The following is a 55,816-nucleotide window of genomic DNA, read 5'->3' as shown; positions in this document are numbered from 1 at the left end:
ATGCGGGACCGGGTGCCGCTGTCGGCGTCCGCGGCCACCAGGTCGAGGTTGGCCTGCCAGCGCCAGGAGTCGCCGTGCCGCCGCAGGTTCTGCAGCAGGAACGCCTTGACGCCCGGATCGGGCTCGCTGAACCGTGCCTCGGCGTCGGCCCGGCTGGTCAGCTCCTCCAGTGGGAGCGACTGCATCTCACGGATGTAGCCCTCGAAGCGCTCGAGCGAGCCGTAGGACTTCGGCGCGATGTCGACGACGACGAGCCGCTCGACGAGGTCGGGGTGGTGCAGGGCGAGCGCCATCGCGGTCTTCCCGCCGAGGGAGTGCCCCACGACGACCCAGCGCTCCCCCGGCGCGGTGGCGCGCAGGGTCTCGGCGACGGCCGCGGCATACGCCTCGAGGGAGAACTCCCGCGACCACGGCGAGCGGCCGTGGTCGGGCAGGTCGACGAGGGTGCACCGGGCCCTGGTGCCGTCCGGGCCGGCCAGTGCCTTGGCGACCTGCTGCCAGTTCCGGCCCTGGCCGAAGAGACCGTGCAGGAACGCCACCCGGGGGCCGGCGGTGCCGACCGACAGGGTGTGCAGCGGCGCGGCCGCGCCGCTCACCGGCCGAGGAACTTCTCGAAGCCCTGGGGCAGGTTGGCCGGGTCGAGGTCGGGAGCGCCGTTGCCGGCCGCCGTGCCGCCGCCGAAGGAGGCGCCGGTCGGTGCGGTCTTCGGGGCGTTGGCGCGCTCGGCCGCGGCCCGCTCCTCGGCCGCTCGCTTGGCGGGGTTGCCGGACTTGGACTTCTTGCGCTGCGGCTGCTGCTTGCCCCGCTTGCCGGGTCCGCCGCCCATGCCGGGCATCCCGGGGATGCCGCCGCCGCGGGCGAGCTGCTTCATCATCTTCTGGGCCTCGGTGAACCGCTCGAGCAGCGCGTTGACCTCGGACACCTCGACGCCCGAGCCCTTGGCGATGCGGGCGCGGCGCGAGCCGTTGATCTGCTTGGAGTGCGTGCGCTCGAACGGCGTCATCGACCGCACCATCGCCTCGACCCGGTCGAACTCCTTGGGGTCGAGGTTGTCGAGCTGGGCCTTCATCTGGCCCATGCCCGGCATCATGCCGAGCATCGACTTCAGGCCACCCATCTTCTTCAGCGCAGCCATCTGCGACAGGAAGTCGTCGAAGGTAAAGTCCTCCTCGGCGAGGAACTTGCGCTGCATCTCCTCGGCCTGGCTGCGGTCGAACGCCCGCTCCGCCTGCTCGATGAGGGTCAGCACGTCGCCCATGTCGAGGATGCGCGAGGCCATGCGGTCGGGGTGGAAGACCTCGAAGTCCTTCACCTGCTCGCCGGTGGAGGCGAACATGATCGGGCGCCCGGTGACGCTGGCCACCGAGAGGGCCGCACCACCGCGGGCGTCGCCGTCGAGCTTGGAGAGCACAACGCCGGTGAAGTCGACGCCGTCCTGGAAGGCCAGCGCCGTCTCGACCGCCGCCTGGCCGATCATCGCGTCGATGACGAACAGGACCTCGTCGGGCTCGATCGCGGCGCGGATGTCGGCCGCCTGCTGCATCAGGTCGGCGTCGACGGCGAGACGACCGGCGGTGTCGACGATGACGACGTCGTGCTGGGCCCGCTTCGCCTGCTCGATGCCGGCGCGCGACACCGCGACCGGGTCGCCGAAGCTGCGGGTGCCCTCGCCGGTCGGGCCGACCGCGTCGTGGCCGCCGACGTTGCCGCGCTCCGGCGCGTAGACGGGGACGCCGGCGCGCTGGCCGACGACCTCGAGCTGGGTCACGGCGTTGGGCCGCTGGAGGTCGGCGGCGACGAGGATCGGGGTGTGGCCCTGCTCCTTGAGCCAGTACGCCAGCTTGCCGGCCAGCGTGGTCTTGCCCGCGCCCTGGAGGCCGGCGAGCATGATCACGGTCGGGGGGTTCTTGGCGAACCGGACGGTCCGCGTCTGCCCGCCGAGGATGCCGACGAGCTCCTCGTTGACGATCTTGACGACCTGCTGCCCCGGGTTGAGGGCGGCGGAGACCTCGGCGCCCAGAGCGCGCTCACGGACGGCGTGCGTGAACTGCTTGACCACCGGCAGCGAGACGTCGGCGTCGAGCAGCGCGAGCCGGATGTCACGGACCGTGCTGTTGACGTCGGACTCGGAGAGCCGCCCCTTCCCGCGGAGGTTCTTGAAGGTGGCGGTCAGGCGGTCGGACAGGCTGGTGAACACGCGCCCCAGACTAATCGAGCGGCGGCAACCGGCAGACCAACCGGGTCTTTGAGCGATCGCGGCGGTCAGGACCGCCGCGATCGCTCAAAGACCCGGGAGCGCCGGGCGTGTCCCGGGTATGCCGGTGTGCCGCGTCATGCGGGGGCGGTGCCGTCGCAGGTGTCGATGACCATCGCCACCGTGCGGGCCACGGCGGCGGGCGACAGCAGTCGGCCCCCGAACTCGGCGACGTAGAAGGTGTCCAGGGTCTGGCCGGCATGCGTCGCGATGTGGGCCGAGCGCACGGACAGCCCCGCCTTGGCGAAACCGATGCCGAGGTCGTGCAGCAGGCCGGGACGGTCCTGGGCCCGCACCTCGATCACCGTCGCGTCCTGCGAGGCGTGCGGGACGACGAGCGCCCGCGCCTGCCCCGGCGAGCCCGACCCCGACTCGCCGCTCGGGCGCGCCGCGAACTGGCGGCGCCGCTCGAGCAGGCCGAGCGGGGCGCGGTCGCCCGTGGCCAACCGCTCGAGGCCGCGGACGATCCGCTCCGCCTGCGGGGCCTCGCCGCCGGGGCTCTCGACGTGCCACTCGTTGGCCGCGACGCCGTCGACCGTGCGCAGGATCGCGGTGCGCACCACCAGTCCGTGGGCCGCCAGCAGCCCTGCGGTGTCGGCGAACAGGCCCAGCCGGTCGCGGTCGAAGACGTCGATCCGGTAGGAGCCGCCCTGGGCCCGCACCACGACGCGCGGCTCCCCCGCCGCCACCGCCTCCAGGTCCGACGCGTCCACGGTCACGGGCTGGGCCGGTGGCGGCGCGCTGCCCTCCTCCCAGCCGCTGCGGGCGGCCTGCGCGAGCTGGCGCAGCAGGGTGGCCCGCCAGTCCGTCCACGCCTGCGGGCCGGCGGCGCTGGCGTCGGCCTCGGTGAGCGCCAGGAGCAGGTCGAACACCTCACGGGACCCGCCGATGGCGGCCCGGGCGGCGGTCACGGTGCCCGGGTCCTGGTGGTCCCGTCGCGTCGCGAGGTCGATGAGCGTGAGGTGCTCGCGCACGAGCGTCTCGACGACCTCGACGTCCGCAGCCGGGTGGCCCAGGCGCGTCGCGACCGCCCGCGCGATCGGCGCCCCGGTGGCGGCGTGGTCGTGCGCGCCCGGCAGCTTGCCGATGTCGTGGAGCAGGGCGGCGAGCAGCAGCAGGTCGGCCCGCCCCACCTGCCGGACGAGCCCGCCCGCGATGACGACCGTCTCCACGAGGTGGCGGTCCACGGTGTGGCGGTGGACGGCGTTGCGCTGCGGACGGGAGCGGACCGCCGCCCACTCGGGGATCCAGCGCTCGACGATGCCCGCCTGGTCGAGCCCCTCCCAGACCGCGACCAGGCCCGGCCCCGTCGCGAGCAGGTCGGCGAACAGGTCGCGGGCGATCTCCGGCCACGGCTCGGGCAGCGTCGGCGCCTGGCCCGCGAGGTTGCCGAGCGTGGTGGGGGCGATGGGCAGGTGGTGCCGCGCCGCGACGACGGCCGCGCGCAGCGGCAGGAGCGGGTCGGTCGACAGCGAGCTGCGCGGCCCGAGCACCACCTCGCCGTCGTGCTCGAACATCCCGAAGCCCAGCGGGTTGAGCTGCGGTCGCCGCGGCCCGACCCTCAGGGTGCGGGCACGCTGCGACTGGCCGGCCCGCCGCACCGTGCCGTCCAGGGCGTATGCCACGGTGCGGCCGGCCGTCGCGACCGCCGTGAGCAGGTCGTCGGCATCGGCGTGGCCGAGCAGGGCGGCGACGGCGTCGTGCTCCTCCCGCCCGAGCCGGTCACGACCCCGGCCGGTGACCACGTGGACGGCGTCGCGCACGTCGAGCAGCACCCGGTGCGCCTCGTCGACCCCCTCGTGGGGGCGGTCCGTCAGCCAGGCCGCGACGAGGGCGCCGAGCACGGTCAGGTCGCGCAGCCCCCCGTGGGCCTCCTTGAGGTCGGGCTCGATGCTCTGGGCGAGGTCGCCGTGGCGGGCGTGCCTGGCACGCAGGGCGTCTACGAGCTGGGGCAGGCGGCGCCGGGCGTTGGCCCGCCAGTCGTGGGCGACCGTGGACCGCGCGGCCGCCACCACCTCCGAGTCACCGGCGACACAGGTCAGGTCGAGCAGCCCGACGGCAGCGGTCAGGTCACCGGAGGCGACCGTGCGGCACTGGCCGACGGTGCGCACGGAGTGGTCGAGCTTCACCCCGGCGTCCCACACCGGGTACCAGACCCGGTCGGCGAGGGCCCGGAGGTCCTCCCCGCCCAAGGACCGGCCGGAGTGCAGGAGGACGAGGTCGAGGTCGCTCAGCGGGCCGGCGTCCCCGCGGGCGAGGCTGCCCACCGCGGCCAGGGCCACGCCCTCCGTGGGAGCCCCGTCGAGCGCCCGGGCCCACACCTGCGCCAGCCAGTCGCGGGTCATGGTGGTGATCGCCTCGCGCCGGGCGGCGCCGGCGCCCGGCGCGTCGAACCCCCGGGCCCCCGCTAGGTCGAGGCGGCGGGCCGCCAGGTCGATCTGCTCCACGCTCATGCTCCCTACGGTGCCCTCCGGACGTTTCGGTCCGCCTGCGCTGGTGTTACGGCCGTGTGAGGTGCTGTGGCCGGGTGTGGTGCCGGGGGTCGAGTGCGGTGCGGCCCGGCCGGGTGCGGTGCGGCGGCCGGGTGCGGTGCGGCAGGCAGCCCGGACGGTCCGCCGAGGTCCGGCCGCCGACACGGGGAGGTGTCCGGGTCCCCCCTGGGCTCCGGACACCTCCCCCTGCTCGTGGCGTCCTACAGGGCGTCGGGGCCCCGCTCGCCGGTGCGGACCCGGATGACGTCGTCGACCGGGACCGTCCAGATCTTGCCGTCGCCGATCCGGCCGGTCTGGGCGGCCTTGAGGACCACGTCGGCGACCGAGGCCGCGTCCATGTCGTCCACCAGGACCTCGACCCGCACCTTCGGCACGAAGTCGACGGTGTACTCGGCGCCGCGGTAGACCTCGCTGTGCCCGCGCTGGCGGCCGTAGCCGGAGGCCTCGCTGACGGTCATGCCCGAGATGCCGTAGGCCTCCAGGGCCTCCTTCACCTCGTCGAGCTGGTGCGGCTTGATGATGGCGGTGACGAGCTTCATGCGGATGCCCCCTCGTGGGTCTTGGACGTGGCCGGCTGGGAGGCGGTGGTCGCCCCGCTCCCGAACCTGCCACCGGAGTGCCCCGTGATGTCGTAGGCCGACTCGGCGTGCTGGGCCAGGTCGACACCGGAGACCTCGTCGGCCTCGTCGACCCGGAAGCCCATGGTCCTGTGGATGGCCAGGCCGATGACGTAGGTGACCACGAAGGAGAACACCAGCACCGTCGCGGCGCCGAGGAACTGCGCCCACAGCTGGGAGAGCCCGCCGCCGTAGAACAGGCCCTCGTTGACGGCGAGGCCGGCAGCACCGGTCGGGCTGCCCTTGGTGGCGAGGAGGCCGATCAGCAGGGTTCCGATGAGGCCACCGACGAGGTGGACGCCGACGACGTCGAGGCTGTCGTCGAACCCGAACCTGAACTTCAGGCCGACCGCGAGGGCACAGCCGACACCGGCGACGAGACCGACGACCAGCGCACCGACCGGCGAGACCGTCGCACAGGCCGGGGTGATGGCGACCAGGCCCGCGACCACGCCGGACGCGGCACCCAGGGAGGTGGCGTGGCCGTCGCGGAGCTTCTCCGTGACCAGCCAGCCGAGCATGGCCGTGCACGTGGCGGCGAGGGTGTTGACCCAGACGCCGGCGGCCTGCGTTCCGGCCCCGAGGGCCGAGCCCGCGTTGAAGCCGAACCACCCGAACCACAGGATGCCGGCGCCGATCATGACGAGGGTGAGGTTGTGCGGGCGCATCGGGTCCTTGGCGAAGCCGATCCGCTTGCCGAGCACGATCGCGAGCGCCAGGCCCGCCGCGCCGGCGTTGATGTGGATCGCCGTGCCGCCGGCGAAGTCGTACGCTCCGGCCCCGCCGAAGAGCAGGCCGTCGGCCTTGTTGGCGATCCAGCCGCCGGTCTGGGCGGCGTACCCGTTGAAGGCGAAGACCCAGTGCGCGGCCGGGAAGTAGACCAGCGTCGCCCAGACGACGGTGAAGACGGTCCAGGCGGTGAACTTGGCCCGGTCGGCGATCGCGCCGGAGACCAGGGCGACCGCGATGATCGCGAACACCACCTGGAAGGCGACGAAGGCCGGGGCCGGGATGCCGCCCGCGGCAGCGACGCCCTTGGCGGCATCGGCCGGGACGAAGCCGTAGACCTGGTCGAGGACGCCCTTGAGGCCGAAGTGGGTGAACGGGTTGCCGATGAGCCCCCCGCCCGCGTCCGGCCCGAACGTCTCGCTGTAGCCCCACAGGATCCAGACCGTGCCGACCGTCCCCATCGAGATGAAGCTCATCATCATCATGTTGAGGACGCTCTTGGTCCGGACCATGCCTCCGTAGAAGAGAGCGAGGCCGGGAGTCATGAACAGCACGAGGGCCGCCGCGGCGAGGACCCACGCGGTGTTCCCGCTGTCGGTGAACGGCGTGTCGGCCGCCACGAAGGTGATTGCGCTCATGGCAGGAAACTGTGAACGCCCGCGGTTTCGTGTCGTGCCGGACTTTGTTACGGCTGTGTTAGCGAGTGGTCACCGGCGTAAGAAGTACGTTTCGCGGCTGGTGTGCCACGGGTCACGAGCTGGTCAGAACGCCGAGACCGGTCCCTCCGACCGCTGCGGGCGGCTCAGCGCGCGCACCACCGCGGTGGCGCCGTGCCGGTCGGCCGCGACCGCCGCGAGCAGGCCCACGACCGGCACCACCGCGCCCTCGGGGAACCGCGGCGTCTCGAGCCCGACGCTCGCCGCGAGGTCATCGGCGTGGACGAGCATCTCCATCATCCGGGTCGTGAGGAAGTCGTCGGTCGTGAGCGACCACCCCTGCCAGGGGATGAAGATGGTGTCGGGGTCGCGTGGCGTGGCGAGCTGCTCGGCCAGCCGGTCGGTCTGGGCGGTGACCGTGGCGAGGACCGCGTCCGGGCCCGCTTCGGCCGCCTCGTCGTCACGCGCGTTCTGGTCGGGGTCGACCGCCCCGGCACGGGACGCGGCCACCCACGGCGCCCGGCGGTAGTGCTCGAGCACCGGGATGACGTCGCCGCTGGAGGCGGCCGACAGCCCGCGGGCGACGGTGACGCCCTGGTTGAGCAGGTGGTGCGCCAGGCCGCCCACGCTCATCCCGGCACACGCGCTCTCGCGGCCCCAGGCCTCGCGGACGGCGTGCGACCCGGCCAGGTCACGCGCCACGCGGACGGACTCGAGGAACGCGCTGCGGTGCTCGCTCAGGCTCATGGCGCGACCCTACCCACGGCGGCCGACACCCCTCAGGATCTTGCGTCGGGTGCGAGCGCCAGGTAGCGCTCGCCCATGGAGGCGAGCTCGTCGTCCTCGACCAGCTGCCCCATCCGCACCAGGGCCGACGCCGGCTCGCGCAGCTCCTCGAGCCGCCCGGCCTCGACGAGGATGTCGCACAGCAGGATCCGCAGGTCGGGAGGCACCGGCCGGCCGGTGCGCTCGGCCGCCGCGATCGCCTCCCCGAGCAGGATCGTCGCCGTGTCGACGTCGCCGGCGCGCCAGAGCACGAGCGCCTCGAGCTCGGCGAGCGAGATGCGCAGCTCGACCGTGGGGTGCGCCTCGACCATCCGGCGCGCCCGCGCCAGCGTGTCGTCCGTGCGCGGGTCGTCGACGCCCACCATGGCCCGGGTGGCGAGGACGGCCGCCTCGGCGGCCCAGCCACCGTCACCGTCCTGCTCGTAGGCGTGCGACGCCCGCAGCAGCAGCGTCGGGGCCAGGTCGTCGGGGGCGACGTGGGCCAGGCCCATCAAGCCGCCCGCGGCGTGCCCCGGCTCGTCCATGGCGATCAGCTGGTCGACGTAGCCGAGGCCGCGCTGCAGCGCGCCGTCGTCCCCGACCGCGAGCTCGACCGGGACGAACGCCACCCGGCTGCGGATCTCCTCCAGCACGTCACCGGCCGCCGCCGCGGCCTGGATCGACTCGGCGAGAACCTGCCCGGCCGCCGGGTGCCCGGTGCCGAGCAGCACCTGCCCGAGCCGGCGGTCCAGCACGGCCCACTGGCTGTGCTCTTCCGGGCCCTCCGGGCGCAGGGTCGCCCGCGCCTGCGACCACCCGAACACGAGGTGGTCCATCCGGATGACGTCGTGCGCGTCCGCGGCCGCCACCAGCGCCTCGTGGTATGCCGCGACGCCGTCGGGCAGCGGCGCCTGCGCTTCCGCGAGGACGGCCGCCGGCAGCTCCTCCGCGCCCGGGGCGCGTCGTGCCGACCCTGCAGCGTCCGCCTCGTCGTGCCCGGGCGCCTCCCGGTCCGGCGCGGTCACGAGCGCTCCCCCACGAGTCGTGCGGGCAGCCGCCCACGCCACCGGCCACCGACCCGGGTCCGCAGCGACGCGGCATACCGCTCGAGGGGGAGGAAGGCGAGCATCATCACGAGGTGCGGCCAGAACGCGATGGTGATCGCGGCGTACGTCATGGCGTGGAAGACGAACCACGCGGCCACCACGCGCCGGCGCCAGCGCTCCGAGAGCAGGAAGATCACCGGTGAGGTCAGCTCCGCCGTGAACAGCACCCACTGGAACCAGTGCAGCGTCCACGGCACCTCGAGCAGCCACTGCGCCATCGGCGTCCCGCGGCGGACCACCGCCCGCACCATGGTCGCCGAGTTGACCCAGTCCCAGCCACCGAAGCGGATCTTGGCCCACGCGGAGAGGAAGTAGGTGGCGACGGCGGCCAGCTGGACCGCCCGCAGCGCGAAGCCCGCGGCCTCCGAGCGACGGCGGTCCGACAGGTGCGCCAGGCCGACGGTCGGGAGCAGCGCCAGCGCGACGACGAAGTCGGCCCGGTCGTGGTCGACCTTGCCGTAGGAGAAGGCGATGTACTGGTACCACGTCCACGCGACCGCCACGGTCCAGCCGAGCAGCCGCGGAGCCCGTCCGGTCATCGCGGCGAGCGCGGCCGCGACGCAGCCCCACTTGAGCGACTGCACGAGCAGCACCGTCGCCGCGGGCAGGTGCAGCGCCTGGCCGACCAGCAACGGCTCGTACCAGACCGGGTCGGCCCAGCCGTGGTACCGGCCGGAGGTGTGCAGGAGCAGGACGTCGACCACGACGAAGGCGAAGACGAGCAGCCGGAGCACCGCGACCCGCGCCACCGGCACGGGCTCGAACAGCCACCCCTGGAGCCTGCGCAGGGCGCTCACCGCGCGCTCCACTGCGCCAGGACCTCGGTGCGCACCTCGCCCGTCGGCTTCCGGTCGACGACGACGATGAGGCGGCGGACGACGCGCAGGGCCGTCCAGGCCGGGGCACCGGGCCGCAGCCGCGCGTGGCTGGCGGCGAGGGTGCCCAGCCGCGCGGGGTCGGACGTGATCTGCGGGATGCGGCCCTCGACCTCGGCGCGGTTCAGGCCGGTGTTCTCCGGGGTGAGCGGGGCGGGCTGCCACCGACCCGGGTCGGCCGCGGTCTGCACCTCGATGCCGGTGGACCAGACCGACCCCGAGGGCGCCTGCGAGGTCGAGAACATGCGCCACGGGGAGAACGGCCACCAGTCGTCGTCACCGACGAGCGAGCCGGCGCAGAAGCCGGTCGCGAGCAGCAGGACGACGACCGTGCGCCACGTCCTCGCCGCGCGGCCCAGGCGCTGCACGGGCTCGTGCCCGCGCGCCTCGACCCGCTCGTCCACCCCGGTCGCCACGCGGTCAGGGTAGGCCATCATGGAGGGATGGCCCCCGACCGGAACGCCCGGCGGTCGACCCGCTCGCGGGCGGGGTGACCGGGGGACGCCATGGACTGGTTCGCCGCCGAGGGCTACCGGGTCTCGCGCCTGCTGTTCCAGCGCGGGCTGGGCGGGCTCTACCTCGTGGCGTTCCTGGCGGCTGCCCTGCAGTTCAGGGCACTGCTGGGCAGCCGAGGGCTGCTGCCGGTGCCCGCGTTCGTCGCGCGGGTGCCGTTCCGCCGCTCCCCCAGCCTGTTCCACTGGCGGTACTCCGACGGGCTCTTCGCCGCCGTGGCCTGGACCGGGGTGGGGCTCGGCGGCCTCACCGTGGTGGGGGTGACCGAGCGGCTGCCGCTGCCCGTCTCCACGGCGGTGTGGCTGGTGCTGTGGGGGCTGTACCTCTCGATCGTCAACGTGGGCCAGCGCTGGTACGGGTTCGGCTGGGAGTCGCTGTTGCTCGAGGTGGGGTTCGTGGGCGTGTTCCTCGGCAACGCCGACACCGCCCCGCCCCTGCCCGTCCTGCTGGCGCTGCGCTGGGTGCTGTTCCGGCTCGAGTTCGGCGCGGGCCTGATCAAGTGGCGCGGCGACGCGTGCTGGCGTGACCTGACCTGCCTGTACTACCACCACGAGACGCAGCCGATGCCCGGGCCGCTGTCGTGGTGGTTCCACCACCTGCCCCGGCCGCTGCACCGGGTCGAGGTGGCGGCCAACCACGTCACCCAGCTGGTCCTGCCGTTCGGGCTGTTCCTGCCGCAGCCGGTCGCCGGCTGGTGCGCCGTCGTCATGGTCGTGACGCAGCTGTGGCTGGTGCTCAGCGGCAACTTCGCCTGGCTCAACTGGAGCGCCATCGTCCTCGGGTTCGCCGTCGTGCCGGACGCGTTCTGGCAGCACGTCCTGCCCCTGCGGCCGGACCCCGGCTCGACCGGGACGCCGCTGTGGTGGGTGCTCGCCTGCCTTGCCCTGGTCGTCCTCGTCCTGGCGCTCAGCTGGCGGCCGGCGCGCAACCTCGTCTCCTCGCAGCAGGCCATGAACGCCTCGTTCGACGTCCTGCACCTCGTCAACACCTACGGCGCCTTCGGGAGCGTGACGCGCACACGGTACGAGGTCGTGGTCGAGGGCTCCGCTGCCCAGACCGGCTCGCCCTGGCTGGAGTACGGGTTCAAGGGCAAGCCGGGCGACGTGCGGCGGCTGCCGCGGCAGTGGGCGCCCTACCACCTCCGCCTCGACTGGCTGCTGTGGTTCGCGGCCATCTCGCCGCGGTATGCCGAGCCGTGGTTCCCGCGGCTGCTCCAGCGCCTGCTCGAGGGAGACCCGACGACGCTGAGGCTGTTGCGGCACAACCCGTTCCCCGGTCAGCCGCCCGTCGCCGTGCGGGCGACGCTGTACCGGTACCGCTTCACCACCTCGTCCGAGCGGCGCGGCACCGGCGCGTGGTGGCACCGTGAGGTCGTGAGCCAGTTCGCACCCCCGCAGTCCCTCCGGGACCGTCCCGGGCACTGACCCGCGATGCCGCCCGACGCGGTCAGCGTCGACGACGACGCACCGCGAGCCGTGCCGCCGCCAGCAGGACCGCGACGCCGGCCAGCACCGCCACCGCCGGGCCCCAGGGCGAGCCGTCCCGCCCGTCCGGGCCGGGTCGCGGGGTCGCGCCCGGGGCCGCGTCGCGCGTCCGGGAGGTCGGTGCGGTCGCGGTCGCCGGAGGCGGTGCCGCCGCAGTCGCCGGAGGCGTCGCGGCGGACCCCGGGGTGCCGGCCTCCGCCGGCACGGCGACGTGCTGCACGAGGGAGCCCCGCCCCTCCGACCCCACGAGCAACCCGGGGCCGTCGGGGTCCAGGGCGAGCGTCTCCCCCTGTGGCTGCAGGGGCAGCAGGACGGTCGTCCGCACCGCCCAGGTCACCGGGTCGAGCAGCCAGAGCCCGGTGTAGGTCCGGACGGCCAGCGCCGACCCGTCCGCGAGGTACACCGCGTCGGTGGCCACCGCGGGGCCTGCGCCGACCCGCACCAGCCGGTTCGTCCCCGTCGTGCGGGGCTCCGCGGGCAGGGCGTAGGCCGCGCCGGTGCGGCCCTTGGTCACGACGACCACCCTGCCGGTGCGTGGGTCCACGGCCAGGGACTCCGCGTCGTGCGGGCCGTCGGGGTAGGCCAGGTCCCACGACGTCCAGCCCCCGGAGGTGTCCCCCAGGTCCGGCTCGTCGAACCCGTAGACCGTGACGCTCCCGCGGGCGGCGGTGTTGTCACCGACGTCGCCGACGAGGACCCGGCCCTGCGGCGTCACGGCGAGCGCCTCCACGTCCCGCACAGGCGCGGCGAAGGTGTGCACCCCGACGGTCCGGCCCGTGCGGGTGTCGACGGCGAAGATGCGGCCGTCGTCGCCGGAGTCGTTGGCGGTCCAGACGACGTGCGGGTGGCGCACGCTGCGCGCCAGCCCGGAGGACTCGCTGATCCTGGGGTCCGCGACCCGGAAGTCCGGTGCGGGTGCCGGCCCGCCGGCATACGTCGCACCGCTGGCGAGCACCCCCAGCCAGAGCGCCCCCACCCCGAGCGCGACCGCCGCGAGGGCGGCCACGCGTCGGGGCACGGCTCAGCCGACGATGGCGTCGACGAAGGCCACGGGGTCGAACGGCGCGAGGTCGTCCGGGCCCTCGCCGAGGCCGACGAGCTTGACCGGGACGCCGAGCTTGCGCTGCACCGACACCACGATGCCGCCCTTGGCCGTGCCGTCGAGCTTGGTGAGCACGATGCCGGTCACGTCGACGACCTGCGCGAAGACCTCGGCCTGCCGCAGGCCGTTCTGGCCGGTGGTGGCGTCGAGGACGAGCAGGACCTCGTCGATCGGGCTCTGCTTCTCGATGACGCGCTTGACCTTGCCGAGCTCGTCCATGAGGCCGACCTTGTTGTGCAGGCGGCCGGCGGTGTCGACGAGGACGACGTCGGCCTCCATCTCCATGCCCGCCTTGACGGCGTCGAACGCGACCGCCGCAGGGTCGGCGCCCTCGCGGTCCGAGCGCACGGTCGGCACCCCGACCCGCGCGCCCCAGGTCTCGAGCTGGTCGGCGGCGGCCGCACGGAAGGTGTCGGCGGCCCCCAGGACGACGTCCTTGTCCTCGGCGACGAGCACGCGCGCGAGCTTGCCCACGGTCGTCGTCTTGCCGGTGCCGTTGACGCCGACGACGAGCACGACCGCCGGGCGCTCGGCCACGCGGGAGCTGGCGACGCTGCGGTCCATGGTGGGGTCGACGAGCCGCAGCAGGTCCTCGCGCAGCCAGCCCCGCACCGTCGCCTCGTCGGTCGTGCCCTCGACCTTGACCCGCGAGCGCAGGCTCTCGACGAGCTCGGTGGTCGCCTCGACGCCGAGGTCGGAGGCGATGAGGGTGTCCTCGACCTCCTCCCACGCCTCCTCGTCGAGTCGGCCGCGCGACAGCAGGGCCAGCAGGCCCTGGCCGAGCGCGCTGTGGGACCGGGCCAGGCGGGCGCGCAGCCGGGTCAGCCGACCAGCGACCTCGGCGGGGCGCTCGACCGTCGGCGTCGGCGCGGGCTCGGGCAGCAGCTCCTCGCGAGCCGGCAGCGTGTCGACGGACCCGGCGTCCTGCACGGAGCGCTTCGGCGCGTCCCGCGGCGGCTCCGCGTCGTCCCCCACCCCGGGCAGGACGTCACCGGACGGCGGCGTGCGCGGCCCCTCCTTGGTGCGCCCCCCGCGCCCCCGGGTGAGGCCGACGAGACCCCCGACGAGGACGACGAGCAGTACGACCGCGACGGCGATCCATTCCCAGAGCTGATCGATCACGCGCGCCATCCTCTCATCGACCGACGGACCCCGGACGCACGCCGCCCCCGGCCGCAGCGGCCGGGGGCGGTGTGGTCCTCACGGACGGGTCACTGCGGGAGCGGGATGCTCCAGATGCCCCGGCCGTGGGTGGCGGCGTACAGGTCGCCGTCGGGAGCCACCTCGAGGTCCATGACCACCGTGGTGGGCAGCCCGGTCCCGAGCACCTGCCACGTCGTCGCACCGGGAGCCCGGTAGAACGTGGTGAGGTCGGTGCCGAGCAGCAGCGCGCCGTTGGACAGCCGCTTGACCGAGCTGGCCGGCACGTCGGGCAGGTTGCCGCTGATGTCGGTCCAGTGCGCCCCGCCGTCCTTCGTCTCGTAGACGTGGCCGACGCCCGCACCCGGGCCCTCGGTGAACCGGCGCGAGAAGCCGTTGATCGCGGCGAACGCGTGGTTGCCGTCGGCCGGGTCGACGGCCAGGCCCTGGACGAAGCGGTTCGGGAACGAGGAGGCCAGCGTCAGCTGGTGCCAGCCGTTGCCGCCCACGTTGGTCGCGATGCCACGGGTGAACCCGGCGTTGTTGCACGGACCGCACCACGAGACGTAGGCCGCGCCGTTCTCGATGGCCACGGCCGTGGCCGAGTGGCCGGCGCCGAGGTCGAACTGCTTCTTCATGACGCTGGAGTCACGGGCCTTCCAGACGTCGTTCGCCGTCCAGACGTACTGGCCGCCGAAGATGGCGTTGTCCGGCTTGGCGCCGTCGAGCCCGATCGGGGCGATGAACCGCGGGTTCGGGTCGCCCGGGTCGAGCGACCAGGACGAGGCGTCGGCCTCGCTGGTCGCACCGGGGTTCTCGGCGCAGTTGTTGGTCACCTTGACCGACAGGTAGACGTACTCCTGCAGCTGGTTGCAGCCGTTGCGCGGGTCGGCCGCACCGTCGCCACCGTCACCGCCGAAGTTGGAGCCCATCTCCGTGTCGGCGTTGGAGCCGTCCGGGGCCACCTTGCGCAGGTTGGAGACACCGTTGTCCTGCAGACCTCCCGAGACGACCACGCTCATCGTCGAGGGGTCCTTGCCCACGGAAGAGGGGTCCTTGCCGACCGAGGCCGAGTAGTACTGCAGCGAGCCGAGGGTGCCGTCCGCTGACATCGACTTCAGGTCGGTCGCGTTGCCGTTGGCGTTCACCGTGCCGTTCACGGGTCGCCGGTAGACGCCACCGTCGTTGCCGAAGAAGACGACCGGCGTGCCACCGGCGGTGCCGACGGCCACGGAGTGCTGGTCCGAGTGGCCGGCCAGGGGGCACGTGTTCTTGCTGGGGTCGATGCTCCAGCACGGGAACGTGAAGTTCCAGTACGGGGAGACGGCGTTCCAGTGCGAACCGGCGTCCTTGGTCTCGAAGACCTCCTCGAGCCCGGCCCAGACGTGGTCCGCGTTCGCCGGGTCCACCTGGAGGAACTGGTTGTACCAGGCCTGAACGCCGACGCCGTAGCCCTTGCGGTCCAGGGCCGAGCCGCTGTTGTGCAGCTGCTGCTGGTTGGCGATCTGGTTCCACGGACCGCTCGGCGAGCCCGTCTTGGAGACGAAGATGCCGGCGAGCGAGGACGAGGAGGCGATCTTGCTGGGCTGCTGCACCATGGCGTAGAGCCGGTCGCCGGTCTTGCTGAAGGCGAACGTCGTGTAGCCCACGTCGCTGGTGTTGGTGATGCCACCGAGGGTGACCGACAGCTTGTGCCAGCTGGACGGCCCCTGGGTGAAGTCGTTGGTCTCGTAGAACCCGTTGTAGGTGTCACCCGAGCGCCAGCCGATGGCGGCGATCACGTGCTTGGGGTTCTTGGGGTCGACCGCGATGTCGTTGACGATGTTCTTGTACGCCGCGTTGGTGGGACCCGACGACGTGTTGCCCGACCAGTTCGACCCGGCGGGGACGAGGACCTTGCCCCCGTCGTCCTTGATCTCGGGCATGTAGGACGGGTTCGGCGCGAAGCCGAAGCTCCAGTCACCGGAGGGCGTCCCTGCGGCGTGGTACCAGATGCCCCGGTTGGTGGCCGCGAAGACGGTCGACCCACCCCAGCGCACCCGACCGATGGTGGTCGACTCGAGCTCCTTGCCGCCCACCCGGTCGGAGGGGCTGAAGGTGCCGGTGGCCGGGTCGGCCAGGCGGTAGACGCCCGAGCCGACGTAGGAGGTGCCGCCGGTGTTGGCCTCACCGGTGGCGAACCACAGCGAGCCGTCGTTGCCGGCGATCTGCAGGTCGCCACCGCTCAGTGAGGGCAGCGAGTCCGCGATGGGCGTCCACTTGCCCCCAGCCTGGCTCGAGCGCCACACACCGCCGTCGGCGCCCGCGGCATACACGTGGTTCGCCGAGTCCGCGGCCAGGCCCGTGATGCGCCCCGTGCCGTAGCCGGCGCCACCGGAGGAGTTGGAGTTCCAGTCGCGGTAGCGCGTGTCGTCCTCGTTGTAGGGGACCTTGGTGACCTCGGCCCACTTCCCGGCCGTGTGCGGCAGGGAGGACAGCTTCGCGAACGCGTCGCCGTACGCACCCGGGGCGACGATCCCGGGAGCGGTCCGCGCCTGGGCGAACTGCTCCTCGATGGTCGCGGCTTCCTTGGACTCGTTCTGCGCCTCCGCGGGGTTGCCCCCGGCGATCATCAGCGCCTTCTCCATGACGGCCGCGTTGTAGTGGCGGTCGCGCCACTGGTACTTCAGCCAGGCCTCGTTGAGCTCGTGCCGTCCCGCGTAGCCGGCTGTTCCGGCTGCGACGACCGCGGCTGCTGCCGCTCCGGCGAGGACCCTGCGCGTTCGGGGTGACAAGGATGCCATCCAAACTCCTCCGGGTGGTGGTGTGCGGCCCTGGTTTGGGCCCGCCCCAGCATCGGGGGGAATCGGCCGAACGGCCCATGACAGATGTCATGGGCCGCGGAGGAGATGCCGCGTTGACCTGCGGCATTCGTCCGCCTGCGTGGCAGGTCCCTGCCAACTGCGGCGGAAGGCAGCCGGCGCATGGCATCCCCGTGCCACGCGATGGCACGCGAGCCCGGCAGTCCCGGGAGCGTGACGAGGCCCGCGCAGCCGGTCAGCCGGCGCGGTGGCGTCCCGAGTCGTCGGGCGTGCTGGTGGTGCCGATCGACCCCATGGAGTCGCTCACCTTGTCCTTGGCCGAGCTCAGGGCGTCGCTGGTCTTCTCCAGCGCGCTCTCCGTCCGCTCCCGGGCCTTGTCCTTCGCCGAGGAGATCAGCTCCTCGCCCTGGGGCGTGAGGACCTCGCGGCCCTCGCGGCGCGCGGGAATGGCCACCGCGGCGACCACCGCGACCGCCAGTGCGACGCAGACGAGCATGCCGATGATGAGGGCGACCATGGGTCCAGACTGCCTCTCCGCAGCACAGACCTCAAATCAACGCGCTGCCCGCAGGGCGTGGCGCGATCCCCCTCAGGCGCTCTGGGCGGCGACGTCCCGGATGCGCTGGGACACCACGGTGGTCACGCCGTCACCACGCATCGAGACGCCGTAGAGCGCGTCGGCAACCTCCATCGTGCGCTTCTGGTGCGTGATGACGATGAGCTGGCTGGAGTCGCGCAGCTCCTCGAAGAGGGTGATGAGGCGGCCGAGGTTGGCGTCGTCGAGGGCGGCCTCGACCTCGTCCATGATGTAGAAGGGGCTGGGCCTGGCCTTGAAGATCGAGACGAGCAGGGCCACCGCGACCAGCGACCGCTCCCCACCGGAGAGCAGCGACAGCCGCTTGATCTTCTTGCCCGGTGGCCGCGCCTCGACCTCGATGCCGGTCGTGAGCATGTTCGCGGGGTCGGTGAGGGTGAGCCGCCCCTCGCCACCGGGGAAGAGCCGGCCGAAGACCTGCTCGAACTGGGCGGCGGTGTCGTGGTACGCCTCGGTGAAGACCCGCTCCACCCGCTCGTCGACCTCGCGGACGATGTCGAGCAGGTCGCGCTTGGACTTCTTGAGGTCCTCGAGCTGCTCGGTGAGGAACTTGTGCCGCTCCTCGAGCGCGGCGTACTCCTCGAGCGCGAGCGGGTTGACCCGGCCCAGCGCGTTCAGGGCCCGCTCGGCCTTGCGCAGCCGCTTCTCCTGCACGTCCCGGACGAACGGCGCGGGCTCGGGCAGGGTGTCGGGCTCGTCGTCGGGGCCGGGCACGTGCGGCACCAGCTGGTGCGGCCCGAAGTCCTCCATGAGCACCTCGGGGTCGATCCCGAGCTCGTCGACGGCCTTGGCGTGCATCGCCTCGATCCGCAGCCGCTGCTGGGTGCGGGCCACCTCGTCGCGGTGGACTGTGTCGGTGAGGTCGCGCAGCTCGTCCTGCAGCGCAGCGACCGCGCGGCGCACCTCGGTGAGGGTGGCGTCGCGCTCGGTGCGCTCCTGCTCGGCGCGGGTCCGGCGCTCGGCCGCGGTCTCGAGCGCGCTGGAGACGAGCGTGACCGCGTATGCCGCGCCGCCCCGGACCGCCTCGGCGACCGTCGCCTCGCGGCGGCGCCGCTCCTGGCGGGCGGCGAGGCGCTCGCGGGCGGCGAGCTCGTTGCGGGCCGCACCCTCCAGGGAGTCGGCGCGGCCCTTGAGGGCCCGGGCCCGCTCCTCCTTGGTGCGCAGCGTCAGCCGCAGCTCGGTCTCGCCGGTGCGGGCGCGGCTCGCCTCGAGCTCGAGGCGGTCCCGCTCGTCGGTGCTCGGGTCGTCGGACTCGGCCGGCTCGGCACTGGCTTCCTCGAGCCGCTCGGTGAGGGCGGCCAGCTCGGCGCGGTCGGCCTGGAGGGTCGCCTCCACGCCGGCGATCGCGCGCTCGGTGCGCTCGGACTCCGCGCGGGCCGAGCGGACGCTGGCGCCGAGGTGGCCGAGCCGCTCGGCGACGGCGGCCATCTTGGCGTCGGACTCGTGCAGCGCCTCGAGGGCCGCCTCGACCTCCTCGGTCGCGGCCCGGTGGCGCTCCTGGGCCGCGGTGAGGGCGAACCGGGCCTGCTCCCCGCGACGCGTCGCCTCGGCCACCCGGTCCCGGGTCTCGTCCACCGCGGACTGGATCTCGATGAGGCTGGGGGCGCTGGACGACCCGCCCCGGACGAAGCCGGGCGCGAAGACGTCGCCCTCGGCCGTCACGGCCGTGACGCCCTGCCCCCGGGAGACGAGGGCCGCGGCCTGGTCCGCGTCGCCCACGAGGGCCACCCGGTCGAGCAGCTGCTCGAGCGCCGGCCGGACGGTGGCGGGGGCGTCGACGACCTCGCGGGCCCACACGGCGTCGCCGTCGAGGGCCGGCCAGGACCGGGGGTCGGAGGCAGCAGCGGTCTGGCCGACGAGGAAGGCCGCGCGACCGGCGTCGTCGTCCCGCAGGGTGAGCAGCGCTGCGGCGGCGTGCTCGACGGACTCGACGGCGAGGGCGTCGCCGGCCCAGCCGAGGGCCGCGGCGATCGCGGCCTCGTGCCCGCCGCGCACCTGGAGCAGGGAGGCGACCGAGCCGACGATCCCGTGCCGGGAGTCGGCGGCCGCGAGCAGGGTGGCCGCGCCGTCCTTGCGCGACAGGCTGAGCTCGAGCGCCTCGAGGCGCGCGCCGGCGGTGGTGCGGTCACGCTCGGCGGCGCGCTCGGCCTCGCGCAGCCGCTCGACCTCGGCCTCGACCGCCTCGAGGGCGGCGGCCGCGGTCTCGTACGTCGAGTCCAGGCCCTCCTCGCCCTCCTCCTCGACGGCGATCGACGCCTCGAGGGCCGAGAACTCCTTCTCGGCCACGCGGGCGCGCTCCTGCGACTGCTCGACGACGCCGCGCAGCCGTCCGAGCTCGGCCTCCCCCGCCTCGATCCGGCTCCTGCGCGCGCCGACCTGGCCGGCGAGCTTGGCGAGCCCCTCGCGGCGGTCCGCGGCCGCGCGGGCGAGACGCTGCAGGCGCTGCTGCTCGGCGGCATACGCGCGCTCGAGCTCCTCGCGGGCGGCGACCGCGGCCTGCAGGGCCTGGGTGGCCTCGCGGACCTCGGCGAGCAGCGACTCCTCCTGGCGGCGCGCGTCGGCGGCCTGGGCGCGCAGCTCCTCGGGGTCGCGGCCGGAGGTCTGCTCGTCGGCGGTGTCCTGGCTGAGCAGGCGCACCCGCTCCGCGGCGAGCGACTCGGTCGAGGTGAGCTTGTCGCGCAGCTGCTGCAGGGCGAACCAGCGCTCCTGGGCGCGCGTCAGCTCGGGGGCGGCGTCGGCGGCCTGCTGCTCGAGGGTGGCGAGGCGGCTGCGGTGCTCGGCCAGGCCCTCCTCGACCTCGGTGCGCTTGGCGATGAGCGCCGTCTCGTCGGCGACCTCCTGCTCGAGCGTCGAGGTGAGCTGGACCAGGTCGTCGGCGAGCAGCCGCAGCCGGGCGTCGCGGGCCTCGGCCTGGACGACGGCGGCCTTGCGCGCCGCCTCCGCCTGGCGGCCCAGGGGCCCGAGCTGGCGGCGGATCTCCCCGGTGAGGTCGCTGACGCGGGTGAGGTTGGCCTCCATCGCCTCGAGCTTGCGCAGCGCCTTCTCCTTGCGCTTGCGGTGCTTGAGGACCCCGGCGGCCTCCTCGATGAAGCCGCGCCGCTCCTCGGGGGTCGCGCGCAGGACGGTGTCGAGCTGGCCCTGCCCGACGATGACGTGCATCTCGCGCCCGATGCCGCTGTCGGACAGCAGCTCCTGGACGTCGAGCAGCCGGCACGAGGTGCCGTTGATGGCGTACTCCGAGCCACCGTTGCGGAACATGGTCCGGCTGATGGTGACCTCGGTGTAGTCGATCGGCAGGGCGCCGTCGGTGTTGTCGATGGTCAGGGCCACCTCGGCGCGGCCCAGGGGCGCGCGGCCGGCGGTGCCGGCGAAGATGACGTCCTCCATCTTGCCGCCGCGCAGGCTCTTGGCGCCCTGCTCCCCCATGACCCAGGCGAGGGCGTCGACGACGTTGGACTTGCCGGAGCCGTTGGGGCCGACGATGCAGGTGATGCCCGGCTCGAGCCGCATCGAGGTCGCCGAGGCGAAGGACTTGAAGCCCTTGAGGGTGAGGCTCTTGACGTACACGAGCGGCGTGGCTCCCGGGGAAAGGCTGCGGGCGGTCGGACGGGGTTGGATCGGGGGCAACCCTACCCGCGGGCACGGCGGGCACCGTGGACCTTCCGCCGACCTGCGTTGCCTGTGCCTGCTGTGACGCTTGTGCCTGCTGTGGCGCCGAGTGCGGTGGTCACGCCGCCCGGCCCGGCCCGAAGTCCCAGACTTCGGGTCCCCAGACCCCGCGATGACCCGAAGTCCCAGACTTCGGGTCAAGCTGGACTCGTCACTCGGAGGCGGCGATGGCCTCGTGGTGGTGGATGACCTCGGCGATGACGAAGTTGAGGAACTTCTCGGCGAACGTCGGGTCCAGGCCGGCGTCGTCCGCGAGCGCGCGCAGCCGCGCGATCTGGCGCTCCTCGCGCGAGGGGTCGGCCGGCGGCATACCCGTGCGCGCCTTGTACTCACCCACCTGCTGGGTGCACTTGAAGCGCTCGGCGAGCAGGTGTACGAGGGCCGCGTCGATGTTGTCGATGCTGGCGCGCAGGCGCGCCAGCTCGGCGGGTGTCTCGGGGTCGGACGGGACGGGTGAGGTCACCCGGCAATCGTAGGCAGGGCTGCACCCACGACGTCCGGCTGTCTCACGTCCTCGGGGACGCGGTCGTTCTCGCGCAGGCGGTCGTTGTCGCGTTGCAGCGCCTCGACGAGGTGCTCGAGGTCGCGGACCCTGCGACGCAGCTCGATGGTCTCGAGCACCAGTCGTGGCTCGTTCGCCACGCGGTAGCCCACGAGGGCCTTGGCCATGGTCGACTCCTTCTCCGCAGGCGGCGGGGGTTCGCGAGCTGCGGCCCGGCCCGTGCGGCCCACCCTGGTGGGGCGGCCGGGGCCACCTCTCAGGGTGACAGCCGGCACCCCGATGGGTCAATGCCGCCCGGTGTGCCCGTTTTGGGCCGCTCGCCGGTCACCTCTTCCCGGTCACCTCTCGTCGGTCACCGTTCGACGAAACCCTCCACCCCCTCCCGGGCGGCACCCCACGTGCACACGCAGGTGTGGACGTCCCCCGGGCGCAGGGCCTGGGACGGCTTCTCCTCGAGCAGGGTCACGAGCTCGCGGATCTTCGCCGGCGGACCCTGCGCGACGATCTCCACCCTGCCGTCACCGGCGTTGCGGGCATGGCCGGCGAGCCCCAGCTCGAGCGCGCGCGCCCGCGTCCACCACCGGAAGCCCACGCCCTGCACCCGTCCGTGCACCCAGATGACCGCCCGCGCCGGCACGTTGTCGTCCATGACTCCAGTTGTACCGCCGCCGGAACGGGCTGTCAGGTGGGACACGCGGCGGGTCCGCCACGACGGCCCCGGACCGCCCCGCGCGGCCGCGGCTGGCACCGCGGGCAGGAGAACGACGACCGGTTCATGAAGGCCTCGCGCCGGATCGGCGTGCCGCAGCGGTCGCACGGGCGCCCCTCCTGGCCGTACGCGTGCAGCGACCGGTCGAAGTACCCGGACGCGCCGTTGACGTTGACGTAGAGGGCGTCGAAGCTCGTGCCGCCCTGCTGCAGCGCCGCGGCCATCACCTCGCGCGCGTGGTCGAGGACCCTCGACAGGGTCGGCCTGGTCAGGGCGGAGCAGAGCCGCTCGCCGTGGACCTGCGCCCGCCACAGGGCCTCGTCGGCGTAGATGTTGCCGATGCCGGCGACGAGGGTCTGGTCGAGCAGCGCCCGCTTCACCGCGACGTCCTTGGCCTTCATCCGGCGCACGACGGCGGCCTGGTCGTAGGCCGGCTCGAACGGGTCGGGCGCGATGTGCGCGATCGTCTCGGGGACCAGGTCGTCGGTCAGCTCGGCCAGCGCCATGCCCCCGAAGGTGCGCTGGTCGACGAACCGCAGCTCGGTCCCACCGTCGGCGAAGCGGAACCGCGCGTGCAGGTGCTTCTCGTCGGGGGCGCCGGGGTCCTCGACGAGGAGCTGCCCGCTCATCCCGAGGTGCGCCAGCAGCGCCTGCCGCTCCCCCTCGGGCGTGCGCAGGACCAGCCAGAGGTACTTGCCGCGGCGCCGGGCCGACTCCACGGTGTTGCCGGCGAGGCGCGCGCCCAGGTCGACCGGGCCGGCGAGGTGGCGGCGCGCCACCCGGGTGCCGTGGAAGTCGGCGGTCTCGATGGTGCGGCCGGCGACGTGGTCGGCCAGGCCGCGTCGGACCACCTCGACCTCGGGGAGCTCGGGCACGGGGGGTATGCCGGGTGCTCGCCTAGGAGGGCGAGCCCGCCGCGGCCTCCTCGCCCGCCGTCGACTCGTCCGCAGCAGCATCGTCAGCAGCAGCATCGTCCGCGGTGGCCCCGTCCGCGGTGGCGCCGTCACCAGTGGCGCCGTCCACGGTCCCGACGCCCCCGTGCCGGGTGGCGCGGGCCGACAGGGTGCGCCAGGCGAGCTCGGCGGCCTTCTGCTCGGCCTCCTTCTTCGAGCGGCCGTCACCCTCCCCCAGCACCTCGTCGCCGACGACGGCCCGGGCGTGGAAGGTCTTCTCGTGGTCCGGCCCCTCCTCGTCCACGCGGTACTCGGGCGCCCCCAGGGTCGAGGCAGCCGCCAGCTCCTGCAGGGAGGTCTTCCAGTCCAGGCCGGCCCCGAGGGTCGCGGACTGCGCCATGAGCGGGTCGAGCAGGTGGTGCACGAGCGTGGCGGCCGCAGGCAGCCCCGCGGACAGGTAGACCGTGCCGATGACGGCCTCCATCGTGTCGGCGAGGATCGAGGCCTTGTCGCGACCGCCGGTCGCCTCCTCCCCACGTCCCAGGAGGACGTGGTCGCCGAGGCCCACGGTGCGGGCGACGTCGGCGAGGGCGCGCATGTTCACGACCGCGGCCCGCAGCTTGGCCAGCTGCCCCTCGGGCAGGTCGGGGTGCGTGGCGTACAGCGTGTCGGTGACGACCAGGCCCAGGACCGAGTCGCCGAGGAACTCGAGCCGCTCGTTGTTCGGCAGGCCGCCGTTCTCGTACGCGTACGAACGGTGGGTGAGGGCACGCAGAAGCAGCGACTCGTCGACGGGGACGCCGCACACCTCGGCGAGGTGCGTGGCGAAGTCGTCGACGGGCCGCTGCATCGCGTCGTCCGGCGACGTTCCCGTCGCCGACCTGGCGGAGCTCACGCGTGCGTCAGGACGCTCAGCCCTGGTGCTCGGTGCGCTCGGCCGTCGTGTAGTGACGACCCTTGTAGTAGCCGCACGACGGGCACGCCTGGTGGGGCTGGGCCGGCGACTTGCACTGGGGGCACGTGGTGAGCGTGGTCGCCGTCGCCTTCCAGTTCGCGCGACGCGAACGGGTGTTGGAGCGCGACATCTTCCGCTTCGGGACAGCCACGTCAGTTCCTCTTCTCTTCGGTGTCGGCAGCCAGCGCCTGGAGCGCTGACCACCTCGGGTCGATCACTTCGTGGTGGTGCTCCGGGTCGTCCGCCAGGCGTTCCCCGCACTCGGAGCACAGCCCTGGACAGTCCTCCCGGCACACCGGCTGGAACGGCAGTGACGGCACCACCGCGTCCCGGAGCACGGGCTCGAGGTCGAACAGGTCGCCCTCGAGGGTGTGCTCCTCGGTCTCGTCGTCGCCCGCCCCCACCTCGCGGTGGTGGGCAGCACGGTCGGCGTAGGCGAACAGCTCCTGGAACCGCACGTCGACAGGGACGTCGACGGGGTCCAGGCACCGCACGCAGGCGCCGGTCGCGGTGGCGGTGGCCGAGCCCGTGACCAGCACGCCCTCGACCACGGACTCGAGCCGCAGGTCCAGCTCGACCGCGGCGCCCTGCGGCACCGCGATGACGTCCGTGCCGAGGTCGGCAGGGGTCTCGACGGTGCGCTGGACCTGCTCCATCGAACCGGGTCGCCGACCGAGGCTCTTGGCGTCGAAGACCAAGGGCGCGCGAGGGTCGAGGTGGTTCATGGCTCCAGCAGACGTCGAGGGGCTCGGCTCGCGCTCCGGACGAGACGCAGACCGACGCACGAGGTTACCGGAGCGCAGCCTGCTCGCCCAAATGCGCCCTCAGCGCCCGCCCGAGCACGGCGCTCAGCGTGCGCACGTAGGTGGCTGTCAGGTGGTCGCCGGCGCGGTTGACGGTGACGTGACCGATGGCCACCGGGCAGCGCTGCGCGGGGCAGATCCAGTTCGTGAGGTCGACGAGCGGCACCCCCGTCGCTGCCGCCGCGTCGCGCTGCACGGGCAGTGCGCTGCCCTCGACCGCCGGGGCCCGGTCGAACGAGCAGGCGCTGAGCCGGTGCGGGTGCCGGGCGGTGCAGACGTCGAGGTCGTCGGGCGACAGCGGGTTGTCGCCGATGACGGCCAGCGGCACCCCGAGTGCGCGGACCTCGGCCCAGCGCCGCGACAGCCCGTCGACCAGCGCGTCCCGGGTCGGGGCCCGGCCGTCCCAGGCCCGTGTGGCGTAGCCGGAGGTCAGCAGCAGGTCGGGCGGGTCGCGGCGCAGCCGCTGCATGACCCGGGCGTTCCACGCGTCGCACTCCGAGTACGGCTCCCCCGCCTGCTGCGCGTGCCCCTCCGCGAACGCGCACGACGACTTGCCGTACGTCACGATGCGCCACCCGCCCCGGACCGCCAGTGCCTGCACCGCGGGCAGCCACTGCATGGCCTTGGAGTCGCCCACGAGGGCCACCGTGCGGTGCCCGCCGGGGTCGCCGAACACGCAGGCCACGGGCTCGCGGGCCCGTCGGTCCACCTGGCAGTGGTCGACGTCGGCGGCCGGCCGGTCCTTGCCCGCCAGCTGCGGGTCGGGGGTGAGCCACCCCCAGTCGTCGACGGCGTACCGGCTGGGGTCGCTGCTCGGGGGGACGTCGAGGGTGGCCGCGCCGAGGGAGTCGAGCGACGGCCGCGGGCCGGCCACCGGAGCGGTGCGGAACGGCGACTGCACCCGCACGAGCGGCAGGGCCGCCAGCGCCCCCACCGCGGACAGCGCCAACCCGAGCGCGAGGACCGGACGGGTGCGGGTGGCCAGCGCACGGCTGTGGTGCACCGGCGCCTCGAGGAACCGGTGGCTCGCCCAGGCCGGCAGGACCGACGCCGCGACCACGAGGACGCGCAGCCACGGGTCGAGCCCCCCGGCGGCCCAGTCGGCGAGGACGACGGCGGGCCAGTGCCAGAGGTAGAGGGAGTACGACAGGCCGCCGACCCAGACCAGGGGCGCCAGGCCCAGCACGCGGACGGGTCCTGCGTCCGGGCCGGCCCACCCGGCATACAGGACTGCGGCGGTGCCGAGGGTCGGCACGAGCGTCCACGGCCCGGGGGTCACGGCGTGCGCGGGCAGCCAGGACGCGCTGCCGAGCACCGCTGCGAGTCCGACCCAGCCGGCGACTGCCGCCGTCCGCCGACCGGTCGGCGTCAGTGCGCCGGAGGCCGCCGCAGCGCCCCGCTCCCCCTTGGCGTGCAGCCAGACCGCGAGCGCGGCGCCCACCCCGAGCTCCCAGGCGCGGGTCGTGGTGACGAAGTAGGCGCGGGCCGGGTCGACGGACCCCAGCCACGCGGCACACGCGAAGGAGGGCACCGCGATGGCGGCGAGCAGGCCGCCCACGGCGGCGGGTGACGGACCGCGGGGCGAGCGGCGCAGCCGCCGCAGGCGCCACGCGAGGGCGATGAGGGCCAGCGGCCAGACGACGTAGAACTGCTCCTCGACCGCGAGCGACCAGAAGTGCTGGACCGGCGACGGCGTGCTGTCGGCGGCGAGGTAGTCGACCGCTCGGTGCGCGAGCACCCAGTTGACGACGTAGAGCGCGGCGCCGGCCACGTCCGAGCCCACCTCGCGACGCCGCAGGCCCGGGACCACGACGTAGGCCACGAGGGCCGTGACGACGAGCACCAGGACCGCGGCCGGCAGCAGGCGGCGGATGCGGCGGCCCACGAACCGGGCCCACGAGATGGTGCCGGTGCTCGCCAGCTCCCGCAGCAGGATGCCCGTGATGAGGAAGCCGGAGATGACGAAGAAGACGTCGACGCCGAGGAAGCCGTGCGGGACGGGCAGGCCGGCGTGGTAGGCCAGGACGAGCAGGACCGCGACGGCCCGCAGCCCCTCGATGTCGGGCCGGAAGCCGTGCGCCCGTGAGGGTTCCGGGGTCAGGGTCACGGCCTCCGCAGCCGGTCGACGAGGGCGTCGCGGACCCGGTCGGGCACGAGCCCGGTGACGTCGCCGCCGTAGCGCACGACCTCCTTGACCAGCGAGCTCGAGACGTGGCCGTAGGCAGGGTCGCCCGGCAGGAAGACCGTCTCGACGCCGGTGAGGTGCTTGTTCATCAGCGCCATCGGCAGCTCGTAGGCGAAGTCGGTGTCTCCGCGCAGCCCCTTGACGACGGTGGCGGCGTCCACGTCACGGCAGACGTCGACGAGCAGCCGGCCGCCGAAGACCTCGACCCGCACGCCCGGCAGGTCGGCACAGGCGTCGGCGAGCAGCTCGCGTCGCTCGTCCGGGCTGAACACGCCGTGCTTGGCGGGGTTGTGCAGCACGGCGACGACGACCTCGTCCCACAGCGCGGCGGCCCGGCGGATGACGTCGAGGTGGCCGGCGGTGACGGGGTCGTACGAGCCGGGGCAGACGCACCGGCGCGGGCTGGGGCTGGTCACACGGGCACGCTAGCAGTGCTCAGTCGTCGTCCTCGTCCTCGTCGTCGGTCGGCAGCAGGCCCTCCTCGTGGGCGCGCTGCACGATGCGACGGACGTTCTCCTGCGACCCGCAGTCCTCGTCGAGCAGCTCGTTGCGACGGGCCGCCCAGACCGCGCCGAGGTCCTGGCGGACCCGCTCGGACACGTCGGTGCGGGCCGGGTTGAGGATGGTCTGCTCCTCCTCGCCGATGTGGTGGTTGAGGGCCGTCGCGAGGTCCTCGACGGCGTCATCGAACTTCTGGGTGTCGGTGCCCTTGCACTCCAGCAGCGCGAGCAGGGCCTCGTTGCCCTCGGCGTGCTCCTCCTCGCCGTGCTCCGCCTCGTGCTCGTCGATGGCGTCCCTGCGGCGCAGGGTCGTGTAGACCTTCTCCTCCTCGGCCTCGCCGTGGGCGACGAGCACCGCGGAGAGGGCTGCGCGAGCCGCCTCGCGGTCGGCGGTGGCGTCGCGCAGCTCGCGCAGGAGGCTCTCGAAGAGCCGGTGGTCGTCGAGGATCAGGTCCACCACGTCACCCTCGATCGGGCGCGGGATCTCGTATCGCGTCATGGAGACACCCTCTCCCACCTGCGGGGACGCCGCCCGGCGGGGGCCGGCGGCTACCGGGATCCCACCCATCGGACGCCCGGTTTGTCCCCTCGGCCGACCTGCGACACGGTGGAGAGGTCCTGACCTCCATCGCAAGGAGAGCTCATGCTCACCCTGACCGAGAACGCCAGCACGATCGTCAAGACCATCGTCGAGCAGAACCTCCCCACCGACGAGGCGGGCCTCCGGTTCAGCCAGGAGGCCGACAACTCCGGCGCGCTGACCGTGACCACCGCCGAGGCCGCCGCGCCCGGGGACGAGGTCGTGGAGCGCGACGGGGCCAAGGTCTTCCTCGACGAGACCGCCGCGGTCGCCCTCGGCGACCAGGTGCTCGACGCCACCGTCGACGAGGGCGGGAGCGTGCAGTTCAGCATCGCGCCCGCCGACGGCGCCGGGGCACCGACGGCCTGAGCCGCGCAGAACGCCCGACGAAGGGTCCGACCGCTCCGGTGGTCGGGCCCTTTGTCGCACCCGTGGGCCCCGTGGCCGTCAGGCGGCGCCCTCGGGGTGCCGTGGTCCGGCGAACCAGACCGTCGTCTCGCCGTAGCGCCGCTCGCCCTCCGGCTCCCAGCCGCCCGGCCACCGCGGCTCGGCCGAGCGCGAGGACCGCTCGACGACGACGAGGGCGTCCGGGGCCAGCCAGCCCGGGTCGGCCAGCAGGGCGAGGTCTCCCGCGAGCGCCTCCTCGGGCAGGTCGTACGGCGGGTCGCTGAACACGAGCGTGAACGCCGTGGGGGGCGGGGCGGCCAGCGTGCGCGCCACCGTCGCGTGCCGCACCGAGGTCCCGGGTATGCCGAGTGCGGCCACGTTGCGGCGGGCGACCGCCGCGGCGGCGCGGTCCGACTCGACGAGCAGGACCGACGCGGCCCCGCGGCTCGCCGCCTCGAGACCGAGGGCGCCGGACCCGGCATACAGGTCGAGGACCCGGGCACCACGCAGCACGTCGAGGTGCTCCAGGCGCGAGAACAGGGCCTCACGGACGCGGTCGCTGGTGGGACGGGTCCCCTGGCCCTGCGGGGTGGCCAGCCGCTGTCCGCCGGCCCGTCCGCTGATGATGCGCGTCACGACCCGCACGCTAGCGCGCCGTGTCCGTGCTAGCGGCGCAGCGCCTCGAGGAGCAGGCCGGCGACGGCGTCCGGGCGCTCGAGCGAGGGCAGGTGGCCGGCCCAGGGCAGCTCGACGTGCTCGGCGCCGGGCACCTGCGCGGCCAGGACGGCCGCGACCTCGCGGAAGTGGGTCAGGTCCAGGGCGCCGGACACCACGAGGGTCGGGACGGCCAGACCCGACGGGTCGACCTCCACGCGCTCCGGCTGCGGGCCGGGGTCGAGCGCGTCGGCCGCCAGCTGCACCTCGAACGCCCGGCGCTGCATCCGCGCGACGCGGTCGGCGGTCGCCTCGTCGGCGTCCGGGCCGAGGAAGGTGCGCACGTTGAGCTGCACCGCCCCGTCGACGTCGCCGGCCTCGAGCAGGCGGTCCTCCTCTGCCCCGAGGGCCCGCAGCTCCTCGTCCGGGTCGACCCCACGGTGGGCGGGGCAGAGCAGGACGAGCGAGGACACGCGGGCGGGGTGCCTGGTGGCGAGCTCCATGGCGACCCGTCCGCCGTAGGACGAGCCCACGACCGCGGCCTCGGGGATGCCGAGCGAGTCGAGCAGCGCGGCGAGGTCGTCGGCGTCGGCATACGCCTCAGCCGGCAGCGGGGTGTCGCCGAAGCCGCGGAGGTCGGGGCGCACCACCCGGTAGCCGGGCGTGAGCGCGGGCAGGAGCGGCTCCCACATCCCGCGGTCGCAGACCCCGGAGTGCAGCAGGAGGACGGCCGGGCCGTCACCGTCGACGTCGTGGGCGAGGATCACGGCTCGGACCCTAGGGCCTCGAGGGCCGTTGCCACGAAGCGATTTCCGCGCGCAGGTTCCGACACCGCGCCGCCCGCAGACCTGCGCACAGACGAGCGTGTCGGTGCGCAGAGAGCGGATCCATGCTCACTGGGGCGGAGGTGTGCGCGCAGACGAGCGTCACCGGGCGGGAGGGCGCGCCGTCAGCCGGCTTGGTGTGTCAGCCGCGCTCGAGGAAGGCCGCCTGCTGCTCGTCCACCTGCTCGGCGACGGCGGCCGCGAGGTCGGGGTGGGCCGTCAGCTCGGGGTCGTCGGCGACGAGCACCGTGGCGTCCTCACGGGCCTGGTCGACCAGGGTCTCGTCGCGCAGGATCGAGAGCCACTCCAGGGAGTTGCGCCCCCCGGACTGCCGGGCCCCGAGGACGTCGCCCTCGCGCCGCTGCTCGAGGTCGAGCCGGGCCAGCTCGAACCCGTCGGTCGTGGCGGCGACGGCCTGCAGCCGGGTGAGCGAGGACTCGGCGTCGGTGCTGGTCATGAGCAGGCAGAGGCCGGCGTGCTGCCCCCGGCCGACGCGCCCGCGCAGCTGGTGCAGCTGCGAGACGCCGAACCGGTCGGCGTCCATGACGACCATGACCGTGGCGTTGGGCACGTCGACGCCGACCTCGATGACGGTCGTCGAGACGAGCAGGTCGACCTCCCCGCGGTTGAACCGCGCCATCACGGCGTCCTTGGCCTCGGGCGCCATCCGCCCGTGCAGCACCTCGATCGTGAGGCCGGCGAGGGCGGGCGTCTCGCGCAGGGTGGCCTCCACGGCATACACGCTCGCCAGCTCCCTGGGGGCGGGGACGGGGTTGCCCTCCTCGTCCAGCTCCGGGGGCAGGAACGGCTCGTCCTCGACGCCCTTGTCGTCGCCACCGATCCGGGGGCACACGACGTACGCCTGCCGCCCGGCCCGCACCTCCTCGGCGATGCGCTCCCAGGTGCGCTCGACCCAGCGGGCGTTGTCGCCGGGCACGACGTGGGTCGCGATCGGGGACCGGCCCCGGGGCAGCTCGCTCAGGGTGGAGGTCTCGAGGTCGCCGAACACCGTCATGGCGACGGTGCGCGGGATCGGCGTCGCCGTCATCACGAGGACGTGGGGCGGCTGGGCGCCCTTCTCCCGCAACGCATCTCGCTGCTCCACGCCGAACCGGTGCTGCTCGTCGACGACGACGAGGGCCAGGTCGAAGAACGAGACGTTCTGCTGGATGAGCGCGTGCGTGCCGACCACGATGCCCGCGTCGCCGGAGGCCGCGTCGAGCAGCGCCTGCTTGCGCGCGGCGGTCGACTGCGAGCCGGTCAGCAGGGTGACGCGGGTGCCGATGTCGCTGCCGCCGAGCATCCCGCCCTCGGCGAGGTCACCCAGCATCGCCGTGATCGACCGGTGGTGCTGCGCCGCGAGGACCTCGGTGGGCGCGAGCAGCGCAGCCTGGCCTCCCGCGTCGACGGCAGCGAGCATGGCCCGCAGAGCGATGACCGTCTTGCCGGAGCCGACCTCGCCCTGCAGCAGCCGGTGCATCGGGGTGTCGCGCGCCATCTCCTCGGCGAGCACCTCCCCCACCTCGCGCTGCCCGGCCGTGAGCTCGAACGGCAGCCGGGCGTCGAAGGCCGCCAGCAGGCCGCCCTCTCGCGGGCGCCGGGCGAGCGTCTTCTCCTGCGCCTGCCGGTGCCGCCGCTGGGCCAGCACGGTCTGCAGGACCAGCGCCTCCTCGTAGCGCAGCCGCTTGCGCGCCCGCTCCACCTCCGGCCAGCCGCTGGGCTGGTGGATGCCGCGCAGCGCCTCCAGCCGCGACGGCAGCCCGCGCGCAGCGGCGAGGTCGGGCGGGACGACGTCGACGACCGAGTCGAGCTGGTCGAAGACGAGGTTGAGGCTGTCGATGACGGTCCAGTTCTGGACCTTGGGCACCTGCAGGTAGATCGGCAGCAGCCGTCGGCGCGCGTCGAGGCCGTCGGAGTCCGGCGGCAGGATCTGGTAGTCGGGGTGGGTCAGCTGCCACGTGCGGCCGTAGCGACCGACCTTGCCGGCGAAGATCGCCCGGGCACCGGGGACGAGGCGGCCCTCGTGCCCGTAGGGCTTGAAGAAGGTCACCTCCATGTCGTTGCTGCCGTCGGTGATGGTGGCGGTGAGGATGCGGCCACGGCGGTTGCGCATGGGGCGGGTGACGGCGTCGCGGACGTCGGCGACCACCACGACGTACTCGCCCTCGTGCAGGCTCGTGAGGTCGGCGTCGAAGCTGGTGTAGCGCCGCGGCCAGAACCGCAACAGGTCGCCGACCGTGTGCAGGTCGCGACCCGCCGCCAGCTTGGGGGCCGCGCTCGACACGACCGAGCGCAGGGCGGTGCTCTCGTCGACCACGCCTACTCGACTCCCAGCAGCAGCGGGTAGTGCGGCTGGCCGCCCTCGATCACCTGGACGTCGAGGTCGCGCTGGGCCCGGCGGGCGTGCTCGCCGAGGGCCGCCCCCAGCCCCTCGGGCGCACCCTCCCCCGTCACGACGGTGACGATCTCGCCACCACTGGACAGCAGCCGGGTCAGGACCTCGACCGCCACCGCCTCGAGGTCGTCACCGACGACGACGACATCCCCCGAGACCGCCCCCAGCACGTCGCCCGGGGCGCACGGGCCCGCGCTGGTCAGCGCCTCCTTGCTCGCGACGGCGACCGCGCCGTGCCGGGTGGCCGCCGCGGCGTGGCCCATTTCCGAGGCGTTCCGAGCGGCGCTCGCCGAGGCCTCCCACACCGCCATCGCCGCCAGTCCCTGGACCGCGGTGCGCGAGCGCACGACGTGCACCTCGATCCCGTCGGCCTCGGCCGCCCGCGCGGCGGCGTGCGCGGCCATCTCGGTGTCGCGGTCGTTGGGCAGCAGCAGCACCGACGGGGCGCCCGTGGCGCGGACCGCGTCGAGCAGTTGGCCGGCCGAGGCGCGCCGGCCGGGACCGCTGGCGACCACCACGGCGCCGGCCGCCTCGAACACCGTGGCCAGGCCCGGGCCCGCGGCGCAGGCGACGACCGCGACACCCGTGGCATGGCGCTCCCGGCGGGCCGCCTGGTCGGCGAAGTGGGTGACGCGCACCCGGAAGGGTCGGCCGGCGTCGAGCCCCGCCTCGAGCGCGGCGCCGACGTCGTCCACGTGGACGTGGACGTTCCACAGCTCGGGGCCCCCGACGACGAGCAGCGAGTCCCCGAGGGCGTCGAGGGCGGTGCGCAGGGTGGCAGCCCGCTCCTCGTCGCTGTCCCGAAGCAGGTACATCACCTCGTAGGCCGGGCCCCCCTCGACGAGGTCGCCGTCACCCGTGGACGACCCGCCGTGGGCGCCGACCGGTTCGACCATGCCGCCGTCGCGCCGGGTCCACTCCTCCCGTCGGCGCAGGGTCTGGTCCTCGGTGAAGGGCTCGACCCGCTCGCCGACCAGCGCGGCGTCCTGGTGCACGACCCGGGCGAGCGCCTCGAGCATGAGCACGTACCCCGCGGCTCCGGCGTCGACGACTCCGGCACGGGCGAGCACGGGCAGCTGCTCGGTGGTCTCCCGGAGGGCCCGGGTGGCCGCGTCGAGCGCGGCCTCGGTGACAGCGGCCAGGCCGCGCTCCACCGGTTCGGCGCCGGCCGCTGCCGCCGCGTGCGCGACGGTGAGGATGGTCCCCTCGGCCGGGTGCATCACGCTGGCGCGGGCCCGGTCACTGGCGCGGGCGAGCCCGTCCACCATGACGGGCGCGTCGGCGGTCTCCACACCGCGCTCGGAGATGGCCTCGGCGAAGCCACGGACGAGTTGGCTGAGGATGACCCCGGAGTTGCCCCGCGCCGTGAGCAGCATGGCGTGGGCGAGGTCGGTGCACTCCTGCTCGAGGGAGGCTTCCCCGAGGACTCCGGCCCGCTCGTGCTCGGTGCGGACCGCGTCGAGGGCCGCGTCGAGGGTGAGGTAGAGGTTGGTGCCGGTGTCGCCGTCGGGGACGGGGAAGACGTTGAGGGCGTCGATCTCCGCCCGCCGGGCGGCGAAGGCGGCCCGGGTGAGCACGGCCCACCGCCTGGCGTCGGCGGCGGTCAGGGTCTCGAGCACGGTGGCAGGCTAACCGCAGGGACCGTCTGCGAGGCGTGCATCGGGCCCGTTTTGGTCGAGGCGCCACTCCTCGGCTACGCTTGACCGGTTCCCGTGAACCTCTTCCGTCGCTGGCTCCTGCCCGCGGTGGATCATGGGCGCCCCGAGTTTTGTACGCATCGAACCAGGAGAACACCCGTGGCTGCCAACTGCGACGTCTGCGGCAAGGGACCGGGCTTCGGTCACAACATCTCGCACTCGCACCGCCGCACCAAGCGTCGTTGGAACCCCAACATCCAGCGCGTGAAGGCTCTGGTGGGCGATGCCGGTGTGACCCCGAAGCGTCTCAATGTCTGCACCTCGTGCCTCAAGGCCGGCAAGGTCAAGCGCTGACCCAGCCTCCCGGCACACGCACTCGAAGCCGATCTCCCCACGGGGAGGTCGGCTTCGGTCGTTGACGGCGCCTACCCGGCGAAGTGGTCCCACCCGCGCGGCTGCTGCGGCTCGCCGTCGAGGGTGACGCCCTCCCCCGCCTCGACCCGGCCCAGGGCCCGCCAGCCGGCGGGCGGGTCCCCCTCGAACGTCGCGAGCAGGCTGTGCTCCTCCCCGCCCGCCAGCACGCACTCCAGCGCCTGCCCACCGACGACCTCCTCGAGCACGTCCACGTCCGGCGCGAGCAGCCGGGAGTCCAGGGCCAGCCGCACCCCGCTCGCGGCCGCGATCCGGGAGCCGTCGCGCAGCAGCCCGTCCGAGACGTCGAGCATCGCGGTCGCGCCCGCGGCAGCGGCCTGCGGGCCGGCCCCCAGCGGCGCGACGGGCCGCAGGTGGTGGGCGACGCAGTCCCCGGCCACGGACCCGGCACCGACGCCGACGCCTACCCCGCTGTCGCCGTCGGCCCAAGCCGCGGGCCGGGCCACTGCCTCGCCCGGTCGCGCACCGGCCCGGAGCAGCTCCAGCCCGGCGGCCGAACGCCCCAGCGTGCCGCAGACGGCGACGACGTCCCCCGGGCGAGCGCCCGAGCGCAGCACCGGCCGGCCGGGCAGGTCGCCCAGCGCGGTGATGGCGACCGCCAGCACCCCGGCCGGCGCCGAGGACAGGTCCCCGCCGGCGACCGCGACCCCCGCCCGCCCCGCCGCGTCGCCCAGCGCCCGCGCGAAGTCCAGCACCCAGGCCACCTCCACCGCCGGGTCCGCCATCAGCGCGACGAGCACCGCCGTCGGCACGCCGCCCATCGCGGCGACGTCGGCGAGGTTCTGGGTCAGCGACTTCACGGCGACGTCGGCCCCGGTGGACCACTCGTCCACCCAGTCGCGGCCGCGGACCATGGTGTCCGTCGTCGCCACGGTCCGGTTGCTCGTGGCGAGCACCGCCGCGTCGTCGCCGGGACCCACCGGCATACCCGGCCCGCCCGTGAAGAACGGGAAGATCTCGGCCAGCAGCGCGCCTTCGGACACCTGCGCCAGGGTGTGCCGGGGGTCGGGCACGGCGTGACCTCCTTGTGACGGGCCTGGGGAGACGGGCAGGACAGGGGCACGGTAGCGTCTGGGTCACCGCGGCGCCGTGCCGCGGGCAGGTTCTCTCGGGGCGGTCCGTCCCGGCCAACCCAGGAAGCTGAGGTGTCACGTGGTGGTCCAGGCCTACATCCTGATCCAGACCGAGGTCGGCAAGGCTGCGACGGTCGCCGAGGCCATCGCAGGCATCGCCGGGGTCGTCCTCGCCGAGGACGTCACCGGTCCCTACGACGTAATCGCCCGCGTCGAGGCCAACACGGTCGACGAGCTGGGCAAGCTCGTCATCGCCAAGATCCAGGACGTCGCAGGCATCACCCGCACCCTGACCTGCACCGTCGTCCACGTCTGACGTGCGCCGCGCCGCGCGTCGGCGCGTGCTCCTCGCAGCCGCCGGCCTCCTGATCCTCGGGACGGCCGGCGCTGTCGTGTATGCCGTGGTGCCCCGCGGCGTCGAGGTGGCCGTCCCCGACTACACCGGCAGCGGCTGCGATGCCGCCTCGCGGGTGTGGCCGCAGCGGGTGGCCGGCCACGACCGCGTGGACACCTCCCCCGCGTCGGCCCGGACCCGCGCCTGGGGCGACCCGGCCGTCGTCGCCCGCTGCGGCCTGCCCGCGCTCGGCCCGACGACCGCCGAGTGCCTCGAGGTCGACGGTGTCGACTGGGTCGTGGAGCGCCTCTCCGACGGCGCCCGCTTCACGACCTTCGGTCGAGACCCCGCCATCGAGGTGCTCGTGCCGAACGCCTACGCCCCCGAGCCCCTCCTCCTGCCGGCCTTCGTCCCCGCCGCGAGAGCCCTCCCCCCGAACGGCCGCCACTGCACCTGAGGAGCCGCCCCCAACCCCTTCTGCCGACTTGTTGCCAGCAGGTGGTCACGCAGGACCTGGATCGGCGTCCCGGTGACCACGAGGAGGCAACAAGTCGGCAGCCTCGCGGATCGGCGAGGGGCGAGGGGCGAGGGGCGAGGGGCGAGGGGCGAGGGGCTAGCGCAGACCGACCGGACGCTGCAGGGCCAGCTGGATCAGCTCGTCGATGAGGTCGCGGTAGGACAGCCCGGTCGCCTCCCACATCTGCGGGTACATCGAGTGCGGGGTGAACCCCGGCATGGTGTTGATCTCGTTGACGACGACGTCACCGGCATCGGTGTAGAAGCAGTCGACCCGGGCCAGCCCCTCGCACCCGAGCGCCTCGAACGCGGCGGCAGCCAGCCGCTGCACCTCCTTGGCAACGGTGTCGGGCACGTCCGCCGGGCACGACAGCACCGCCCCCTCGTCGAGGTACTTCGCCTCGAAGTCGTAGAACTCGTGCCCGCCCTCGACGGTCACCGCGATCTCGCCGACGTGCGAGACCCGCGGGCCGTCGGTGCCGCGCCCCTGGAGCACCGCGCACTCGATCTCGCGGCCCACGATCCCCTGCTCGACGACGACCTTGCGGTCGTGCTGGCGGGCGACCTCGATGGCGCCCTCGAGCGCCTCGGGGTCCGAGACCTTGGAGATGCCCATGCTCGAGCCGGCCCGGGCCGGCTTGACGAAGACGGGGTACTTCAGCGCCGCCACCGCCTCCATGGCGGCCGCCTTGTCGCGGCGCCACTGCACGTCGGTGACCACGACGTACGGACCGACCGGCAGCCCGGCCCCCGCGAACAGCACCTTCATGTAGTGCTTGTCCATTCCGGCGGCCGAGGCGAGGACGCCCGACCCGACGTAGCGGATGTCGGCCATCTCGAGCATGCCCTGGATGGTGCCGTCCTCGCCGAACGGCCCGTGCAGCAGCGGGAAGACCACGTCGACCTCGCCCAGGTCGCGCGGGATCTCCTGCGCCTCGAACGTCGTCAGCGTGCGGTTGGTCGTCGCCAGCGGCACGACGACGCCGGCGCCGCTGTCGCGGGCCACCTCGGGGGTGGTCGTGGCGGTGAGCTCGAGCCGGGAGGGGTCGCCGTCGGAGAGCACCCAGTGGCCCTCACGGGAGATGCCGATCGGGATGACGTCGTACGCGTCGCGGTCGATCGCGCGCATGACGCCGGCCGCGGTGGCGCACGAGACCGCGTGCTCCGAGGAGCGGCCGCCGAAGACGATGGCGACGCGCGGCTTGCGGGGCGTGGGCTGGTCGGTGCTCATCGCGGACGAGCGTATCCCGCCCGGTGGCCCCCGCCGTCACCCGCCGCACCCCACGCCTACGCTGGCCGCGTGACCTCCCACGACCTGCCCGACGTGCCCGAGTCCGGGGCGCAGGACGCCGCCCACGACGACCTCTCCCCCGCCTCCCGCGTCGTCGCGCTGGGGCGCCCCGCGCGGGGTCCGGGCGCGGGGGTCAGCCCCCCGCTCGAGCTCTCGTCGACCTACGTCGCCGGCGGCGAGCAGGGGTACGCCCGCGGCGGGAACCCGACCTGGTCCGCCTTCGAGGAGGCGCTCGGCAGCCTCGAGGGCGGCGACGCGCTCGTCTTCGCCTCCGGCATGGCCGCGGTGAGCGCGGCCCTGTCGCTGGCTCCGCACGGCAGCCCGGTCGTCGCGTCCCAGACCGCCTACAACGGCACCGTCGCCTCCCTGCGCGACGCCGAGCTCGACGGCAGCCACGAGGTCCGCTGGGTCGACCTCACCGACACCGCGGCCGTCGTGGCAGCCCTTGACGGTGCCGCGCTGGTGTGGCTGGAGTCCCCGAGCAACCCACTGCTGGAGGTGGCCGACCTGCCCGCCATCGCCGCCGCCGCCCGGGATCGCGGCGTCCTGTCGGTGTGCGACAACACCTTCGCCACACCCCTCGGCCAGCAGCCGCTGTCGTTCGGCGTCGACGTCGTGGTGCACTCCGTCACGAAGTACCTCAGCGGGCACAGCGACCTCATCCTCGGCGCGACCGTCACCGCACCCACCGAGGCCGGCACCGCCCTGCGCGACCGGCTCGCGCACCACCGCCTCCTCGGCGGCGGCATCGCCGGGCCGATGGAGACCTGGCTCGCCCTACGCGGCCTGCGCACCCTCCACATCCGCCTCGAGCGGGCCACCGCGAACGCCGCGGTGCTGGCCGAGCGGCTCGCCGGCCACGCGTCGGTGGAGCGGGTCCGCTACCCCGGCTTCGGCGCGATGGTCTCGGTCGAGGTCGCCGGTGGCCCCGTGGCCGCCGAGCGCGTCACCGCCGCCGTGGACCTCTGGAGCCACTCGACCAGCCTCGGGGGCGTCGAGTCCCAGGTCGAGCGCCGCCGCCGACACGTCCTCGAGCCCGAGACCACCCCCGAGAACCTCCTGCGCCTCTCGGTCGGCATCGAGGACGTCGAGGACCTCTGGCGCGACCTCGACCAGGCCCTCCGCCACGCCTGACGCGGCGGTTCGCCGGAGTCAGTCGGTCTCGTTCTTGAGCTCGCGCTGCATGAGCGCGCCGACGACGTCCTTGGGCGACCGCCCGTCGTGCACCACGGCCACCACCTGCTCGATGATCGGCACCCGCACGTCGTGCTCCTGGGCGAGCTGCAGGATCGACTCGCAGGACTTCACGCCCTCGGCCGTCTGCCTGGTGACCGCGACGACCTCGGCGACGGACATCCCCTTGCCGAGGTTGACCCCGAACGTGTGGTTGCGCGACAGCGGCGACATGCACGTGGCGATGAGGTCGCCGACCCCGGCCAGGCCGGCGAAGGTCATCACGTCGGCCCCGAGCGCCAGCCCCAGGCGTGTCGTCTCGGCCAGGCCGCGGGTGATGATCGAGGCCTTGGAGTTGTCGCCCATGCCCAGTCCCTCGGCCATGCCGACCGCGAGCGCGATGACGTTCTTTACCGCCCCGCTGATCTCGGTGCCCACGACGTCGGTGTTGGTGTACGGGCGGAAGTAGGGCGGGTTCGACGCGCGGGCCACCATGTCGGCGACCGCCTCGTCGACGCAGGCCACGACGCTGGCCGCGGGCTGCTTCTTGGCGATCTCGGGGGCCAGGTTGGGTCCGGAGACGACGACGATGCGGTCCTGCGGGACCCCACCGGCCTCGTGGATCACCTCGCTCATCCGCTTGGTGGTGCCGAGCTCGACGCCCTTCATCAGCGAGACGACCGCCTTGGCGTCGGCGAGGACGTGCCCCCACGTGCCGAGGTTGGCCCGCAGGGTCTGGGACGGGACGGCGAGCACCACGATGTCGGCGCCGTGCACCGCCTCGGCCGGGTCGGTGGTCGCCGTCACGGTGGACGGCAGCCTCAGCTGGGGCAGGTAGTCGGCGTTGCAGCCGCCGTTGACCTGGTCGACGGCCTCCTGGCGCCGGCCCCACATGCGGACCGGGGTGCCCCCGTCGGCGAGCACCGCGGCATACGCCGTGCCCCAGCTGCCCGTGCCGAAGACCGCTGCGGTGCTCACCGACCACCCCGCTGGGAGCGACGGAAGTTGCCGGTCTCGGGCAGCCCGTGCGTGCGCGAGTCGAACCGCTCGGTGGGCGCCTGCTCGCCGCGGAGCTGCTCGAGCTGCACGGTCAGGGCGGCCATGATCCGCGACGTCGCCTCACGCAGGAGGGCTGCGGTCACCGGCTGGTCGTAGAGGTCGGCGAGGTCGACCGGCGGCCCCGCGGTGACGTGCATCGTCTTGCGCGGCAGCAGCCGCAGCTTCCGGCCGTACGGCGCCAGCAGCTCCTGCGGCCCCCACTGCGCGACCGGGATGACGGGGCACCGGGTGGCCAGGGCGATGCGCGCGGCCCCGGTCTTGCCGACCATCGGCCAGAGGTCGGGGTCACGGGTCAGGGTGCCCTCGGGGTAGACGCCGACCGCCTTGCCCTCCTGCACGGCCGCGACGGCCGCGCGGAAGGCGTCGGCGGCCTTGCCGGTGTTGCGGTAGACCGGGATCTGCTGGGCGCCCCGCAGGATCGCGCCGACGACCGGGACCCGGAAGACCCCCTCCTTGCCGAGGAAGAACGCCGGTCGCCCGTTGTCGTGCATGTAGTGGGCGAAGATGAGCGGGTCGGTGTACGACAGGTGGTTCGGGGTCGCGACGAAGCCACCCTCCCGAGGGAGGTTCTCGGCGCCGTGCCAGTCGCGCCGGGTCAGCACCATGAGCAGCGGCCGCAGGATCGCGACGACGGCTCGGTAGGCGAACGGCAGCGGGTCACGGCTGCGGGCGGCCACGTGCTCTCCATCTCCGGTGGGGGTGTGCCTGAGCATCCTCGCTGGTCGAGGGGTCGGTGTCGAGCGGCCTCGCGGGCACTGGGACGATCGCCGTGATGACCGGATCCCCGCCCTGGCGGCTCGTCGTGCCCGTGAAGGGTGGGCCCGCCGCCAAGACCCGCCTGCACCCGCCGGGCGGGGTCGACCGCGCCGCCCTCGCGACCGCCCTCGCCACCGACTGCCTCGCCGCGTGCGTCGCCGGTATGCCGCGTGGCACCGTCCACGTCGTCACCGCGGACGCGCACGTGGGGGCGATCGCAGCCGGCCTCGGTGCTGTCGTCGTGCCCGACCCGGGTGGTGGCCTCGACGCCGCCGCCCGCGCCGGCAGGGACGCGGCGCTGGCCGCGGACCCCAGCGCCGCCGTCGGGGTGCTGCTCGGCGACCTGCCGTGCCTGCGGCCGGAGGACCTGCGCGCCGCCCTGTCGTCCGCGTCGCACCACCCGCGTGCGGTGGTCCCCGATGCCGACGGCGCGGGCACCGTCCTGCTCACCGCACAGCCGGGGGCCGACCTCGTGCCGGCCTTCGGCGAGGGATCGGCGGCCCGCCACGAGGCCGCCGGGCACGTCCGGCTCGACCTCGACCTGCCCCGGCTGCGCCAGGACGTCGACGACGACGGCGCGCTGCGCGTGGCGCTCGCCCTGGGCGTCGGTCCCGCCACGGAGTCCGCCCTGGCGGGGCGTGGCTACGCTGGGCCCGTGCAGGCCAGTGTCCACACCTTCGACGAGCAGAGCGGCGCGGGGTCGGCCCTGCTCGACGACGGCCGCGAGGTCAGCTTCCCGCCGGAGGTGTTCGCGGCGAGCGCCCTGCGGCACCTGCGCCCCGGGCAGCGGGTCAGCATCGACCTCGCCGGGTCCGGCGGACCGGTGACCCGGTTGTGGATCCTCGGCATCGGCGACGACCAGAGGATCGGCTGACCCTCCTGGTCCTCCAGGCCCGCGTCCCGGCGGGTCAGGCGACCTTGGGGCCGCCGACCTCGTAGTGTGCGCCGAGCGCGTCCAGCTTGTCGCCGAACCGCTCGTAGCCGCGGTAGATCAGGTCGATGCCGTGCACCGTCGACTGCCCCTCCGCGGCCAGCGCCGCGATGAGGTAGCTGAAGCCGCCGCGCAGGTCCGGGACCGTGATCTCGGCGCCCCGCAGCGGCGTCGGGCCGGAGACGACCGCGCTGTGACGGAAGTTGGCCCGCCCGAACCGGCACGGCGACCCGCCCAGGCACTCGCGGTAGAGCTGGATGACGGCACCCATCTCCGCCAGCGCCTCGGTGAAGCCCAGCCGGTTCTCGTACACCGTCTCGTGCACGATCGACAGGCCCGTGGTCTGGGTCAGGGCGACGACGAGCGGCTGCTGCCAGTCGGTCATGAAGCCCGGGTGCACGTCGGTCTCCAGCACGAGTGACTGCAGCGTGTCGCCCGCGTGCCAGAAGCGGATGCCCTCGTCGTCGATGTCGAACGCGCCACCGATCTTTCGGAACACGTTGAGGAACGGCATCATCGCCTGTTGCTGGGCGCCCCGGACGTAGATGTCGCCCTTGGTCGCGAGCGCCGCGCAGGCCCAGGACCCCGCCTCGATCCGGTCGGGGATGGCGAGGTGGTCGTAGCCAGCCAGCCGGTCGACGCCCTCGACCCTGATCACGCGGTCGGTCTCGACGCTGATGATCGCGCCCATCTTCTGCAGCACGGCGATGAGGTCGAGGATCTCGGGTTCCACGGCCGCGTTGCGCAGCTCGGTGACGCCGTTGGCCCGCACCGCCGTCAGCAGCACCTGCTCGGTGGCGCCGACGCTCGGGTACGGCAGCTGGATGCGGGTGCCGTGCAGGCCGTTGGGGGCGGTGAGCCGCAGTCCCTCGGGGCGCTTCTGGACGTCGGCGCCGAACTGGCGGAGCACGTCGAGGTGGTAGTTGATCGGCCGGTCCCCGATGCGGCAGCCACCCAGGTCGGGGATGAACGCCTCGCCGAGACGATGCAGCAGGGGCCCGCAGAGCAGGACGGGGACCCGGGAGGTGCCCGCGTGGGCGTCGATGTCGGCGACGTGGGCCTGCTCCACGTTGGTGGGATCCAGTAGCAGCTCGCCGTCGCGGTCGGTCGAGTCGATCTTGACGCCGTGCAGCTCGAGCAGCCCCGACACGATCTTGACGTCGGAGATCTCGGGGACGCCGCGCAGACGGCACCGGTCCTCCGCCAGCAGGGCGGCGACCATCGCCTTCGACACCAGGTTCTTGGCACCGCGCACCTCGATGTCACCCACGAGGGGTGCACCGCCGTCGACCCGAAGGAAGTTCGCCATGGCGCAAGCATCCCAAACGACGACGGCGGCCGGCACCCCGAGGGTGCCGGCCGCCGTGTCGTCCCTGCGGTCAGGCCTTCTTGGCCGTCCGCTTGGCCGTGGTCTTCTTTGCCGTGGACTTCGTGGCGGTCCTGGCGGTGGCCTTCTTGGCCGGGGTCGCCTTCTTCGCCGACGCTGCCTTGGTCGCCGTCGTCTTCTTCGCGGCCGTCGACTTCGCGGCCGTGGTCTTCTTGGCCGGGGTCGCCTTCTTCGCCGACGCCGCCTTGGTCGCCGTCGTCTTCTTCGCAGCCGTCGACTTCGCGGCCGTGGTCTTCTTCGCCGGGGTCGCCTTCTTCGCCGACGCCGCCCTGGTGGCTGTGGACGTCTTCACCGCCGTCGACTTCGTCGCGGTGGTCTTCTTGGCGGCGGTGGACTTCGCCGCCGTCGACTTCGTCGCGGTGGCCTTCTTCGCCGGGGCCGCCTTCTTCGCTCCCGACGCTGCGGCCTTGGTGGCGGTGCCGGCGGCGCGAGCCCCGGCGACAGCGGCCTTCGGCAGCGAACGCGGGTTCTTGACGACGTCCTTGAACGCCGAGCCCGCCCGGAACTTCGGGACCACGGTCTTCTTGATCTTCACGGTGGCGCCGGTGCGCGGGTTGCGCCCCGTCCGCGCGGCACGGGCCGCCTGCTCGAACGTTCCGAAGCCGGTGATCGCGACGCTGCCGCCCTTGGCGACCTCACGGATGATCACGTCGACGACAGCGGTCAGCGCTTCGCTGGCGGCCTTCCGGCTGCCGAGCCGCGACTCGAGCTCCTTGATCAGTTCTGCCTTGTTCACGTCTTCCCCTCCACAGGGTTGGTGACGCCGGACCCCCTTGGCCCGACAGGTTGGGCGGTCGAGCCGCTGCCCGACGTGGGTCTGACGTTAGGGCCGTTGAGGGTCCGAGTCCACCATGTCAAGGGCCTGATCCATTGTGTCGCAACGGATTGCGGGCCCTGATGAGGCACTTCGGGGGCCACCGGACCCGCTCGGGGAAGCATTCCCTGCTCAGGTCACACCACGTCCGGGGAGGCGAAAACCGCTGGGCGCCAACGCAATCCGCGGCGAAGAATGGTCGCACCAGGCAGCAGGGCCCGCCCCCCCCACCGGGACGGCGAGGGGCTGTCGGGCGACGGCAGGAATCTGCCCGGGATTCTTGGTGCAACACGCCGTGTCGCGGCGCGGCGAGAGGCTCAGGCCGGGCTGGTGACCGGCTTGTAGGCCGGACGACGGGCCTCGAAGTCGGTGATCGACTGCTCGTGGCGCAGGGTGAGGCTGATGTCGTCGAGCCCCTCCAGCAGCCGCCAGCGGGTGTAGTCGTCGACCTCGAAGGACGCCACGATGTCACCGGCGGTGACGGTGCGGGAGACCAGGTCGACCGTCACGGACGCACCCGGCTCGTTCTCGAGGTACTTCCAGATCAGCTCGATGTCGTCCTGGGCCAGCTGGGCCGTGAGCAGGCCCTGCTTGCCGCTGTTGCCGCGGAAGATGTCGGCGAACCGCGAGGAGAGGACGACGCGGAACCCGTAGTTCATCAGGGCCCACACCGCGTGCTCGCGCGAGGAGCCCGTCCCGAAGTCGGGGCCGGCGACGAGCACCGAGCCGGCGGCGTACGACTCGTGGTTGAGGACGAACGTCTCGTCCTTGCGCCACGCGGCGAACAGGCCGTCCTCGAAGCCCGTGCGGGTCACGCGCTTGAGGTAGACGGCGGGGATGATCTGGTCGGTGTCGACGTTGCTGCGGCGCAGCGGGACGCCGATGCCCGTGTGGGTCGTGAAGGCCTGCATCAGAGGGTCCCCTCGTTCGCGCCGACGAGCTGGTCGAGGTCGGCCGGGCTGGACAGGGTGCCGCGCAGCGCCGTTGCCGCGGCGACGAGGGGGCTGACGAGGTGGGTGCGGCCGCCCTTGCCCTGCCGGCCCTCGAAGTTGCGGTTCGAGGTCGAGGCGCTGCGCTCCCCCGGGGCCAGCTGGTCGGGGTTCATCCCCAGGCACATCGAGCAACCGGGGAGCCGCCACTCGGCGCCCGCTTCGGTGAACACCCGGTCGAGCCCCTCGGCCTCGGCCTGCAGCCGCACCCGGGCGGACCCCGGGACGACGAGCATCCGGACGCCGTCGGCGACCTTGCGGCCCTTGACGACCTCGGCGGCCGCGCGCAGGTCCTCGATCCGCCCGTTGGTGCAGGAGCCGACGAAGACCGTGTCGACCCGGATCTCGCGCAGCGGCGTCCCGGGGGTCAGGCCCATGTACTCCAGCGCGTGCTGGGCCGCGGCCTTGGCCGTGTCGTCGCCCAGGGTCTCGGGGTCGGGGACGGACTCGCCGAGCGGGAGGCCCTGGCCGGGGTTGGTGCCCCAGGTGACGAACGGCGTCAGCGTGGAGGCGTCGAGGACGACCTCCGCGTCGAACACCGCGTCGTCGTCGGTGCGCAGCTGCTCCCAGTCGGCGACCGCGGCGTCCCAGTCGGCGCCGGTCGGCGCGTGGTCACGGCCGCGCAGGTACTCGTAGGTGGTCTCGTCGGGGGCGATCATGCCGGCGCGCGCGCCCGCCTCGATCGACATGTTGCACACCGTCATCCGGGCCTCCATGGACAGCGACCGGATGGCGCTGCCCCGGTACTCCAGGACGTACCCCTGGCCACCGCCGGTGCCGATCTTCGCGATCACGGCCAGCACGATGTCCTTGGCCGTGACGCCCGGCTGGAGGTCACCCTCGACGGTGACGGCCATGGTGCGGAACGGCTTGAGCGGCAGGGTCTGCGTGGCGAGCACGTGCTCGACCTCGGACGTGCCGATCCCGAACGCGAGCGCGCCGAAGGCCCCGTGGGTCGAGGTGTGCGAGTCGCCGCAGACGATCGTCATGCCCGGCTGGGTCAGGCCCAGCTGGGGGCCGACGACGTGGACGATGCCCTGCTCGGCGTCGCCCATCGGGTAGAGCCGGACGCCGAACTCCTCGCAGTTGCGGCGCAGGGTCTCGACCTGGGTGCGGCTCACCGGGTCGGTGATGGGGCCGGGCGTGGTGGGGACGTTGTGGTCCTCGGTGGCGAGCGTGAGGTCGGGCCGGCGGACACCGCGGCCGGCAAGCCGCAGGCCGTCGAAGGCCTGCGGCGAGGTCACCTCGTGGACGAGGTGCAGGTCGATGTACAGGAGGTCCGGCTCGCCCTCGGCTCGACGGACGACGTGGGCGTCCCACACCTTCTCGGCCAGCGTTCCCGACACGATTCCCCACTCCTTCGACCATGGCTCCGGCGCGCGCCACGCTGCGCCGTCCACCGAGCGTCGCACCTCCGACACGCAGGTGGATTTGCGTCTCAGGCAATGAGACGTCAATATCAGTGCATGGACAACACCAGTGGAGTCGGCGTTCTCGACAAGGCGGCCATCGTGCTGGGCGCCCTCGAGGCCGGGCCGTCGACCCTCGCCCAGCTGGTCACCGCGACCGGACTGGCCCGCCCCACGGCCCACCGGCTGGCCGTCGCCCTCGAGCACCACCGCCTGGTCACGCGCGACATCCAGGGCCGGTTCGTCCTCGGCCCCCGTCTCGCCGAGCTCGCCGCGGCCGCCGGCGAGGACCGCCTGCTCGCCGCGGCCGGCCCGGTCCTGGGCGCCCTGCGGGACCACACCAACGAGAGCGCCCAGCTGTTCCGTCGCCAGGGCGACCAGCGCATCTGCGTCTCGGCGGCCGAGCGACCGGTCGGGCTGCGCGACTCGATCCCCGTCGGCGCGACCCTGTCGATGCTGGCGGGCTCGGCGGCGCAGGTGCTGCTGGCCTGGGAGGAGCCCGACCGGCTCCACCGCGGCCTGCACGGTGCGAAGTTCACCGCGACGACCCTGTCGGGAGTGCGTCGTCGCGGCTGGGCGCAGAGCGTCGGCGAGCGCGAGGCCGGCGTCGCCTCCGTGTCCGCGCCGGTGCGCGGTCCCAGCGGCCGAGTCGTCGCCGCCGTGTCCATCTCGGGGCCGATCGAGCGCCTCTCGCGCCAGCCCGGGCGCCTGCACGCGGCGACTGTCATGGCCGGCGCCAACAAGCTCACCGAGGTCTTGGCCCGGCACCACGCGCAGCAGCAGCAGCAGAACAACGCCTGACGCTGGACCCGGGAGCCGACGGGCCGACGTGACGGGACGTTCAACACGGGCCGGCACCGAGGGCGCCATCGGACGGTGGGGCCATGAGCCAGACCCGCACCTCCAGCCGGCCGCCCCGCTCCACCCGAACGGGCGAAGCCAGCCGCAGCGCGATGTCACGAGGCGCGCCCGACCAGCACCCCCGAGCCAGCCAGGGCACGCAGACCAGCCACTACGGGTCGTCCGAGCCGTGGAGCTCGACGACGAGGCCGAGGCGATGCGGGTGGCCGCGGGGATACGGAAGTTCGCAGCCTCCTGGTTCGGCAGCTACCTCGAGTCCCAGGGCCTCCGGGACGACGACGCGGTCCTGCGGGCGAGCTGGCGTCGGCTGCACCTGCGCCGGCTCGACCCCACCACCGGCCCGGGACCCGACCCGCTGACGGCGGACCGGGCGTGGGCGCTGCCCCTCCTGGCCCTCGCCGTGTCGATCGGGCGACGCGTCCGGCGCGGGCGCCGCGACTGAGGGCTAGCTCCCGCCTGTGGTGATGCGATCGTGCGCCGTCTCCCCGCGCCGGCCGACCGGCACGGTCCCGGCGAGCGAGGCGAGGCCGAACGGCGCCGGCCCGGCATACACGCTCTCCGCCGCGGACACGGCATACGTCTCGTGCCAGATGGTCACCGCAGCCGGGTCCGTGCGGACCGCCCGGTAGAAGTCCAGCCAGGCCGGTCGGTGCTCGAGCGGCGTCGCGTTGGCGTAGGCGTAGATGTCGTCGACGCTGCGCCACCACTGGATCATCGTGGTGCCGAGGCCGTGGACGGTCGACCGGCTGCCGAGGTAGCCGAGGGACTCCGCCTCCCCCCGAGCCGCGGCCGCCTTGTTGCGCTCGAGCTCGGCGATCATCCTCGGCATCGCCCGGACCGCGGTCCCCACGACCCCGACGCGCCAGGGCTTGTGCACCCGCAGCCCGATGAGGAAGACGGCGAGCGGTCCTTCGTAGGCGTGCGTGACGCGGTCGACCATGCCGGACTCCTTGGATAGTGGCACTGTCCATCAGTACCCTGCCATATTGGACAGCAGCACTATCCGATGTCAAGACCCAGGAGCAGCCGATGCGGATCTCCGAGCTCGCCGAGACGACCGGCGTGCCGGTGCACACGCTCAAGTACTACCTGCGCGAAGGGCTGCTCATGCCGGGCGAGGCGACGAGCCGCACCCGGGCCGAGTACGGCGACGAGCACGTCGAGCGGGTCCGGCTCGTCCGGGCGCTCGTCGAGCACGGCGGTGTGGGCATCGCGGGGGTGCGCTCCATCCTCGACGCCCTGGCCGCGCCGCCGGCCGGACGCCACGAGCTGCTCGGCATCGCGCACGTCGCGCTCCCGACCCCCGGCGACGACGCGCCGGTGAGCGAGGAGGTGTCCGCGCTGGTGGCCGACCTCGGCTGGCAGGTCTGGCCGGACGCGCCGGCGCTGCGAGCCCTGAGCGCGGCCGTCACGGCCGCCGCGAAAGCCGGCGTGGTGCTGTCCCCCGAGTCGCTGCGGCGGTATGCCGAGGCGATGGCCGTCGTCGCGGAGGTCGACCTCGGTACGGCCCTGGCAGCCGAGAGCCCGGCGGCGGCGATGCACACCGTCGTCGTGGGGACGGTCATGGTGGACCCGGTGCTGGTGGCCCTGCGCCGCCTCGCCCAGGAGGCGGTGAGCGTGCGCCGCTCGTGACGGCCCCAGGGCCGCGCCGGAACGCGAAGAGCCCCCGTCCAGGTGGACGGGGGCTCTGGGCTCGCGTAGCCCCGACGGGATTCGAACCCGCGCTACCGCCTTGAGAGGGCGGCGTGCTAGGCCGCTACACAACGGGGCCCTAGCTGGTCTGCCGGTGACACCGATCGGTGTCGGGCAGCGGAGAGAACCATACCGGCAGGTCGTGGATTTCTCCGAATCGGCGGCCTCTCGCAAGGTGCTCCGCCGGAGCTGGGGTACCAGGACTCGAACCTAGACTAACTGAACCAGAATCAGTCGTGCTGCCAATTACACCATACCCCAAGGGGTATCACTCCCAGCGCGCCCGAAGGCCTTCAGGGGGTGAACCGAGGTGCGATACTACCGGGCTGTTCCTCGGCTTCCCAAATCGGCGCCGTGCGCACCGGGATCCGGCGCCGCGCGCACCGGGATCCGGCGCCGTTCAGGCGCGTTCGACCTCGCCGCCCCAGGTCTCGCGGACCCTGCTCCCGGTGCGGATCGCCATCAGGACCCGTCCCCGACGGGGACCGCCGCGTCGCCGCTGGGCCGCGGGGCGTCGGCCTCGGCCGCGTCCCGGAGCCGCTCCAGGGTCGCCCGGATGCCGTCGCGGTTGCGGCTGGGGAACCCCATCAGCTCGATCGCCAGTCGCGGAGCCGTGCCGTACATCGAGTAGTCGAACGACTCGGTGACGCGGGTCCGGTCCTCACCCAGGGGCTCCAGCTCGTAGCGCCAGCGGTGGCCACCGAAGTGCCGCCAGGCGATCCGGCGCCCCTCCTCGAACTCCACGACCCGGTTCGCGATGCGGTACGGCACGCCGAACAGCCGCATCTGCGCCCCGAACTCGGCCCCTCGCTCGAGCCGCTGCGGCCCCTCCACGATCTCCTGCACCGAGCCGGAGCCGTCGATCCGGGCGTGCTGGCGCGGGTCGGCGAGGATGTCGAAGACGGTCGACGCGGGGGCGGCGACGTCGATGCTCTCGGTCACGATGCGGCTCATGACCCGACGCTAACCGCCCGGCCGGCGAACCGCAGCGGGCCGGCCGCGTGACCCCTGCCACGCGGCGACGTCGCCGTCAGCCCAGGTCGGCGCGCAGCCGCCGCAGCCGCGCCAGGGTCGAGGGCCGGCCCAGGATCTCCATCGACTCGAACAGCGGCGGGCTCACGCGCTGGCCGGACACCGCGGTCCGCAGCGGGCCGAAGGCGAACTTCGGCTTGATGCCCAGTCCCTCGACGACGGCAGCGCGCAGGGCCGCCTCGATGGCTGCAGCGTTCCACGTGGACTCCGACCCGAGCACGCCGGAGCGCTCGTCGCCCAGGTCGTCCAGCGCGGCGACCGCGGCGTCGAGCACCTGCCCGGCGTCGTCCTTGAGCTCCGCCCGCGCGTCCTCGGCGACCTCCAGCTCGTCGTCGGCGACGAAGAACGGCCGGACCAGCGGCGCGGCCTCGGTCAGCAGCACCATGCGCGTCTGGATCAGCTCGGTGACCGCCCGCAGGCGGGCCAGCTCGCCCAGGCTGGGGGCCTCGCCCAGCACCCCGGCCTCCACGAGGTACGGCAGCAGCCGCGAGGCCAGCTCCCCCACCTCGAGGCCGCGGACGTACACGCCGTTGAGCCAGTCCAGCTTCTTGAGGTCGAAGATCGGCCCGACCGGGTTGACCTTGCGCCAGTCGAAGTCCTTGCTGAACTCCTCGAAGGTGAAGACCTCGACGTCCTCGCCCTCGGCGCCCTGGGCCGGCGGGTAGGCCAGCAGGGCGAGGAAGTTCACGAGCGCCTCGGGCAGGTAGCCCTGCTCGCGGAACCAGGTCAGCCGGGCTGCCGGGTTCTTGCGCTTGGAGATCTTGGACTTGTCGGTGTTGCGCAGCAGGGGCATGTGCGCCCACTTCGGCGGCTCCAGGCCGAGCCAGCGGTAGAGCAGGATGTGCTTGGGGGTGCTGGAGATCCACTCCTCGCCGCGCACGACGTGGGTGATGCCCATCTCGTGGTCGTCGACGACGACGGCCAGGTGGTAGGTCGGGAACCCGTCCGCCTTGAGGATCACCTGGTCGTCGGGGCGCGGCGCGGACACCCGGCCGCGGATGAGGTCCTCGAAGTGCAGCTCGACGTCCTCGGGGACGTACATCCGCACCACCGGGGTCTCGGTGAAGCCGGGCAGCGCGGCCCGCTCCTCGCGCGTCTTGCCGTGGCACAGGCGGTCGTAGCCGGTGGGTTGCTTGGTCTTCTGCTGCACCTCGCGCATCTGCGCCAGCCGCTCGGTCGAGCACCAGCAGTGGTACGCCCTGCCCTCGGCCAGGAGTCGCTCGACGTACGGCCGGTAGGTGTCGAGCCGCTCGGACTGGCGGTACGGCGCGTACGGGCCGCCCACGTCCGGGCCCTCGTCCCAGTGCAGCCCGAGCCAGTGCAGCATGTCGAACACCTGCTGCTCGCTGTCCTCGCGGAACCGGGCCCGGTCGGTGTCCTCGATCCGCAGGACGAACCTGCCGCCCTGCTGGCGCGCGAACGCGAGGTTGAACAGGGACATGTACGCGGTGCCGACGTGCGGGTCGCCGGTGGGCGACGGGGCGACGCGCAGGCGGGGGGTCTGGGTGGGCGTGTCAGTCATGGTGCCCCGATTCTAGGGACCGCCGCGACCGACGCCGTATGCCGTGTGCCCGGCACCGTGTGCCCCGCACCGCGTGCCCGGCACCGCACCGTTCGCTCCGCGCCGTTCGCTCCGGGCGCCGCCCCGCCCGGCTCAGCGCCGGACGAAGGTGTTGGTGAGGGTCCCGATGCCCTCGACCTCGACGTCGACCCGCTGGCCGGCCTCGACCAGGCCGACCCCGGCCGGGGTGCCGGTGAGGATGACGTCACCCGGCAGCAGCGTGAACGCCGAGCTCGCGTGCGAGACGAGGGTCTGCACGTCGAAGATCATGTCGGCGGTCGTGCCGTCCTGCCGGGTCTCGCCGTCGACGCGGCTGCGCACCCGCAGGTCGGAGACGTCGAGGTCGGTGCTGATCCACGGACCGAGCGGCTTGGAGGTGTCGAAGCCCTTGGCCCTGGCCCACTGCCCGTCGCCGCGCTGCCAGTCGCGGGCGGTGACGTCGTTGGCGCAGGTGTAGCCGAACACGACCTCCTTGACCCGCTCGCGGGGGACGTCCTTGGCGATCCGGCCGATGACGACGGCGAGCTCGGCCTCGTAGGAGATCTCCTTCGCGCCGGCGGGCATGACGATGGGGTCACCGGGGCCGACGACGGCGGTGTTGGGGACGAGGAACATGAGCGGCTGGTCCGGGACCTCCCCGCCCATCTCCTTGGCGTGGTCGGCGTAGTTCTTGCCGATGCCGATGATCTTGCTGCGCGGGATGACGGGCGAGAGCAGGCGGACCTCCCCCACCGGGAACCGCTCGCCCGTGGGGACGATCGGCGTGTAGAGGGGGTCGCCCTGCACCTGGACGACGTACTCGCGTCCCGGCTCCCCCTCCACCACACCGAAGGCCGGGTCGTCACCTGTCGTGTACCTCGCGATGCGCACGTCCCGACCCTACCGAGGTGGCGCGGCCCCCGCTCCGGGCGCCTCGGCCGTTCGGGGGCGGGCCGCCCGGGCAGGCCGGGCGCGGGCCGGCGAGGTCAGCGGGCGGAGAACTCGCGCCGGTACCGCTGCGGGCTGGTGCCGACGACGGACTGGAAGTGGGTGCGCAGCAGCGACGCCGACCCGAACCCGCTGTGCGAGGCGACGGCCTCGACGGGCAGGTCGGTCTCCTCGAGCAGCTCGCGGGCCCGCAGCACCCGCTGCTGCACGATCCACCGGTGGGGCGTCGTCCCCGTCTCGGCGACGAACCGCCGGGCGAAGGTCCGCTCGGACATCATGGCCAGCCTGGCCAGGTCGGGCACGGTGTGCGGTGCGTCGAGGTGGTCGCTGATGTGGTCCAGCACCGGCTGGATGCTGGCCGCGTCGGTCTGCGGCAGGGGTGCCTCGACGTACTGCCGCTGCCCACCGTCGCGCTGTGGTGGCACCACCATGCGCCGGGCGATCCGGGTCGCCACGGCCGAGCCCAGCTCCCGGCGGACGAGGTGCAGCACCGCGTCGATGCCCGCTGCGGTTCCCGCGCCGGTGACGATCTGGCCGTGGTCGACGTAGAGGACGTCCATCGAGACGTGGGTCCGCGGGAAGCGGCGGGCGAACTCGTCGGCATACCGCCAGTGCGTCACGGCGGTGAGGCCGTCGAGCAGGCCGGTCTCGCCGAGGATGAACGCCCCGGTGCAGATCGACAGGACCGTCGCGCCGCGTGCGTGGGCGGCACGGATCACCTCGAGCAGCTCCTCCGGGTAGGAGTCGCGGACGCCACCCGCCGGCATCACGACCAGGTCGGCGTCGACCGCGTCCTGCCACTGGTGGGTCGGCACGAGGGCTCCCCCGCTCGTCGTGGGGACGGGGGTGCCGACGGCCTCCCCGCACGTCATGAAGGTGAACGGCGGCACGCCGTCGTCGGTGCGGTCGAGGCCGAACACCTCGCACGTGATGGCGGTCTCGAACATGGCGACCGGGTCGGTGACGAGCGCGGCGATCGTGGACAGGGCCATGACCGGAGTATGGCAGCAATCTGGCTCTCCGGGTCAGTTCTGCCACTCGTGGCAGGATCCGCATGGGCGCAGGATTCCTGTCATGACCCTTCTCCTGCTCCTCGCCCTCACCGCCACCCTCGTCGCCGGCCTCGAGCGGCACCACCGCCGCACCTGGGGCCTCCCCCGGGCCCCGCACGGCGCCGACTCCTCGATCGCCTTCAGCGACCTCGACCACGACCTCGCCCGCGTGCTGCACGACGCGCAGGCTGCTGCCTGACGTCGTAGGGTCGGCCGGGTGTTCCGCACCCCGCAGCTCAACCTCTACTCCACCGACGTCGCGCGCAGCGTGGTCTTCTACGCCGGGCTCGGCTTCACCGAGGCCTACCGCTACCCCGCCGGGGGCGCCCCGCTGCACGTGGAGCTGACCCTCGACGGCCTGCGGCTCGGGGTCGCCGACCAGTCGGCGGCCCGCGGCGACCACGGCCTGGTGGTGAGCCCGGGGGGTGGCGGGATGGAGGTGTGCGTCTGGACCGACGACGTCGACTCGGCCTTCGGCGACCTCGTGGGGTCCGGGGCACCGGTGCTGTCGAAGCCGCACGACTTCCAGGCAGGCCGGCTGCGGGTGGCCTGGGTGGCCGACCCCGACGGCAACCCCGTCGAGCTGGTGCAGTCGAACGCCTGACCCCGACCGGGGGTGGCTCGGAGTGGTCCGGGCACGCCGAGCCGCGCCGTGTGGCCCGGACCGGCCCGGGTGAGCCGGCCCGCCTTCCCGCTCAGAGCTCGGCGATCACCGCGCCGGCCATCACGGCATACCCGGCGTCATTGGCGTGGAAGTCCAGGCGCGGCGGCGCCATCCACGTCCACATCAGGATCCGCGCCAGGTTGAGCGGCACCGAGCCGATGCCCGGGACGGGCACCAGCGGCGTCCAGCTCGTCGTCGAGAACGCGCCGGCCACGTCGGCGACGTCGGCCCCCTGGGCTGCGGCGGCTGCGGCGATGAGCCCGTCGAAGGTCCCGAGGACGACCAGCGACTTCTGGGCCAGCGGCAGGCCGGCCGGGCCCTGGAGCGCGTAGACCAGGAACGGGTCGTAGTAGTTGAGGACCACGATGTGCGCCTGCGGAGCGGCGGCGTGCAGGCGCTCCATGATCGTCGGCAGGTTCTGCCGGAGCGTGGCCAGCGCGGGGTCGATGCAGCTGTCCTGCAGGCCCGAGAAGCCGCACTTGGCGATGTCGTTGCCGCCGATGTCGAGGGTCACCAGCCGCGTGGTGAGCCGGTGGGCGTGCAGGAACTCGACCGCCTGGTCGAGCTGGCTGCCCTCCTCGTAGCTGCACTTGCCCCCGTCGATCATCGAGGTCGTCGTCTCGCCCGAGCAGGCGAGGTTGACGAGCTTGGTCTTGGGCGAGGCCTGCTGGAGTGCGGCCAGCGTCGGGCCGGCATAGCCCTCGGTCGGGTGGTCGACGCCGAGCTGGTATCCGGCGGCGAGGGAGTCGCCGAGCGACAGGTACCAGCCGGTGGCCTGCTGCTGGCCGCGCTCCGAGGGCGCCGCGGTGGCGGCGCTCGGCGCGACGAGCAGGGCGACGGCGGCGAGGAGCGTGACGAGGACGCGGCGCTGCATGGACCCTCCCGAGGTGTGGTGGCCCCACGCTGCCACCGCGGGGCCGCCGGCGCCATACGTCTCGTTACGCTTGACAACCGATGACCGGGACCGTGCTGGAGCAGCAGGCGTGGCGCGCCCTCGAGGCCGCGCACGCCGAGCGGGCCGACGCCGCGACCGCCGCCCACCGCGCCCGGCGCTCGGACGGCCGGCGGCACCCCGTCGAGGACTTCCTCTTCACCTACTACCCGTTCTCCGCGGGCCGGCTGCGCCGGTGGCACCCGGGTGCCGGGGTCCGGCTCGAGAGGGCCGCGGCGACCGAGCGGGCCGGGTGGCGACACCACCGGACCGTCGGCGGCGCGGTGGAGCTGGACACCACGGCATACCTGCTGGACCGGGGGCGCACGGTCGACTTCGTGCGCCGGCTGGTCTCGGCGACGGCGGCGCGCCCGGCCCAGCTGGGCTGCTTCGGGATGCACGAATGGGCCATGGTCTACCGGCAGGGCGAGGACGAGGTGCGGCACGCCGGGTGGCCGCTGCGGCTGGGCACCTCCGGCACCGACGAGCTCGTGGAGTCGCTGCGGATCCGGTGCACGCACTTCGACGCCTTCCGCTTCTACACCCCACCCGCGCGGCCGCTCAACGTGCTGCAGCCGACGCGCGAGAGCCAGCTGGCGCTCGAGCAGCCGGGGTGCCTGCACGCCGGGATGGACCTGTACAAGTGGTGCATGAAGCTCGGGCCGGCCGTGCCGGGCGACCTCACCCTCGACGCCTTCGACCTCGCCCGCGAGATCCGCGAGCTCGACATGCGGGCCTCGCCGTACGACCTGCGCGAGCTCGGCTACGAGCCGGTGCCGGTCGAGACGCCGGCCGGGCGGGCGGAGTATGCCGCGGCGCAGCGGACGTTCGCCGACCGCGGCCAGCGCCTGCGGGAGCGGCTCCTGCAGGCGCTGGCCCGAGTGGGTGCCGCCGGGTCGGCGGCGGCGGGTCAGCCCTCGGACGACGTGCTGTCGTCGTCGGCGAGCAGCCGGTAGAGCGAGCGCCGGGCGTCGGCCAGGACCTTCTGGGCCGACTCGAGCAGCTCGGGCCGCCCGGACATGCCGACCTGTTGGATGGCGCCGTGGAGCTGGTGCACCTCGTGCCGCAGCTCGCGGACCCCGCCCTGCGGCGCCGTGGCCGACTCGAAGG

At 73.7% G+C, this 55,816-nt stretch carries 56 protein-coding genes and 2 tRNA genes (2 of these 58 only partly in view); 13 read left to right on the top strand and 45 right to left on the bottom strand.

The window, feature by feature from the left end:
- The 9 genes from ACYVDO_RS12745 to ACYVDO_RS12705 form a co-directional block, all read right to left on the bottom strand.
- Positions 1 to 596, bottom strand: the 5' portion of a protein-coding gene (locus tag ACYVDO_RS12745) for an alpha/beta fold hydrolase (RefSeq protein ID WP_460936397.1). The gene continues 235 nt to the left of window position 1, outside the view; the window shows 596 of its 831 coding nt (coding positions 1-596); the start codon lies at positions 594 to 596; its stop codon lies beyond the left edge, outside the window.
- On the bottom strand, positions 593 to 2,197 hold the full coding sequence (gene ffh / locus ACYVDO_RS12740) for a signal recognition particle protein (protein ID WP_460936395.1): 1,605 nt from the start codon (positions 2,195 to 2,197) through the stop codon (positions 593 to 595). Before ffh ends, ACYVDO_RS12745 begins: the two co-directional genes overlap by 4 nt.
- Before the next feature lie 134 nt (positions 2,198 to 2,331).
- On the bottom strand, positions 2,332 to 4,707 hold the full coding sequence (locus tag ACYVDO_RS12735; protein ID WP_460936393.1) for a [protein-PII] uridylyltransferase: 2,376 nt from the start codon (positions 4,705 to 4,707) through the stop codon (positions 2,332 to 2,334).
- 239 nt (positions 4,708 to 4,946) lie between these two features.
- The gene (locus tag ACYVDO_RS12730) at positions 4,947 to 5,285 is read right to left on the bottom strand and encodes a P-II family nitrogen regulator (protein ID WP_310155342.1); all 339 of its coding nucleotides are present in this window, start codon (positions 5,283 to 5,285) and stop codon (positions 4,947 to 4,949) included.
- Positions 5,282 to 6,730: an ammonium transporter gene (locus ACYVDO_RS12725; protein ID WP_460936391.1), complete on the bottom strand. Its 1,449-nt coding sequence runs from the start codon at positions 6,728 to 6,730 to the stop codon at positions 5,282 to 5,284. Before ACYVDO_RS12725 ends, ACYVDO_RS12730 begins: the two co-directional genes overlap by 4 nt.
- Before the next feature lie 123 nt (positions 6,731 to 6,853).
- The gene (locus ACYVDO_RS12720) at positions 6,854 to 7,495 is read right to left on the bottom strand and encodes a maleylpyruvate isomerase N-terminal domain-containing protein (RefSeq protein ID WP_460936389.1); all 642 of its coding nucleotides are present in this window, start codon (positions 7,493 to 7,495) and stop codon (positions 6,854 to 6,856) included.
- Positions 7,496 to 7,527: 32 nt separating this feature from the next.
- On the bottom strand, positions 7,528 to 8,538 hold the full coding sequence (locus ACYVDO_RS12715; RefSeq protein ID WP_460936387.1) for a hypothetical protein: 1,011 nt from the start codon (positions 8,536 to 8,538) through the stop codon (positions 7,528 to 7,530).
- Positions 8,535 to 9,416: a hypothetical protein gene (locus ACYVDO_RS12710; protein WP_460936385.1), complete on the bottom strand. Its 882-nt coding sequence runs from the start codon at positions 9,414 to 9,416 to the stop codon at positions 8,535 to 8,537. The genes ACYVDO_RS12715 and ACYVDO_RS12710 overlap by 4 nt, the downstream gene beginning before the upstream one ends.
- Positions 9,413 to 9,910, bottom strand: a complete 498-nt coding sequence (locus ACYVDO_RS12705; RefSeq protein ID WP_460936383.1) for a hypothetical protein — start codon at positions 9,908 to 9,910, stop codon at positions 9,413 to 9,415. Before ACYVDO_RS12705 ends, ACYVDO_RS12710 begins: the two co-directional genes overlap by 4 nt.
- A 90-nt stretch (positions 9,911 to 10,000) precedes the next feature.
- Here ACYVDO_RS12705 and ACYVDO_RS12700 point away from each other — a divergent pair, with 90 nt between their 5' ends.
- Entirely contained in the window at positions 10,001 to 11,431 is a 1,431-nt protein-coding gene (locus tag ACYVDO_RS12700; RefSeq protein WP_460936381.1) for a lipase maturation factor family protein, read from the top strand.
- Positions 11,432 to 11,453: 22 nt separating this feature from the next.
- On the opposite strand, the gene ACYVDO_RS12695 is transcribed toward ACYVDO_RS12700, so the two are convergent.
- The 15 genes from ACYVDO_RS12695 to ACYVDO_RS12625 form a co-directional block, all read right to left on the bottom strand.
- Positions 11,454 to 12,509, bottom strand: coding sequence for a hypothetical protein (locus tag ACYVDO_RS12695; RefSeq protein WP_460936379.1), 1,056 nt, complete (start codon positions 12,507 to 12,509; stop codon positions 11,454 to 11,456).
- A gap of 3 nt (positions 12,510 to 12,512) precedes the next feature.
- Complete coding sequence (gene ftsY, locus ACYVDO_RS12690; RefSeq protein ID WP_460936377.1) at positions 12,513 to 13,724, bottom strand: signal recognition particle-docking protein FtsY; 1,212 nt, start codon at positions 13,722 to 13,724, stop codon at positions 12,513 to 12,515.
- 80 nt (positions 13,725 to 13,804) lie between these two features.
- On the bottom strand, positions 13,805 to 16,516 hold the full coding sequence (locus ACYVDO_RS12685) for a WD40/YVTN/BNR-like repeat-containing protein (protein ID WP_460936375.1): 2,712 nt from the start codon (positions 16,514 to 16,516) through the stop codon (positions 13,805 to 13,807).
- 253 nt (positions 16,517 to 16,769) lie between these two features.
- Positions 16,770 to 17,051: a hypothetical protein gene (locus ACYVDO_RS12680; RefSeq protein ID WP_460936373.1), complete on the bottom strand. Its 282-nt coding sequence runs from the start codon at positions 17,049 to 17,051 to the stop codon at positions 16,770 to 16,772.
- A 72-nt stretch (positions 17,052 to 17,123) separates the two neighbouring features.
- Positions 17,124 to 20,696, bottom strand: a complete 3,573-nt coding sequence (gene smc / locus ACYVDO_RS12675; protein ID WP_460936371.1) for a chromosome segregation protein SMC — start codon at positions 20,694 to 20,696, stop codon at positions 17,124 to 17,126.
- A gap of 253 nt (positions 20,697 to 20,949) precedes the next feature.
- Positions 20,950 to 21,261, bottom strand: coding sequence for a chorismate mutase (locus ACYVDO_RS12670; RefSeq protein ID WP_460936369.1), 312 nt, complete (start codon positions 21,259 to 21,261; stop codon positions 20,950 to 20,952).
- The gene (locus ACYVDO_RS12665; RefSeq protein ID WP_460936367.1) at positions 21,258 to 21,467 is read right to left on the bottom strand and encodes a hypothetical protein; all 210 of its coding nucleotides are present in this window, start codon (positions 21,465 to 21,467) and stop codon (positions 21,258 to 21,260) included. Before ACYVDO_RS12665 ends, ACYVDO_RS12670 begins: the two co-directional genes overlap by 4 nt.
- A 185-nt stretch (positions 21,468 to 21,652) precedes the next feature.
- Positions 21,653 to 21,949 (bottom strand): acylphosphatase, encoded by a 297-nt coding sequence (locus tag ACYVDO_RS12660; RefSeq protein WP_460936365.1) that lies wholly within the window; start codon positions 21,947 to 21,949, stop codon positions 21,653 to 21,655.
- Between the two features lie 32 nt (positions 21,950 to 21,981).
- On the bottom strand, positions 21,982 to 22,884 hold the full coding sequence (mutM, locus tag ACYVDO_RS12655) for a bifunctional DNA-formamidopyrimidine glycosylase/DNA-(apurinic or apyrimidinic site) lyase (protein ID WP_460936363.1): 903 nt from the start codon (positions 22,882 to 22,884) through the stop codon (positions 21,982 to 21,984).
- Between the two features lie 22 nt (positions 22,885 to 22,906).
- Positions 22,907 to 23,752, bottom strand: coding sequence for a ribonuclease III (gene rnc, locus ACYVDO_RS12650; protein ID WP_460936428.1), 846 nt, complete (start codon positions 23,750 to 23,752; stop codon positions 22,907 to 22,909).
- A 61-nt stretch (positions 23,753 to 23,813) separates the two neighbouring features.
- Positions 23,814 to 24,008, bottom strand: a complete 195-nt coding sequence (gene rpmF, locus ACYVDO_RS12645; RefSeq protein ID WP_310155297.1) for a 50S ribosomal protein L32 — start codon at positions 24,006 to 24,008, stop codon at positions 23,814 to 23,816.
- A 1-nt stretch (position 24,009) separates the two neighbouring features.
- Entirely contained in the window at positions 24,010 to 24,582 is a 573-nt protein-coding gene (locus tag ACYVDO_RS12640; RefSeq protein WP_460936360.1) for a YceD family protein, read from the bottom strand.
- Positions 24,583 to 24,646: 64 nt separating this feature from the next.
- Positions 24,647 to 26,767, bottom strand: coding sequence for an acyltransferase family protein (locus ACYVDO_RS12635; protein ID WP_460936358.1), 2,121 nt, complete (start codon positions 26,765 to 26,767; stop codon positions 24,647 to 24,649).
- Positions 26,764 to 27,261 (bottom strand): pantetheine-phosphate adenylyltransferase, encoded by a 498-nt coding sequence (coaD, locus tag ACYVDO_RS12630; RefSeq protein ID WP_460936356.1) that lies wholly within the window; start codon positions 27,259 to 27,261, stop codon positions 26,764 to 26,766. The genes ACYVDO_RS12635 and coaD overlap by 4 nt, the downstream gene beginning before the upstream one ends.
- A 19-nt stretch (positions 27,262 to 27,280) precedes the next feature.
- Positions 27,281 to 27,844 carry a hemerythrin domain-containing protein gene (locus tag ACYVDO_RS12625; RefSeq protein ID WP_460936354.1) on the bottom strand — a complete coding sequence of 188 codons (564 nt, stop codon included), beginning with the start codon at positions 27,842 to 27,844 and terminating at the stop codon, positions 27,281 to 27,283.
- Between the two features lie 144 nt (positions 27,845 to 27,988).
- Here ACYVDO_RS12625 and ACYVDO_RS12620 point away from each other — a divergent pair, with 144 nt between their 5' ends.
- Positions 27,989 to 28,294, top strand: a complete 306-nt coding sequence (locus tag ACYVDO_RS12620) for a hypothetical protein (protein ID WP_460936352.1) — start codon at positions 27,989 to 27,991, stop codon at positions 28,292 to 28,294.
- 78 nt (positions 28,295 to 28,372) lie between these two features.
- Here the strand turns inward: ACYVDO_RS12620 and rsmD are convergent, their stop codons facing one another.
- From rsmD to ACYVDO_RS12600, 4 genes are all read right to left on the bottom strand, one after another.
- Positions 28,373 to 28,948, bottom strand: a complete 576-nt coding sequence (gene rsmD, locus ACYVDO_RS12615; RefSeq protein WP_460936350.1) for a 16S rRNA (guanine(966)-N(2))-methyltransferase RsmD — start codon at positions 28,946 to 28,948, stop codon at positions 28,373 to 28,375.
- 29 nt (positions 28,949 to 28,977) lie between these two features.
- On the bottom strand, positions 28,978 to 29,733 hold the full coding sequence (locus tag ACYVDO_RS12610; RefSeq protein ID WP_460936347.1) for an alpha/beta fold hydrolase: 756 nt from the start codon (positions 29,731 to 29,733) through the stop codon (positions 28,978 to 28,980).
- 199 nt (positions 29,734 to 29,932) lie between these two features.
- Positions 29,933 to 32,107 carry an ATP-dependent DNA helicase RecG gene (locus tag ACYVDO_RS12605; RefSeq protein WP_460936345.1) on the bottom strand — a complete coding sequence of 725 codons (2,175 nt, stop codon included), beginning with the start codon at positions 32,105 to 32,107 and terminating at the stop codon, positions 29,933 to 29,935.
- A gap of 2 nt (positions 32,108 to 32,109) precedes the next feature.
- A complete protein-coding gene (locus tag ACYVDO_RS12600) occupies positions 32,110 to 33,804 on the bottom strand; it encodes a DAK2 domain-containing protein (RefSeq protein WP_460936343.1) in 1,695 nt (564 codons plus the stop codon).
- Positions 33,805 to 33,981: 177 nt separating this feature from the next.
- Between ACYVDO_RS12600 and rpmB the strand changes: the two genes are divergently transcribed.
- Positions 33,982 to 34,176: a 50S ribosomal protein L28 gene (rpmB, locus tag ACYVDO_RS12595; protein ID WP_056922510.1), complete on the top strand. Its 195-nt coding sequence runs from the start codon at positions 33,982 to 33,984 to the stop codon at positions 34,174 to 34,176.
- A gap of 71 nt (positions 34,177 to 34,247) precedes the next feature.
- On the opposite strand, the gene thiL is transcribed toward rpmB, so the two are convergent.
- Positions 34,248 to 35,267, bottom strand: a complete 1,020-nt coding sequence (gene thiL, locus ACYVDO_RS12590) for a thiamine-phosphate kinase (protein WP_460936341.1) — start codon at positions 35,265 to 35,267, stop codon at positions 34,248 to 34,250.
- Between the two features lie 142 nt (positions 35,268 to 35,409).
- Between thiL and ACYVDO_RS12585 the strand changes: the two genes are divergently transcribed.
- Complete coding sequence (locus ACYVDO_RS12585; RefSeq protein WP_310155252.1) at positions 35,410 to 35,643, top strand: Lrp/AsnC family transcriptional regulator; 234 nt, start codon at positions 35,410 to 35,412, stop codon at positions 35,641 to 35,643.
- Positions 35,644 to 35,668: 25 nt separating this feature from the next.
- A complete protein-coding gene (locus ACYVDO_RS12580; protein ID WP_460936338.1) occupies positions 35,669 to 36,118 on the top strand; it encodes a DUF3515 family protein in 450 nt (149 codons plus the stop codon).
- A gap of 156 nt (positions 36,119 to 36,274) precedes the next feature.
- Here the strand turns inward: ACYVDO_RS12580 and ACYVDO_RS12575 are convergent, their stop codons facing one another.
- Positions 36,275 to 37,423 carry a D-alanine--D-alanine ligase family protein gene (locus tag ACYVDO_RS12575; protein ID WP_460936426.1) on the bottom strand — a complete coding sequence of 383 codons (1,149 nt, stop codon included), beginning with the start codon at positions 37,421 to 37,423 and terminating at the stop codon, positions 36,275 to 36,277.
- Between the two features lie 54 nt (positions 37,424 to 37,477).
- On the opposite strand from ACYVDO_RS12575, the gene ACYVDO_RS12570 reads away from it, so the two are divergent.
- A complete protein-coding gene (locus ACYVDO_RS12570) occupies positions 37,478 to 38,602 on the top strand; it encodes a trans-sulfuration enzyme family protein (RefSeq protein ID WP_460936336.1) in 1,125 nt (374 codons plus the stop codon).
- Positions 38,603 to 38,620: 18 nt separating this feature from the next.
- Here the strand turns inward: ACYVDO_RS12570 and ACYVDO_RS12565 are convergent, their stop codons facing one another.
- Together ACYVDO_RS12565 and ACYVDO_RS12560 are read right to left on the bottom strand one after the other, a co-directional pair.
- Positions 38,621 to 39,619 carry an NAD(P)H-dependent glycerol-3-phosphate dehydrogenase gene (locus ACYVDO_RS12565; protein WP_460936334.1) on the bottom strand — a complete coding sequence of 333 codons (999 nt, stop codon included), beginning with the start codon at positions 39,617 to 39,619 and terminating at the stop codon, positions 38,621 to 38,623.
- Entirely contained in the window at positions 39,616 to 40,377 is a 762-nt protein-coding gene (locus ACYVDO_RS12560; protein ID WP_460936332.1) for a lysophospholipid acyltransferase family protein, read from the bottom strand. Before ACYVDO_RS12560 ends, ACYVDO_RS12565 begins: the two co-directional genes overlap by 4 nt.
- Before the next feature lie 95 nt (positions 40,378 to 40,472).
- Here ACYVDO_RS12560 and cofC point away from each other — a divergent pair, with 95 nt between their 5' ends.
- Positions 40,473 to 41,330 carry a 2-phospho-L-lactate guanylyltransferase gene (cofC, locus tag ACYVDO_RS12555; RefSeq protein WP_460936330.1) on the top strand — a complete coding sequence of 286 codons (858 nt, stop codon included), beginning with the start codon at positions 40,473 to 40,475 and terminating at the stop codon, positions 41,328 to 41,330.
- Between the two features lie 34 nt (positions 41,331 to 41,364).
- On the opposite strand, the gene murA is transcribed toward cofC, so the two are convergent.
- The 4 genes from murA to leuC form a co-directional block, all read right to left on the bottom strand.
- Positions 41,365 to 42,696 carry a UDP-N-acetylglucosamine 1-carboxyvinyltransferase gene (gene murA, locus ACYVDO_RS12550; protein ID WP_460936328.1) on the bottom strand — a complete coding sequence of 444 codons (1,332 nt, stop codon included), beginning with the start codon at positions 42,694 to 42,696 and terminating at the stop codon, positions 41,365 to 41,367.
- A 70-nt stretch (positions 42,697 to 42,766) separates the two neighbouring features.
- Entirely contained in the window at positions 42,767 to 43,510 is a 744-nt protein-coding gene (locus ACYVDO_RS12545; RefSeq protein WP_460936326.1) for an HU family DNA-binding protein, read from the bottom strand.
- A gap of 395 nt (positions 43,511 to 43,905) precedes the next feature.
- Entirely contained in the window at positions 43,906 to 44,499 is a 594-nt protein-coding gene (gene leuD, locus ACYVDO_RS12540) for a 3-isopropylmalate dehydratase small subunit (protein WP_460936324.1), read from the bottom strand.
- The gene (gene leuC, locus ACYVDO_RS12535) at positions 44,499 to 45,923 is read right to left on the bottom strand and encodes a 3-isopropylmalate dehydratase large subunit (protein WP_460936322.1); all 1,425 of its coding nucleotides are present in this window, start codon (positions 45,921 to 45,923) and stop codon (positions 44,499 to 44,501) included. Before leuC ends, leuD begins: the two co-directional genes overlap by 1 nt.
- 120 nt (positions 45,924 to 46,043) lie before the next feature.
- Here leuC and ACYVDO_RS12530 point away from each other — a divergent pair, with 120 nt between their 5' ends.
- Positions 46,044 to 46,787 carry an IclR family transcriptional regulator gene (locus ACYVDO_RS12530; protein WP_460936320.1) on the top strand — a complete coding sequence of 248 codons (744 nt, stop codon included), beginning with the start codon at positions 46,044 to 46,046 and terminating at the stop codon, positions 46,785 to 46,787.
- A gap of 229 nt (positions 46,788 to 47,016) precedes the next feature.
- Positions 47,017 to 47,289 carry a hypothetical protein gene (locus ACYVDO_RS12525; protein WP_460936318.1) on the top strand — a complete coding sequence of 91 codons (273 nt, stop codon included), beginning with the start codon at positions 47,017 to 47,019 and terminating at the stop codon, positions 47,287 to 47,289.
- Between the two features lie 3 nt (positions 47,290 to 47,292).
- On the opposite strand, the gene ACYVDO_RS12520 is transcribed toward ACYVDO_RS12525, so the two are convergent.
- Positions 47,293 to 47,787, bottom strand: coding sequence for a monooxygenase family protein (locus ACYVDO_RS12520; RefSeq protein WP_460936316.1), 495 nt, complete (start codon positions 47,785 to 47,787; stop codon positions 47,293 to 47,295).
- A gap of 89 nt (positions 47,788 to 47,876) precedes the next feature.
- Here ACYVDO_RS12520 and ACYVDO_RS12515 point away from each other — a divergent pair, with 89 nt between their 5' ends.
- Positions 47,877 to 48,479, top strand: coding sequence for a MerR family transcriptional regulator (locus tag ACYVDO_RS12515; RefSeq protein WP_460936314.1), 603 nt, complete (start codon positions 47,877 to 47,879; stop codon positions 48,477 to 48,479).
- 66 nt (positions 48,480 to 48,545) lie between these two features.
- On the opposite strand, the gene ACYVDO_RS12510 is transcribed toward ACYVDO_RS12515, so the two are convergent.
- The 6 genes from ACYVDO_RS12510 to ACYVDO_RS12485 all read right to left on the bottom strand — a co-directional run bounded on the left by ACYVDO_RS12510 (position 48,546) and on the right by ACYVDO_RS12485 (position 53,051).
- A tRNA-Glu gene (locus tag ACYVDO_RS12510) sits at positions 48,546 to 48,618 on the bottom strand.
- A 110-nt stretch (positions 48,619 to 48,728) separates the two neighbouring features.
- Positions 48,729 to 48,800 (bottom strand) — tRNA-Gln (locus ACYVDO_RS12505).
- 201 nt (positions 48,801 to 49,001) lie between these two features.
- Complete coding sequence (locus ACYVDO_RS12500; RefSeq protein ID WP_460936312.1) at positions 49,002 to 49,493, bottom strand: SRPBCC family protein; 492 nt, start codon at positions 49,491 to 49,493, stop codon at positions 49,002 to 49,004.
- Positions 49,494 to 49,569: 76 nt separating this feature from the next.
- A complete protein-coding gene (gene gltX / locus ACYVDO_RS12495) occupies positions 49,570 to 51,093 on the bottom strand; it encodes a glutamate--tRNA ligase (protein WP_460936310.1) in 1,524 nt (507 codons plus the stop codon).
- Between the two features lie 132 nt (positions 51,094 to 51,225).
- A complete protein-coding gene (locus ACYVDO_RS12490) occupies positions 51,226 to 52,002 on the bottom strand; it encodes a fumarylacetoacetate hydrolase family protein (protein ID WP_460936308.1) in 777 nt (258 codons plus the stop codon).
- Positions 52,003 to 52,097: 95 nt separating this feature from the next.
- Positions 52,098 to 53,051, bottom strand: a complete 954-nt coding sequence (locus ACYVDO_RS12485) for a GlxA family transcriptional regulator (protein ID WP_460936306.1) — start codon at positions 53,049 to 53,051, stop codon at positions 52,098 to 52,100.
- 82 nt (positions 53,052 to 53,133) lie between these two features.
- Here ACYVDO_RS12485 and ACYVDO_RS12480 point away from each other — a divergent pair, with 82 nt between their 5' ends.
- The gene (locus ACYVDO_RS12480) at positions 53,134 to 53,310 is read left to right on the top strand and encodes a hypothetical protein (protein ID WP_460936304.1); all 177 of its coding nucleotides are present in this window, start codon (positions 53,134 to 53,136) and stop codon (positions 53,308 to 53,310) included.
- A gap of 18 nt (positions 53,311 to 53,328) precedes the next feature.
- Complete coding sequence (locus ACYVDO_RS12475) at positions 53,329 to 53,715, top strand: VOC family protein (RefSeq protein WP_460936302.1); 387 nt, start codon at positions 53,329 to 53,331, stop codon at positions 53,713 to 53,715.
- A gap of 91 nt (positions 53,716 to 53,806) precedes the next feature.
- On the opposite strand, the gene ACYVDO_RS12470 is transcribed toward ACYVDO_RS12475, so the two are convergent.
- Complete coding sequence (locus tag ACYVDO_RS12470) at positions 53,807 to 54,649, bottom strand: GDSL-type esterase/lipase family protein (protein WP_460936300.1); 843 nt, start codon at positions 54,647 to 54,649, stop codon at positions 53,807 to 53,809.
- Positions 54,650 to 54,729: 80 nt separating this feature from the next.
- On the opposite strand from ACYVDO_RS12470, the gene ACYVDO_RS12465 reads away from it, so the two are divergent.
- Complete coding sequence (locus tag ACYVDO_RS12465; RefSeq protein ID WP_460936298.1) at positions 54,730 to 55,662, top strand: 3-methyladenine DNA glycosylase; 933 nt, start codon at positions 54,730 to 54,732, stop codon at positions 55,660 to 55,662.
- On the opposite strand, the gene ACYVDO_RS12460 is transcribed toward ACYVDO_RS12465, so the two are convergent.
- Positions 55,617 to 55,816, bottom strand: the 3' portion of a protein-coding gene (locus tag ACYVDO_RS12460; protein ID WP_460936296.1) for a PadR family transcriptional regulator. 496 nt of this gene lie beyond the right edge of the window; only the last 200 of its 696 coding nucleotides appear in the window; its start codon lies beyond the right edge, outside the window; the stop codon is at positions 55,617 to 55,619. The genes ACYVDO_RS12465 and ACYVDO_RS12460 overlap by 46 nt on opposite strands.

This window comes from Phycicoccus ginsengisoli (genome assembly GCF_054779295.1).
This window is presented reverse-complemented; position numbering and strand designations above follow the sequence as displayed.

Excerpts from the sequence above, each read along its gene's own strand:
- ACYVDO_RS12465 (WP_460936298.1), top strand. The coding sequence starts at position 54,730 with ATGACCGGGACCGTGCTGGAGCAGCAGGCGTGGCGCGCCCTCGAGGCC.
- ACYVDO_RS12625 (WP_460936354.1), bottom strand. The coding sequence starts at position 27,844 with ATGACGCGATACGAGATCCCGCGCCCGATCGAGGGTGACGTGGTGGAC.
- ACYVDO_RS12485 (WP_460936306.1), bottom strand. The coding sequence starts at position 53,051 with ATGGCCCTGTCCACGATCGCCGCGCTCGTCACCGACCCGGTCGCCATG.
- ACYVDO_RS12530 (WP_460936320.1), top strand. The coding sequence starts at position 46,044 with ATGGACAACACCAGTGGAGTCGGCGTTCTCGACAAGGCGGCCATCGTG.
- ACYVDO_RS12665 (WP_460936367.1), bottom strand. The coding sequence starts at position 21,467 with ATGGCCAAGGCCCTCGTGGGCTACCGCGTGGCGAACGAGCCACGACTG.
- ACYVDO_RS12620 (WP_460936352.1), top strand. The coding sequence starts at position 27,989 with ATGCTCACCCTGACCGAGAACGCCAGCACGATCGTCAAGACCATCGTC.
- ACYVDO_RS12480 (WP_460936304.1), top strand. The coding sequence starts at position 53,134 with ATGACCCTTCTCCTGCTCCTCGCCCTCACCGCCACCCTCGTCGCCGGC.
- ACYVDO_RS12725 (WP_460936391.1), bottom strand. The coding sequence starts at position 6,730 with ATGAGCGCAATCACCTTCGTGGCGGCCGACACGCCGTTCACCGACAGC.
- ACYVDO_RS12720 (WP_460936389.1), bottom strand. The coding sequence starts at position 7,495 with ATGAGCCTGAGCGAGCACCGCAGCGCGTTCCTCGAGTCCGTCCGCGTG.
- ACYVDO_RS12520 (WP_460936316.1), bottom strand. The coding sequence starts at position 47,787 with ATGGTCGACCGCGTCACGCACGCCTACGAAGGACCGCTCGCCGTCTTC.
- ACYVDO_RS12680 (WP_460936373.1), bottom strand. The coding sequence starts at position 17,051 with ATGGTCGCCCTCATCATCGGCATGCTCGTCTGCGTCGCACTGGCGGTC.
- rnc (WP_460936428.1), bottom strand. The coding sequence starts at position 23,752 with ATGCAGCGGCCCGTCGACGACTTCGCCACGCACCTCGCCGAGGTGTGC.
- ACYVDO_RS12700 (WP_460936381.1), top strand. The coding sequence starts at position 10,001 with ATGGACTGGTTCGCCGCCGAGGGCTACCGGGTCTCGCGCCTGCTGTTC.
- cofC (WP_460936330.1), top strand. The coding sequence starts at position 40,473 with ATGACCGGATCCCCGCCCTGGCGGCTCGTCGTGCCCGTGAAGGGTGGG.
- gltX (WP_460936310.1), bottom strand. The coding sequence starts at position 51,093 with ATGACTGACACGCCCACCCAGACCCCCCGCCTGCGCGTCGCCCCGTCG.
- ACYVDO_RS12515 (WP_460936314.1), top strand. The coding sequence starts at position 47,877 with ATGCGGATCTCCGAGCTCGCCGAGACGACCGGCGTGCCGGTGCACACG.
- ACYVDO_RS12660 (WP_460936365.1), bottom strand. The coding sequence starts at position 21,949 with ATGGACGACAACGTGCCGGCGCGGGCGGTCATCTGGGTGCACGGACGG.
- ACYVDO_RS12735 (WP_460936393.1), bottom strand. The coding sequence starts at position 4,707 with ATGAGCGTGGAGCAGATCGACCTGGCGGCCCGCCGCCTCGACCTAGCG.
- murA (WP_460936328.1), bottom strand. The coding sequence starts at position 42,696 with ATGGCGAACTTCCTTCGGGTCGACGGCGGTGCACCCCTCGTGGGTGAC.
- ftsY (WP_460936377.1), bottom strand. The coding sequence starts at position 13,724 with ATGGCGCGCGTGATCGATCAGCTCTGGGAATGGATCGCCGTCGCGGTC.
- ACYVDO_RS12685 (WP_460936375.1), bottom strand. The coding sequence starts at position 16,516 with ATGGCATCCTTGTCACCCCGAACGCGCAGGGTCCTCGCCGGAGCGGCA.
- leuD (WP_460936324.1), bottom strand. The coding sequence starts at position 44,499 with ATGCAGGCCTTCACGACCCACACGGGCATCGGCGTCCCGCTGCGCCGC.
- ACYVDO_RS12730 (WP_310155342.1), bottom strand. The coding sequence starts at position 5,285 with ATGAAGCTCGTCACCGCCATCATCAAGCCGCACCAGCTCGACGAGGTG.
- ACYVDO_RS12640 (WP_460936360.1), bottom strand. The coding sequence starts at position 24,582 with ATGAACCACCTCGACCCTCGCGCGCCCTTGGTCTTCGACGCCAAGAGC.
- ACYVDO_RS12470 (WP_460936300.1), bottom strand. The coding sequence starts at position 54,649 with ATGCAGCGCCGCGTCCTCGTCACGCTCCTCGCCGCCGTCGCCCTGCTC.
- ACYVDO_RS12500 (WP_460936312.1), bottom strand. The coding sequence starts at position 49,493 with ATGAGCCGCATCGTGACCGAGAGCATCGACGTCGCCGCCCCCGCGTCG.